The sequence below is a fragment of the Nonomuraea sp. NPDC050202 genome, assembly GCF_040656115.1.
In the GTDB taxonomy this organism is placed as follows: domain Bacteria; phylum Actinomycetota; class Actinomycetes; order Streptosporangiales; family Streptosporangiaceae; genus Nonomuraea.
Window position 1 is genome coordinate 1 of sequence record NZ_JBFALF010000017.1, and the last position, 57671, is coordinate 57671.

40 protein-coding genes and 1 pseudogene (1 of these 41 running past the window's edge) are annotated in these 57671 nt (G+C 72.9%); 18 read left to right on the top strand and 23 right to left on the bottom strand.

Annotation, left to right across the window (positions count from 1 at the left end; genetic code table 11):
- Positions 1-139: 139 nt before the first annotated feature.
- Positions 140-2656, bottom strand: a complete 2517-nt coding sequence (locus tag AB0I79_RS35300; RefSeq protein WP_357882702.1) for a PA14 domain-containing protein — start codon at positions 2654-2656, stop codon at positions 140-142.
- Between the two features lie 275 nt (positions 2657-2931).
- Between AB0I79_RS35300 and AB0I79_RS35305 the strand changes: the two genes are divergently transcribed.
- On the top strand, positions 2932-4950 hold the full coding sequence (locus tag AB0I79_RS35305) for a hypothetical protein (protein WP_357882705.1): 2019 nt from the start codon (positions 2932-2934) through the stop codon (positions 4948-4950).
- Between the two features lie 51 nt (positions 4951-5001).
- On the opposite strand, the gene AB0I79_RS35310 is transcribed toward AB0I79_RS35305, so the two are convergent.
- On the bottom strand, positions 5002-6966 hold the full coding sequence (locus AB0I79_RS35310; RefSeq protein WP_357882708.1) for a hypothetical protein: 1965 nt from the start codon (positions 6964-6966) through the stop codon (positions 5002-5004).
- A gap of 163 nt (positions 6967-7129) precedes the next feature.
- On the opposite strand from AB0I79_RS35310, the gene AB0I79_RS35315 reads away from it, so the two are divergent.
- From AB0I79_RS35315 to AB0I79_RS35325, 3 genes are all read left to right on the top strand, one after another.
- Positions 7130-7930 (top strand): DeoR/GlpR family DNA-binding transcription regulator, encoded by an 801-nt coding sequence (locus tag AB0I79_RS35315; protein ID WP_357882711.1) that lies wholly within the window; start codon positions 7130-7132, stop codon positions 7928-7930.
- 65 nt (positions 7931-7995) lie between these two features.
- Positions 7996-9486: a sugar ABC transporter ATP-binding protein gene (locus AB0I79_RS35320; protein ID WP_357882714.1), complete on the top strand. Its 1491-nt coding sequence runs from the start codon at positions 7996-7998 to the stop codon at positions 9484-9486.
- A 168-nt stretch (positions 9487-9654) separates the two neighbouring features.
- A complete protein-coding gene (locus tag AB0I79_RS35325) occupies positions 9655-10719 on the top strand; it encodes a glycosyltransferase (protein WP_357882716.1) in 1065 nt (354 codons plus the stop codon).
- Here AB0I79_RS35325 and AB0I79_RS35330 read toward each other — a convergent pair.
- Positions 10683-10805 (bottom strand): annotated as a pseudogene (locus AB0I79_RS35330) (hypothetical protein); the annotation flags it as partial. The gene AB0I79_RS35325 and the pseudogene AB0I79_RS35330 overlap by 37 nt on opposite strands.
- Positions 10806-10957: 152 nt before the next feature.
- Between AB0I79_RS35330 and AB0I79_RS35335 the strand changes: the two are divergent.
- Positions 10958-11698, top strand: a complete 741-nt coding sequence (locus AB0I79_RS35335; protein ID WP_357882719.1) for a class I SAM-dependent methyltransferase — start codon at positions 10958-10960, stop codon at positions 11696-11698.
- Between the two features lie 31 nt (positions 11699-11729).
- Here AB0I79_RS35335 and AB0I79_RS35340 read toward each other — a convergent pair whose 3' ends face one another.
- The 6 genes from AB0I79_RS35340 to AB0I79_RS35365 form a co-directional block, all read right to left on the bottom strand.
- A complete protein-coding gene (locus AB0I79_RS35340; protein ID WP_357882722.1) occupies positions 11730-12980 on the bottom strand; it encodes an iron-containing redox enzyme family protein in 1251 nt (416 codons plus the stop codon).
- Positions 12981-13123: 143 nt separating this feature from the next.
- Complete coding sequence (locus tag AB0I79_RS35345; protein ID WP_357882725.1) at positions 13124-14140, bottom strand: hypothetical protein; 1017 nt, start codon at positions 14138-14140, stop codon at positions 13124-13126.
- A gap of 92 nt (positions 14141-14232) precedes the next feature.
- Positions 14233-15966, bottom strand: coding sequence for a protein kinase (locus tag AB0I79_RS35350; protein WP_357882728.1), 1734 nt, complete (start codon positions 15964-15966; stop codon positions 14233-14235).
- A gap of 161 nt (positions 15967-16127) precedes the next feature.
- Positions 16128-17186, bottom strand: a complete 1059-nt coding sequence (locus AB0I79_RS35355; RefSeq protein WP_357882731.1) for an FAD-dependent oxidoreductase — start codon at positions 17184-17186, stop codon at positions 16128-16130.
- 81 nt (positions 17187-17267) lie between these two features.
- On the bottom strand, positions 17268-18290 hold the full coding sequence (locus AB0I79_RS35360) for a substrate-binding domain-containing protein (protein ID WP_357882734.1): 1023 nt from the start codon (positions 18288-18290) through the stop codon (positions 17268-17270).
- Entirely contained in the window at positions 18274-20814 is a 2541-nt protein-coding gene (locus tag AB0I79_RS35365) for a glycoside hydrolase family 3 N-terminal domain-containing protein (RefSeq protein ID WP_357882737.1), read from the bottom strand. Before AB0I79_RS35365 ends, AB0I79_RS35360 begins: the two co-directional genes overlap by 17 nt.
- 411 nt (positions 20815-21225) lie before the next feature.
- Between AB0I79_RS35365 and AB0I79_RS35370 the strand changes: the two genes are divergently transcribed.
- From AB0I79_RS35370 to AB0I79_RS35380, 3 genes are all read left to right on the top strand, one after another.
- The gene (locus AB0I79_RS35370) at positions 21226-22548 is read left to right on the top strand and encodes an extracellular solute-binding protein (protein WP_357882740.1); all 1323 of its coding nucleotides are present in this window, start codon (positions 21226-21228) and stop codon (positions 22546-22548) included.
- A gap of 62 nt (positions 22549-22610) precedes the next feature.
- The gene (locus AB0I79_RS35375) at positions 22611-23456 is read left to right on the top strand and encodes a sugar ABC transporter permease (RefSeq protein ID WP_357883343.1); all 846 of its coding nucleotides are present in this window, start codon (positions 22611-22613) and stop codon (positions 23454-23456) included.
- A gap of 3 nt (positions 23457-23459) precedes the next feature.
- Positions 23460-24362: a carbohydrate ABC transporter permease gene (locus tag AB0I79_RS35380; protein ID WP_357882743.1), complete on the top strand. Its 903-nt coding sequence runs from the start codon at positions 23460-23462 to the stop codon at positions 24360-24362.
- On the opposite strand, the gene AB0I79_RS35385 is transcribed toward AB0I79_RS35380, so the two are convergent.
- From AB0I79_RS35385 to AB0I79_RS35395, 3 genes are all read right to left on the bottom strand, one after another.
- Positions 24331-25113: an aminoglycoside phosphotransferase family protein gene (locus AB0I79_RS35385; protein ID WP_357882746.1), complete on the bottom strand. Its 783-nt coding sequence runs from the start codon at positions 25111-25113 to the stop codon at positions 24331-24333. The genes AB0I79_RS35380 and AB0I79_RS35385 overlap by 32 nt on opposite strands.
- Positions 25114-25182: 69 nt before the next feature.
- Positions 25183-25935, bottom strand: a complete 753-nt coding sequence (locus AB0I79_RS35390) for a hypothetical protein (protein ID WP_357882749.1) — start codon at positions 25933-25935, stop codon at positions 25183-25185.
- Positions 25936-25937: 2 nt separating this feature from the next.
- The gene (locus AB0I79_RS35395) at positions 25938-26705 is read right to left on the bottom strand and encodes a hypothetical protein (protein WP_357882752.1); all 768 of its coding nucleotides are present in this window, start codon (positions 26703-26705) and stop codon (positions 25938-25940) included.
- A 257-nt stretch (positions 26706-26962) separates the two neighbouring features.
- On the opposite strand from AB0I79_RS35395, the gene AB0I79_RS35400 reads away from it, so the two are divergent.
- The 5 genes from AB0I79_RS35400 to menC all read left to right on the top strand — a co-directional run bounded on the left by AB0I79_RS35400 (position 26963) and on the right by menC (position 30348).
- Complete coding sequence (locus tag AB0I79_RS35400; RefSeq protein ID WP_357882755.1) at positions 26963-27607, top strand: hypothetical protein; 645 nt, start codon at positions 26963-26965, stop codon at positions 27605-27607.
- On the top strand, positions 27604-27726 hold the full coding sequence (locus AB0I79_RS35405) for a hypothetical protein (protein ID WP_357882757.1): 123 nt from the start codon (positions 27604-27606) through the stop codon (positions 27724-27726). The genes AB0I79_RS35400 and AB0I79_RS35405 overlap by 4 nt, the downstream gene beginning before the upstream one ends.
- Positions 27727-27815: 89 nt before the next feature.
- Positions 27816-28367 carry an acyclic terpene utilization AtuA family protein gene (locus AB0I79_RS35410; RefSeq protein ID WP_357882760.1) on the top strand — a complete coding sequence of 184 codons (552 nt, stop codon included), beginning with the start codon at positions 27816-27818 and terminating at the stop codon, positions 28365-28367.
- Positions 28368-28483: 116 nt separating this feature from the next.
- Positions 28484-29251, top strand: a complete 768-nt coding sequence (locus AB0I79_RS35415; protein WP_357882763.1) for a GNAT family N-acetyltransferase — start codon at positions 28484-28486, stop codon at positions 29249-29251.
- Positions 29248-30348 (top strand): o-succinylbenzoate synthase, encoded by a 1101-nt coding sequence (gene menC / locus AB0I79_RS35420; protein WP_357882766.1) that lies wholly within the window; start codon positions 29248-29250, stop codon positions 30346-30348. The genes AB0I79_RS35415 and menC overlap by 4 nt, the downstream gene beginning before the upstream one ends.
- Here menC and AB0I79_RS35425 read toward each other — a convergent pair.
- Positions 30338-32215, bottom strand: a complete 1878-nt coding sequence (locus AB0I79_RS35425; protein ID WP_357882769.1) for a S9 family peptidase — start codon at positions 32213-32215, stop codon at positions 30338-30340. The genes menC and AB0I79_RS35425 overlap by 11 nt on opposite strands.
- A gap of 203 nt (positions 32216-32418) precedes the next feature.
- Here AB0I79_RS35425 and AB0I79_RS35430 point away from each other — a divergent pair, with 203 nt between their 5' ends.
- Together AB0I79_RS35430 and tuf are read left to right on the top strand one after the other, a co-directional pair.
- On the top strand, positions 32419-33714 hold the full coding sequence (locus AB0I79_RS35430; RefSeq protein ID WP_357882772.1) for a UDP-glucose/GDP-mannose dehydrogenase family protein: 1296 nt from the start codon (positions 32419-32421) through the stop codon (positions 33712-33714).
- Between the two features lie 223 nt (positions 33715-33937).
- Positions 33938-35113: an elongation factor Tu gene (gene tuf / locus AB0I79_RS35435; RefSeq protein ID WP_357882776.1), complete on the top strand. Its 1176-nt coding sequence runs from the start codon at positions 33938-33940 to the stop codon at positions 35111-35113.
- Between the two features lie 177 nt (positions 35114-35290).
- Here the strand turns inward: tuf and AB0I79_RS35440 are convergent, their stop codons facing one another.
- The 9 genes from AB0I79_RS35440 to AB0I79_RS35480 form a co-directional block, all read right to left on the bottom strand.
- Complete coding sequence (locus AB0I79_RS35440; protein WP_357882779.1) at positions 35291-38101, bottom strand: glycoside hydrolase family 2 TIM barrel-domain containing protein; 2811 nt, start codon at positions 38099-38101, stop codon at positions 35291-35293.
- Positions 38102-38282: 181 nt separating this feature from the next.
- A complete protein-coding gene (locus AB0I79_RS35445; RefSeq protein ID WP_357882782.1) occupies positions 38283-39719 on the bottom strand; it encodes an amidohydrolase in 1437 nt (478 codons plus the stop codon).
- A 49-nt stretch (positions 39720-39768) separates the two neighbouring features.
- The gene (locus AB0I79_RS35450; protein WP_357882785.1) at positions 39769-40914 is read right to left on the bottom strand and encodes an amidohydrolase family protein; all 1146 of its coding nucleotides are present in this window, start codon (positions 40912-40914) and stop codon (positions 39769-39771) included.
- A 98-nt stretch (positions 40915-41012) separates the two neighbouring features.
- Positions 41013-44423 carry a phosphodiester glycosidase family protein gene (locus tag AB0I79_RS35455; protein WP_357882788.1) on the bottom strand — a complete coding sequence of 1137 codons (3411 nt, stop codon included), beginning with the start codon at positions 44421-44423 and terminating at the stop codon, positions 41013-41015.
- A 185-nt stretch (positions 44424-44608) separates the two neighbouring features.
- The gene (locus AB0I79_RS35460; protein WP_357882791.1) at positions 44609-47074 is read right to left on the bottom strand and encodes a hypothetical protein; all 2466 of its coding nucleotides are present in this window, start codon (positions 47072-47074) and stop codon (positions 44609-44611) included.
- Positions 47075-47140: 66 nt separating this feature from the next.
- Entirely contained in the window at positions 47141-49525 is a 2385-nt protein-coding gene (locus AB0I79_RS35465; RefSeq protein WP_357882794.1) for a hypothetical protein, read from the bottom strand.
- Between the two features lie 63 nt (positions 49526-49588).
- Positions 49589-50440 carry a carbohydrate ABC transporter permease gene (locus AB0I79_RS35470; protein ID WP_357882797.1) on the bottom strand — a complete coding sequence of 284 codons (852 nt, stop codon included), beginning with the start codon at positions 50438-50440 and terminating at the stop codon, positions 49589-49591.
- Positions 50437-51420 (bottom strand): sugar ABC transporter permease, encoded by a 984-nt coding sequence (locus tag AB0I79_RS35475; RefSeq protein ID WP_357882800.1) that lies wholly within the window; start codon positions 51418-51420, stop codon positions 50437-50439. The genes AB0I79_RS35470 and AB0I79_RS35475 overlap by 4 nt, the downstream gene beginning before the upstream one ends.
- Positions 51421-51423: 3 nt before the next feature.
- Positions 51424-52713: an extracellular solute-binding protein gene (locus tag AB0I79_RS35480; RefSeq protein ID WP_357882803.1), complete on the bottom strand. Its 1290-nt coding sequence runs from the start codon at positions 52711-52713 to the stop codon at positions 51424-51426.
- A 283-nt stretch (positions 52714-52996) separates the two neighbouring features.
- Here AB0I79_RS35480 and pulA point away from each other — a divergent pair, with 283 nt between their 5' ends.
- On the top strand, positions 52997-55918 hold the full coding sequence (pulA, locus tag AB0I79_RS35485; protein WP_357882806.1) for a pullulanase-type alpha-1,6-glucosidase: 2922 nt from the start codon (positions 52997-52999) through the stop codon (positions 55916-55918).
- Between the two features lie 151 nt (positions 55919-56069).
- Complete coding sequence (locus tag AB0I79_RS35490; protein WP_357882809.1) at positions 56070-56717, top strand: hypothetical protein; 648 nt, start codon at positions 56070-56072, stop codon at positions 56715-56717.
- A 65-nt stretch (positions 56718-56782) separates the two neighbouring features.
- Here the strand turns inward: AB0I79_RS35490 and AB0I79_RS35495 are convergent, their stop codons facing one another.
- Complete coding sequence (locus AB0I79_RS35495) at positions 56783-57397, bottom strand: Uma2 family endonuclease (RefSeq protein ID WP_357882812.1); 615 nt, start codon at positions 57395-57397, stop codon at positions 56783-56785.
- 244 nt (positions 57398-57641) lie between these two features.
- Here AB0I79_RS35495 and AB0I79_RS35500 point away from each other — a divergent pair, with 244 nt between their 5' ends.
- On the top strand, positions 57642-57671 hold the start of the coding sequence (locus AB0I79_RS35500) for a VIT1/CCC1 transporter family protein (protein WP_357882815.1). The gene runs 693 nt beyond the window's last position; only the first 30 of its 723 coding nucleotides appear in the window; the start codon lies at positions 57642-57644; its stop codon lies off the right edge, out of view.

The following is a 57671-nucleotide window of genomic DNA, read 5'->3' on the forward strand; positions in this document are numbered from 1 at the left end:
CGCGGCGCGGGGGCGGTTGGGTTGTTGTTTTGTGGGGGTGGGGTGGGTGGGGGCGGGGGTGGGGTGGGGGGGGTAGTCGGGGGTTCATTCCCTTCGGGGGCCGGCGCGGGGGCCCCGCGCCCCCGCCCGCGGCGGTGGATCAGCTGCAGGTGGGGTTGATCGCGCCCGTCAGCGCCTTGTGGGCGTCGTGGACGCGCTTGACGTCCGGCTTGGTGATCGCCCGGTCGTACGTCATGAGGCCGTTGATCTCGGTCTCGACGTCGGTGGTCTGGGTGTAGATGGCGGCGCTGAGCTGCTCGCAGGCGTGCAGCTTCGCCAGTTCCCCGGCCATGCTCACGTAGCGGGTGGTGAGGGCCTCCGGGTCGGGCTCGACCGCGTAGCCCCAGCCGCCGCCGGACCAGGTGTGGCCGACGACGGGCAGGGCCAGGCCGCCGTACTCGCCGATCACGTTCGCCCTGCTGCCGGACGGCTTGCCGGGGTTGCCGGGGCCCGGGTAGATGTGGAAGTCCTTGACGTCACCGTTGCCGCCGTCCACGGCGCCGCAGCAGTTGATCCCGCTCATGTTGTTGACCAGGCGCGAGGGGTCCCAGCTCTTGACCAGGTTGGCGACGCGCGCCTGGTCGTACTGGCCCCAGCCCTCGTTGAAGGGCACCCACATGATGATCGACGGGCTGCTGCGGTGCTGGTCGACCAGCTCCTTCAGCTCGGCCTCGAACTGCGGCCTGTCGGTGGTGCGGAAGGCCGACGGCATGTCCTGCCAGACCAGCAGGCCGAGCTTGTCGGCGTGGTGGTACCAGCGGTCGGACTCGACCTTGACGTGCTTGCGCACCGCGTTGAAGCCGAGGGCCTTGGTCTGCTCCAGGTCGTAGCGCAGCGCCTCGTCGGTGGGCGGGGTGTAGATGCCGTCGGGCCAGAAGCCCTGGTCGAGCGGGCCGATCTGGAAGACCGGCTGCCCGTTGAGCATCATGCGCCAGCCGGCGACGGAGATGGAGCGCATCCCGAAGTACGACTCCACCTTGTCGTTGTTGAGCCTGACCTCCAGGTCGTACAGGTGGGGGTCATCGGGCGACCAGAGCTTGGGGTTCGGCACGGGCAGGCGCAGCTCCTTGCCGGTCGCGCCGCGGACGGTGCCGACGACCTTGTGGCCGTCCCTGGCGATCACGGTGGCGGTGCCGGGCGCGCCGTGGACGGTCACGTACAGGGCCTGGCCGCGCAGGTCGGGCTCGGTGTCCACGCGCTCGATGTGGTCCTTGGCGACCGGCTCGATCCAGACGGTCTGCCAGATGCCGGACACGGAGGTGTACCAGATGCCGCCCGGGTTGAGGCGCTGCTTGCCGATGGCTTGGGCGCCGTTGTCGGTCGGGTCGGTGACGCCGACTACCAGTTCCTGCTCGCCGGAGCCCTTGAGCGCGCCGGTGACGTCCACGCTGATCCGGTCGTAGCCGCCCTTGTGGGTGGCGACCCGCCTGCCGTTGACGTAGATCGTGGCGTCCCAGTCCACGGCGTCGAGGTGCAGCATCAGCCGCTCGCCGCGCCAGCCGCGCGGCACCTCGAACGTCCTGCGGTACCACATGCGCTCCTCGTGCCGGCCGATGCCGGAAAGCTGCGACTCCACCGGGTACGGCACGACGATCTTCTCGGCCAGGTCCTTGCCGATGGGCGCGGCCTCGCCCTCCTTGGCCGGCGCGAACTGCCAGATGCCGTTGAGGCTGCGCCAGCGCTCGCGGGCGAGCTGCGGCCTGGGGTACTCGGGCAGCGGGTTGTCCTTGTCCACCTGGTCGGCCCACTTGGTCCTGAGGACGTAGGTGGAGGCGTTGACCACGTGCGCGAACGGGTAGGCGGCCAGCGGGGTGCCGTCGGCGTGGGCGATGCCGCCGCTGCCGTCGTAGGAGGTGCGCACGGTGCTGCCGGCCTTGGACGGGACCTGGGCGCCCAGCTTGAGCTCCACGGTCTCGGGGCTCTTCAGCGTCGCCGAGGTGACGGGCCAGGCGGCGGCGCCGACCGTGACGGCCAGCTTCTGCGCCGCGTTCGCGGGCAGCGCGGCGAGCGGCTTGGCGAAGGTCAGCGTGGCGACGTCGCCGGCGGCGTTCAGCCTGGCGTCGTACGGCCCGTCGGGCTGGAAGTCGGCCGGCACCGTGAGCGCGTCCATGGGCACGACGGCCTTCGGCTGGCTGGGGCTCTGCCAGCGCAGGCGCAGGTGGGCTCCGCCGAAGTGCTCGAAGTACTCGACCTTGATGTCGTACTTCTTGTTCGCCTCAAGGGCGATCGGGGTGCCGGCCTGCTCCTTGTCCCAGTCGTCCACCCAGTGGTCGATGATCGGCTGCCCGTTGACCCACAGGCGGAAGCCGTTGTCGCCGATCATCGAGAAGGTGTAGGTCTCGGAGTACTTGGGGGTGATCTGTCCCGTCCACCGGACGGTGACGTCGTCCTCCCTGCCGGTCAGCAACTTGAACGTGGGGTTCAGGTCGGCCAGTTCCAGGTTGGGATCGATGATGCTCGCCTTGAGCTCGGCGAAGTCGAACGTGCCCGCCGCCGAGGCGAGGTAGTAGTCGCCGCGCAGCCCGTTCCGCTCGGGAAGGGCCGCCGAGGCGGGTGCCGGCATCTGCCATAACACGGACATCAGTACGGCCAGCAGCAACGCGAGGCGCTTACGCACGGGGGGTCCTTTCGCAACGCAGCCGATCAGGTTCGGACAGCTTTTGACCCTGACAGGCTCCAAAGTAAGCACCGACGGCCCGAGATGGTCAAGATTCCCGATCAGATTCGTTCTTATTCGGTCAGAGCTGAACCGGCCGGGCTCACGCGAGGCGCCGCCATGATGTGCGCGTTCCACTGCGGGCACGAACCTGCCATGAATCGTCATTACGGCATTAGTTCCATTGCCGTAATCGTCTATTGCCAGGACCGCTCGCGCTTCCTTAGGTTTCGGTCATGACCCTAATCGAACGCTTAGCGGCGTGCGGCATGGCCGCCGCCCTCGCCGTGCTCGGCGGCGCCACCCCGGCGGTCGCGGGAGCACCGCGCGTGGCGGATCTCGGCGTCCCGCTGCAGGACGTCCTGCTGGTCGGCGGCGTGGTGGCCCCCGGACCCGGCGGTCGGACGGTGCTGTGGGGCGCGTCCTCGGGCGCCCCCGCCCACCTCAACGCCCTCGATCCCGTGACCGGAGCCGAGGTCGCCAGGTACGACCTGCCGGGCGCCGGCGGCTCCTGGGCCGTGGACGCCGCTCCGGACGGCAGCGTCTACGTCGGCACGTACGGCGACACCACCCCCGGCGGCCGCCTCTACCGCTGGACCGATCAGGGCGGCGTCCAGGACCTCGGCAAGCCCGTGGCCTCGGAGACCTTCGTCTGGTCCGTGGCCGCGGGCGAGGGCGCCACGGTGTACGGCGGCACGTCACCTGGCGGCCGGCTGTTCTCCTACGATCCCGCGACAGGCGTGCGCGACTACGGCAGGCTCTCGCCCGCCCACTCCTACGTCCGCAGCGTCTCCTACGCCGGCGGCAAGATCTACGCCGGCACCGAGGCCCCCGCCGCCGTCTTCGAGATCGACGCGGCCACCGGCGCGACCAGGCAGCTCCCCGTACCCGAGGGCCTGGACCCTGCCGACAAGTGGGCCTACGACGTGAACGCCGCGGGCGGCTACCTCTACGTCCGCTACGGCGGCGCGAGCCCCGGCCCGCTGCGCGTCTGGGACATCGCCGCCGGCCGGTGGACCGGCGCGCTGGAGTCCGTCCACGGCCTGGACGTCTCGCCCCCGGACGCCGACGGCGCCGTCTACCTGGTCAGGAGCGGCGAGCTGGTCCGCTACGACCCCCGGACCGGGGCCGTCACGGGCACCGGCATGCCGTTCACGGGCCGGGTGGCCAACACGCGCGGCATCGGCTGGGCCGAGCTGGGCCTGCCCGACTACCCGGGCAGGAGCGTCGTCGGCCTGCTCTGGCGCGGCCTGATGTTCCGCTACAACCCGCAGACCGGCGCGAAGTCGTTCGTGCAGACGGCGGTCAGGGGCGAGCCCATCGACGTGACGGCGCTCGCGCAGGGCCCCGACGGCCGCATGTACGCCGGCGGCTTCCTCAACGGCGGCTTCGCCGCCCTGGACCCGCGGACGGGGCAGCGGGAGGAGTTCCACACCTTCTCCCAGAGCGAGGACATGGTCGCCCACGACGGCAGGCTCTACGTCGGCGCCTACCCGGATGCCAGGGTCTACGCCTACGACCCCGCGCTGCCGTGGAACAGCACCGAGTACTCGCCCAGCCCCGAGCCGGGCCAGGCGCCCAACCCGGCCCGGCTGTTCGACCTCGCCGCCGACAAGCAGATCAGGCCGCGGGCGCTGGTCTCGGCGGGCCGCTACCTGGCCGCGGGCACCATGCCTGACCTCGGCCATCTCGGCGGCGTCCTGGCCGTCTGGGACCCGCGTACGGGAACGCTCAAGCACGCGGAGCGCAACGTCGTCCAGGACCAGAGCATCGTCTCCCTCGCCTACCGCGACGGCGTGCTGTACGGCGGCACGTCCATCTACAGCGGCCAGTCGGCCACGCCACCGACGCAGCCGGAGGCGAAGCTGTTCGCGTGGTCGGTGAAGGAGGACCGGCTGCTGTGGGAGATCGTCCCCGCTCCGGGCAAGCCCGCCGTCCCGGCGCTGGCGTTCGACGGCCGGGGGCGGCTGTGGGGGATCGCCGGCGGCGAGGTCTTCGCGGTGAGCACGGCCGCCCGCGAGGTCGTCGAGCGCGTCACGCTGTCGGGCAGCAAGAGCGCCGGCGGGCAGCTCGCCTACAACGAGCGCGACCGCAAGCTGTACGGCGCGCACGCCGGCCAGGACCTCTTCTCCCTCGACCCGCGGACCGGGCGGCACACCGTGCTGCGGCAAGGGCCCGTGCAGCACCTCGCGGTGCACGGGTCCGGTGACGTCTACTTCGCTGAGGGGCCCCGGCTGTTCCGCCTGACCCGCTAGCCCCGCGGACGGCAGCGCCCCCTACCCTCGCTGGAGGAGGGGGCGCCCCGGTCACCCGCAGATCCGGTAGGTGGAGAAGTTCTCGTAGCGCGACAGGTAGAGGTGCCCGTCGGGGCCGAGCGCCATCGTCGAGACCGGGCGGACGATCCGCGCGAACGCCATCGTCGCCGGATCGATCCGGTACGCCTTGCCCTGCACCTTGCCCCACAGGGAGCCCTGGTGGAAGACGAGGTGCGTGTCCAGCCAGACCTGGGTGGCGCCGGCCCAGGGATAGGACTCGTGCCGGACGGACCTGACGGTCCGCCCGGTGGCCGGGTCCAGCTCGAACAGCGTGTCCGGGCTCAGCCCCCACAGCCGCCCGGCACCGTCGAAGGTGATCGAACCGAGCGCCAGGTCGCCGGCGACGGGGGTGGTCCGCCACAGCACCGAGTCCGTGGCGATGTCGTACGCGAACGCCGCGGCCTCGCCCGCCGGCGTGCTGGTGCCGCCGAAGGCCGAGGTGGCCCCGTAGACGATCCCGTCGCGGTAGGCCAGCCCGATGACGCTGTGGCCGGGCACGATGTCCCGCTTGATCACGCTGCGCCCGGTGGCGGGGTCGAGCAGCCCGAGCGCGCCGCCGTGGGTGCCGGCCCTGGGCACGGTGCCGAACGCCAGCCAGTCGCCCGCGGAGATCATCGCGAACGGGCGGTCCTGCTCCTGGGCGCCGAGGTCGAGCAGGAGCTCGGGCGCGGAGCCGGTCCACTCGTAGATGCGGGCCCCGGGGTAGACGCCGAGGTAGAGCCTGCCCTTGTGGGTGACCATGCCCTCGCTCTGGCCGACCTCCGGCCAGAACTCCGCCTCGCCGGTGGCCGGGTCGTAGGCGGCCAGGCCGCCGGTGAAGAAGCCGCCCGCGTACAGGCGGCCGTCGGGGCCCGCGCCCATGGAACGGATGGTGACGTGCAGGGGGGTCAGCGTGCTCTCGATCAGCCGGCCCTGCCCGGTCCTGCGGTCGAAGTGCCAGATGTGGCCGGTGGAGCTGGTGCCGACGAGCACGGGCCCGAGCCAGCCGAGCGGGCGGGCGGCTCCCTTGCCGTAGCCGGTGAAGCCCAGCCGGGTGATCTTTCCGGAGCGCAGGTCGTACCTGACGAGCTCGTCGTCCTGGAACAGGTAGAGGTCGTGGCCGTGCCGGCCGCCGCCCACGGTGAGGTTGTCCACGTCGGGCACGACGTCCTTCCACCTGCGTGCGCGCAGGTCGTACACGCCCATGGGGTTGGTGCCCGTGGAGGTGGCGTAGCGGACCAGGAGGTAGCGGCCGGAGACGTGCACGTCGTAGGCGTAGCCGGTGCCCTCGATGGGCGGGTCGATCACCTGCCGCACCGTGCCGCCGCCGGGGGCGAGCACGGCGACCTTCATGCTGCGGGCGCCGACGCCGGCGTACACGGTGCCGTCCCCGCCCACGGCCAGGTCCCTGACGAGCTGGTCGCCCGGCACCGGGGTGCCCAGGTCGGCGTACGTCCCGGTGGCGGTGTCGTAGCGGAAGAGCTTGCCCGTGGGCGAGGTGCCTCCGTACACGGCCGAGCCATCGGGCGACGTGGCCACCGTCCAGACGAAGGACTCGCCGGGGATGGCGATGCCCAGCTCGCTCACCTGGTCGGTGAACGGGTCGTAGCGGAACAGGCGGCCCATCGCGCCGGCGGTGCCGTTGTAGCTGCCCACGTACACCGAGTGGTCCGGGGCGACGGTGACGGCCCAGGAGCCCAGCGCGAGCGGCAGCGGCCGCTCGCCGATCAGGCGGCCGTCCCGGGCGTCCCTGATCCCGAGCAGCGCCTCGCGGGAGGCGGCTGAGGTGACGGAGTAGATCCGCGGGCCCTGCGGGTGATCGGCGTCCAGTGCGGTGCCCGCCGTGGTGATGCCCTTCAGCGGGAGCGTGCCGAGATTGCCGAAGCCACAGCCCGTGGGCGGGACCGCCGCGGATTCGGCCTGGGCCGGTGCGGTGAGACATAAGGCGACGAGGAGTATCGCGGCGATGACGCGCATGTAGACCTCCAAGAGGGAGATAACGGTCTTGACCGTAATTTGCCGAGCGCATCATGTCCAGAGACCGACCGGATGGGCCGTGGCCGGGCCGGCGTCGATCGGCTTCGTTCTCGATCGATCACACGTGAACCCCGCCGGTTGCCCGATCGACTATGATCGGGTCGTGAGCGACACGCACAGTGACGGACGCAGGCCCGTGTTCGCCGCCGAGCGCCGGCAGCGCATCCTCGAGCTGGTGCGTGCCAACGGCGCCGTGTCGCTGCGCGAGCTGGCCCAGGCGGTGCACTCCTCCGAGGTCACCGTCCGCCGCGACCTGCGGGCGCTGGAGTCGGAAGGCCTGCTCAACCGCCACCACGGCGGCGCCACCCTGCCCGGCGAGCTGTCCCGCGAGGCCGGCTACGCGCACAAGGTCTCGCTGGAGGCGGCCGAGAAGGCCGCCATCGCCGACCTGGCCGGCGCGCTCGTCGAGGACGGCGACGCGATCGTGATCGGCCCCGGCACCACCACCCAGGAGTTCGCCCGCCGCCTGACCAGGCACTCCGAGCTGGCGGTGGTCACCAACTCGCTGCTGGTCGCGCAGGTGCTGGCCGGCTCGCCGCGCATCGAGGTGATGCTGACCGGCGGCTCGCTGCGCGGCCCGATCCTGGCCCTGGTGGGCAGCGCGGCCGAGCAGTCACTGGCCGGGCTGCGCGTGCGCCGGGCCTTCATCTCGGGCAACGGCCTGACCGCCGAGCGCGGCCTGTCCACGCCGAACATGCAGGTGGCGGGCGTCGACCGGGCGCTGGCGGCGGCGGCCGAGGAGGTCGTCGTGCTGGCCGACCACACCAAGGTCGGCGTCGACACGATGGTGCAGACCGTGCCGCCCGACCGCATCGACCACCTGGTCACCGACGACTCCGCGCCGCGCGACGTGCTCGACGAACTGAGCGCGCGGGGGGTCCGGCTCCACGTCGCCCAGTTCTGATCGAATGTGACAACCCCGTTACGAAAATGTTTCCTTCCTCGACCACGATCGAGGCGGAGGCAACCGTGCTGCAGGTCGCTGGCGTTCTCAAGGCGTTCCAGGGTGTCACCGCCCTCGACCACGTCACCATGTCCGTGCGCACCGGCGAGGTGCACGCCCTGGTCGGGGGCAACGGCGCGGGCAAGTCCACCCTCGTGAAGGTGCTGTCGGGCGTGCACCAGCCCGACGCGGGCGAGCTGCGCCTGCTCGGCGAGCCGGTCAGGTTCGCCGGGCCCGCCGACGCCAGGCGGGCCGGGATCGCCACCATCCACCAGGAGACGAACCTCGTGCCGACCATGAGCGTGGCCCGCAACCTGCTGCTCGGCAGGGAGCCGCGGGGCCGGCTCGGGCTGATCGACGCGGCGGCCGTGCACGCCCGCGCCGAGGAGGTGCTGGCCGCGTACGGGCTGGAGGTGGACGTGCGCCGCCCGCTCGGGTCGCTGGGCGAGGGCGCCTGCCAGATCGTGGCGCTGGCGCGGGCCGCCTCCGCCGACGCCCGCCTGGTCATCATGGACGAGCCCACCACGGCGCTGGACCACGCCGAGCTGCGGACCCTGTTCGCCGCCGTCGCCCGGCTGCGCGAGCAGGGCCGCTCGGTCATCTACGTCACGCACCGCATGGAGGAGCTGTACGGGATCTGCGACCGCGTCACGGTGCTGCGCGAGGGCCGCGTCGTGCACACGGGCCCGCTGGCCGGGCTCGACCGGCTGCGGCTGGTCTCGCTCATGCTCGGCCGCCCCTTCCACCCGGTGGAGGCCGCGCCGCAGGCGGGCGAGCCGGACGTGCCCGCCGACGCGCCGGTCCTGGAGGCCAAGGGCCTGACCCGCCACCACGTGCTGGACGGGGTGTCGCTGGAGATGCGGGCCGGCGAGGTCGTCGGCCTGGGCGGCCTGCTCGGCGCCGGGCGCAGCGAGACCGCGCGCGCCATCGCGGGCGCGCTGCCGGTGGACGCCGGCCAGGTCACGGTGGCCGGGACGCAGGCGCGCAAGTGGTCGATCAGGAGCGCCGTGCGCGCCGGGATCGGCCTGGTGCCGGAGAACAGGAAGACCGAGGGCATCGTGCCGACCCTGTCGGTGCGCGACAACATCGCCCTGGCCGCGCTGCCCCGCCTGTCGCGGGCGGGGATCGTGTCGGACACGCAGGTGGACAGCATCGTGGCGACGTTCATGCGGCGCCTGGGCATCAAGGCGGTCTCGCCCCGCCAGCCGGCCGGCGAGCTGTCGGGCGGCAACCAGCAGAAGGTGCTGCTGGCCAGGTGGCTGGCCATGCACCCGAAGGTGCTGCTGCTGGACGAGCCCACCAGGGGCGTGGACGTGGCGACCAAGCTGGAGATGCAGGCGTTGCTCGACGAGCTGGCCGTGGACGGCCTGGCCATCCTGCTGATCTCGTCGGACGTGGCCGAGCTGGTCGAGAACTGCGACAGCGTGGTCGTGCTCAGGGACGGCGCCATCACCGAGCAGCTCACCGGCCCCGAGGTCACCGAGGACCGCCTGCTGGCCGCCCTCGCCAAGGACTGACGGCCCGCCGGCCGGTGGAGCCGCCGAGCCCGTGAACGGCCGGCCCGCCCCCAGCACGCCGCCCGCCAGGGCTTCGACGATGTTCCAGCACCGCCATCATGATTACTCTCCGCAGTCATCAGGTAGTTCTCTGTTACCGATCACGGAATCGAGAACGGAGGCCGGCCGATGGACTACGTGCTGCCCCTGCGCTGGGAGGACGACTCCGGCATCGAGGAGCTGACCGCCTACCTGCGCGCGGTCCGCCGTCACGTGCGGGTCATCGTCGTGGACGGCTCGCCCCAGGAGCTGTTCGAACGGCACGCCGCCGCCTGGCGCGGGCTGGCGGCGCACGTCCGGCCGGCCGGCGACCTCCGCTTCGCCAACGGCAAGGTCAACGGGGTGATCACCGGCATGCGCCTGGCCAGGGCCGAGCACGTCGTCATCGCCGACGACGACGTCCGCTACGACGAGCGCGCTCTGGCCAGGATGGACGCCCTCCTCGCCGGCGCCGACCTGGTCCGCCCGCAGAACCACTTCACCCGGTCCCCGTGGCACGCCCGCTGGGACACCGCCAGGACCCTGCTCAACCGCGCCTTCGGCGCCGACTATCCCGGCACGCTGGGCGTGCGCCGCTCGTTCTTCGCCCGGATGGGCGGCTACGACGGTGACGTGCTGTTCGAGAACCTGGAGCTCATCCGCACCGTCCGCGCGCACGGCGGCAGGGAGCTGCGGCCCCTCGACCTCTACGTGCCGCGCCTGCCGCCCGGCGCCGCGCGCTTCTGGAGCCAGCGCGTCCGCCAGGCCTACGACGACCTGGCGCAACCCGCGCGCATGGCGCTGTTCCTGTCCGTGCTGCCCGCGGTGGCCGCCTGCGTGCTACGCCGCAGGTACGGTCCGGTGGCCGCCGGCACGGGCGTGGCCGTGGCGCTGGCGGAGATCGGGCGGCGCAGGGCGGGCGGCGCGCGGGTCTTCCCCCGCACGGCCGTGCTGTTCGCGCCCGTCTGGGTGCTGGAGCGGGCCACCTGCAGCTGGCTGGCCCTGGGGGCGGCGCTGTGCGGCGGCGTGCCGTACGCCGGGCGCAGGCTCCGGCGGGCGGCTCACTCCGTCCGGTGGCTGCGCAGGTCGGGCTCGCTGGCCGCGCGGAACCCGGCCGCCTTGTGCGAGCCGTCGCAGAAGGGCTTGGCCGACGAGAGCCCGCAGCGGCACAGCGCGACGGTGGCCCGGTCCGCGGGGATCGGCTCGCCGTCCTGAGTCACCAGCTCGAACGGTCCCCGCACCAGCAGCGGGCCGTCCTCGCACGGCGTCACCGTCACCCTGTCATCTCCCCGATGCGACATGCTCCTCCCCTTCCCCGCGGGAACACCCGTTCACCTGCGGGGTTGGCTCGCGAGCCGTCCGGGTACCAGAATCCGTGGCCCCCGCCGCCAACGCGAGGAGCCGCCGTGCGCCGATCATCCGTTCCGTCCCGCTCCCGCGAAGGGGGGCGGTGATGGCGTCCGCGTTCGACCCGTCGGCCTACGGGCGGAGCATTTCCGACATCTACGACGCGACCGTGGAGGACCTGCCCACCGACGCTGCCGTGGAGCAGCTCCACCGGCTGGCAGGCGACGGGCCCGTGCTGGAGTTCGGCATCGGCACGGGGCGGCTGGCGCTGCCGCTGGCCGCGCGCGGGGTCAGAGTGGCCGGCATCGACGGCTCCCCCGACATGGTGGCCGTCCTGCGCGCCAAGCCCGGCGGCGAGCACCTCCAGGTGGCCGTGGGCGACTTCGCCACCACCAGGGTCGGCGGGCTGTTCAGCCTGGTGGCGCTCACCACGAACACGATCTTCGCGCTGCCCTCGCAGGACGCGCAGGTCGCCTGCTTCCGCAACGCGGCCGCGCACCTGCGGCCGGGCGGGAGGTTCGTGGTGGAGGCGTGGGTGCCCGACCTGGCGGCCTTCCACCGCGGCGCCTCCCTGCGGCTGCTGGCGCTCGGCCAGGACGTGGTGGTCGCGGAGGCGGCCACGATCTCGCCCGCCGAACAGCTCATGGCGACCACCAAGGTACGGCTGACCGGCGAGGGGGTGCGGCTGCTGCCCGCCAACCACCGCTACGCCTGGCCCGCGGAGCTCGACCTGATGGGGCGGTTGGCGGGGATGGAGCGCGAGCACCGGTGGTCCGACTGGAACAGGACCCCCTTCGGGGACGACAGCCGGGCCCACGTCACCGTCTACCGCGTCCCACCGGACTGACCGTCTCCCCACCAGCCCGGCCGTCCTCCTGCTACCAGCCGCTCCGGGCGGCTGCGGGCCGGTCGGACGCGGACGCGGGCGGGGCGGGGTGCGCCTCGGCGTGCCTTCCGTTCCTTCCGTCAGGTGGCTCGGCCAGCGAGGTGGCTTCGCGTTCCCAGCAGGCCAGCACGTGCCCCGCCCACCGGCGTTCCAGCTCCAGCGCGCACGCGGCGCCCCACAGGACGTCGCCCGCGAGGGACGGGTGGGCGGTGGCGAAGCCGGCGCACAGGTCGTGCGCCGCGATCTGCTCGTGCACGGCATCGGCCTGCACGTGCTCGTCGTAGAAGCGGACGGCGTCGGCGTCGCCGCCGAGCCGGCGCAGCGCGTCACCGTAACGGCGGTTCGGCAGGGAGGAGGTCATCTCCAGCGCGGCCAGGTGCCCGGCCAGGGCGCCGCGCAGCCGCCGGTGCAGGCCGAACAGGGACATGACGTTGGAGATCGCGAGCGTGACGCCCGGCACCCGGTCCAGGTAGGCCCCGTAGGAGTCGTCCAGGCCGAGGCCGCGCATGGTGGCGCGGAACAGCTCGGAGTGCATGCGCTCGCGGCGTCCCCCGCCGTACTCGTCGGCCTGGATCTCCACCAGCGCGGCCTTCGGCCCGCCCGACAGCCGGGGGATCGCCCAGGTGTGCGGGTCGGCCTCCTTCAGGTGGTAGATCGACCGGTGGATGACGAACTCCCGGAACTGGCGGCGGTCGGCCCGGCGTGCCAGGAACCCGGACAGCGACGGGCCGTCGTCCGCGGCGACCAGCTCGTTGAGCGCCCGCCGCACCCCCTGCGGCCCGTCGAGAGCCGGGCGCGGCACGACCCGCGCGAGCGCCTCCTCGAAGCGCCGCTCCAGCACCGCCCGCGCGGCCAGCAGCGCCGGCTCCCACTCCCAGCGGTCGTCCACGTCGTCGAAGCCCTGGTAGTGCAGCTCGTAACAGGCGAACAAGGCGAGCTGGAAGTCGGAGTCGGCCAGGACCGCCCCAGCGCCGTCCGCGGTCAAGGCGTCCGGCGGCCTGACGTCCGGCCGCGTCACGTCCGGCGACCTGACATCCAGGCGCGTCACATCCGGCCGCGTCACATCCGGCCGCGTCACCTCCGGCCGCGTCACCTCCGGCGGCACGGGGTCCTGTCGCGTCAGGTCCAGCAGCGATGCGTCAAGCAGGCTCGCGTCCGGCGGGGACGACCGGTGCTCCGGTGGGCGGGTCAGGTGGGCGAAGAGCATCGCGGTGATGGGCCCGCGCGCCGCCGGGAGCCTCATCGCGGGCTCCCGCCCGCCGCCGCCTCCCCGGCGCGGTCGCGTCCGTCCCCGGCAACAGCCGTTCTCACGAGTGGCCCCCCTTCTCGCACCCAGCGAGTGCCCGCGATCAGGCGGTGCAAACCCGCAGGCCAGGCAGGGCGTGGCTAGTAGACCGAGATGTGCGGGTGATCGTAGTGGTTGGCCGTCGCGCCGCCGCGGTCGGACATGGTCCGCCACGAGCCGGTCCTGACGTGCCAGATGCGCTGCCGGTAGATCACGTACATGATCCCCAGCCGCTTGGCGTTCTTGATCGCCCAGGCGGAGATCTCGTCGCCGCGCTTCTGCTCGGCCACCGACGGGAACGCGCCGCCCCGGCTCAGCATGAAGTCGCAGGCCCGCCCGAGCGGGTGCTCGCCGCCGTCCTGGATCGCGCGGTAGCACCCGATCCCGTACGGCACCTCGAACCTCTCCTGGATGAGCTTCTTGACCAGCGCCATCCGGGGCGTGATGTTGTCGGGCCCCTGAGGCAGCTGCGGGACCCAGGTGCCGTCGGGCCGCCGGATCCCGGGAGCCGTGTAGAGCTGGTCGATCCTGTCCTTGATCTTCTCGATCTGCTTCTCGGCCTTCTTCTTGCCCTCCTCCAGGTCGCCGACGGTACGCTCCAGCTCCTCGGCGCGGTCGGCGGCCTCCTCCTCGGCCCGCGCGCGGGCGTCCCTGACCTCGGCGTAGCCGCGGAGCATGGCCTCTTCCTCGTCGATCACATGCTGGGTCAGCGCCATCCGGCTGAGCAGCGTGGCGGGGTCCTGGCCGCCGGCGAGCAGGGCCATCGGGCCGGGGTCTCCGCCGACGTAGCGGGCGACGGCCATGGCGCGCAGCTCGGTGGAGTGCCGGTCGTAGACCTCCTGGGCGGCGGCCAGCTTCTCCTTGGCCGCCTTCTCGGCCCGCTCCGCCTTCTGGTGGGCGATGCGGCTGTTGTAGTACTCGGTGATGAGCTTGTCCGAGTCCTTCTGCAGCGTCGCCAGCTCCTTCTTGAGCTGCTTGACGGTGGGCTTGGGCTCGGCCTGCGCCGGAGCGGCGGCCTGCAGCAGCATCACGGCGGCCGCGACGGCACAGCCGCGGCGCAGCCCGAGGGCGGAGGCCCAGGCAGGGTGCAACCGGACGGCGGAGGACGCAACCGCCACGCTTCTCCTTAGCCCGAGCCGCAGGGCAGATTCCGGTCATGAATTAATCAAGCCGACGGAACGCCCTCTATTCGACGCACGATAGTAGAGGATCACCCATCCCTGCGCGCAACTTCTCCTATTTCCGCTTCACGGCTTCTGCGTACTCTGCGGGCCACGATCTGCCTGCCGACCAGCACCGAGCCCGGCACCACGATCAGGCCCAGCAGGCTGGAGCCGACGCCCAGGCCGACGTCGGCGTCCACCAGCCCGTCGCCGTCGCCGCCGAGCAGCGGCAGGCCCAGCGACACGCTGATCGAGAGCGAGACGAGCGGTCCCTTCGGCCGGGTGGGGGCGGGCTCCGGGTCGGGGGCGCGGGTCGTGGGGGCCTGGGTGGTGGCGGGCGGGTTCTCGCCGTTGCCCGGAGGGTTGCGGGGCGGGTCGTCGTCCGGGGGTGAGGTGGCGGGCGGGCGGGTGCTCGGCGCCGGCGCACCGGTCCTGGTCGGCTGGCCCGTCGGGTCCCGGGTCGGCTCGCGGGTGGGCTCGCGCGTGGGCCCCCGGGTGGGCTCGCGGGTGGCCGGCCCGCCGGTGGGCTGCCCGGTCCCCTGGGGCGGTCCTCCGCCGGTGGGCGCGGAGGTCGGCAGCCCGCCGTACGTGATGGGCGGCGTCACCACGATCGGCCCGCCCGACGTGGGGACCGGCTCCGCCGGGGTCTCCTCCGGCGACGGCGAGCCCGGGGCCTCGGTGGACGGCAGGCCGGACGGCAGCTCGGACGGCAGGGTGGACGGCCCGGCAGACGGCGGGGCGGAGGCGGCGGGCGGCAGCGCCGTGCCGCTCTCCGGCCCGGGCCCGCCGCCCAGGATCGCGAACGCCGACACCACCGCCGCCGCGGTCGCCATGACCAGCCCGCCGGTCACCGCCAGCTTGCCCACGGGCGAGAGCGCGTTGTGGAACATGCTCGTGGCGCCGCTCCCGTCGGCGGCCGCCTGCGGCCTGGGCAGCAAAGCGGCCAGCGGCAGGGTCAGGAGGCCGAGTGCGGTCCGCCCGCGCAGCTCCCAGCCCTCCCCGTACGCGCCGCGCGCGGCCTCCTCCAGCTCCTCCAGGAACGCCTCCGCCGACTCGGGGCGGTCCGCGGGGTCCTTGGCCAGGCCGTGCTCGACCAGCGGGCGCAGCGGCTCCTCGACGTCGGCCATCGGGGGCGGCACGTGCTGGTGCTGGTAGGCCAGGGCGGCCACGTTCTCGGCGTGGAAGGCGCGGTGGCCGGTCAGGCACTCGTAGAGGACCAGGGCGGCGGCGTAGACGTCGGTCTGCGGCCCGGCGGGGGCGTCGTCCCACTGCTCGGGCGCCATGTAGGAGGGGGTGCCCGACAGCTCGGCGGTCTCGCCGACGTGCGCGGCCACGCCGAAGTCGACGAGCTTGCTGTCGCCGTCCTCGGTGATCATGACGTTCTCGGGCTTGAAGTCGCGGTGCACGACGCCGTGCCGGTGCGCCTCGGCCAGGCCGAGCAGCGCCCCCTTCAGCACGGTGAGCGCGGCCTCCGCGCCGGTCGCGCCCTCGTGCTCCAGCAGCCGCCGCAGCGTGACGCCCTCCACCAGCTCCATGACGATGACGGCGTCGTCGCCGGACTCCACGTAGTCCAGCACGCGGGCGGTGTGCGGGCTGTCGATCTCACGGATGACCAGGGCCTCGGAGCGGAACCTGGCGACGAAGGCGGCGTCTTCGCGTAACGGGTCGGATAAGTGCTTGATCGCGACGGCCATGCCGTCGGATTCGCGCACGGCGAGCATCACCCGGCCGGTCCCGCCGTGGCCGAGTTCCCGGATCTCCGTGTAACCGGGAACCTCCATGGGGGACCTCCTGAGCCGATAAAGATCCTTATGTCAGGACGCTACCCCGGCGTCACGGCCCGTGTCGAGGCCCTTCGCGGGAGTAACCGGCGCACTACCGCAATCGGTATTTTCACTACCGCCGATAGTAGGTTTGCGCCTCCCAGGAACCACGGGTCCGGTCAGGCGGCGAGGCGGGCGGACAGCAGGGCGCGCACGTTGCGGGCGGCCGTGCGTCCGGCCCGGTTGGCGCCGATCGTGCTGGCCGTGGGGCCGTAGCCGACGAGCTGGAGGCGGGGCTCCTTGACGACCTGCGTGCCGTCCACGCGGATGCCGCCCCCGGGCTCGCGCAGGCGCAGCGGGGCGAGGTGGTCGAGGGCCGCGCGGAAGCCGGTCGCCCAGACGATGGTGTCGGCGGGCAGGTGCGTGCCGTCGTCCCACGACACGCCGTCCTCCGCGATGCGGTCGAACATCGGCAGCCGGTTCAGCACGCCCTTGGCCATCGACTCGCGGACGACCGCGCTGTAGGTGAGGCCGGTCACGCTGACGACGCTCTGCGGCGGCAGGCCCGCGCGCACGCGGGACTCCACCCTGGCCACGGCCTCACGCCGCGCCTCCAGGCCGAAGTCGTCGTCCCTGAAGACGGGTGGCCTGCGGGTGACCCAGGCCGTGGCGGCGGCCACCCCGGCCAGCTCGGACAGCACGTGCATCGCCGATGCTCCGCCGCCCACCACGACCACGCGATAGCCGGCGAACTCCGCCGGCCCCCGGTATCCCGCGTAGTGCAGCTGCCGGCCCGCGAAGCGGGCGGCACCGGGGTAGTACGGCCAGTACGGCCGGGTCCAGGTGCCGGTCGCGTTGACCACGGCGTCGGCCGCCCACTCCCCCGCGTCCGTCTCGATCGCCAGGCGGCCCCGCGACCCTTCCCGGACGGCCGTCACCCGGACGGGGCGCACCACGCGCAGGCCGGTCGTGCTCTCGTAGGCGGCGTAGTAGGCGGGCACCACCTCGGCGGCGGGCCGCCCCCCGTCCCCGTCACCCTCCTGCTGCGGCACGCCCGGCAGGTCGAAGACGCCGTGCACCTTGGCCATCGTCAGCGTGGGCGACCGGTGCCGCCAGGCCCCTCCGGCGCCCCGGCCGGCGTCCAGCACGACCGGCTCGATGCCGTACCGGCGCAGGAAGTACGCGCTCGACAGCCCCGCCTGCCCAGCGCCGATGACCACGACCTCGCTGTGCTCCACGACAGGCTGCAACCGTGATCGGCCGCCGCGTCTTCCCGCCTGGTGGCGGCGCGCGCTCCCGGTGACGCCCGGCCGCCAGGCTCAGGCGCGGCGCGGGACCGGGGCGGTGGAGCCGCGGACGACCAGCTCCGTGGCCAGCTCCACGTGGTGGGAGTCGACCCTCTCCCCGGCCGCCAGCCGCAGCGCCGTGCGCAGGGCGACCCCGCCCATCTCCCGCAGCGGCTGCCGGACGGTCGTCAGCGGCGGCGAGGTGAGCTGGGCGATCTGCGTGTCGTCGAACCCCACGACGCTCAGGTCCTCGGGAATGCGCAGCCCCCGCGCCCGGGCCGCCTCCATGATCCCCACGGCCACCTCGTCGCAGCCGGCGAAGATGGCCGTCGGGGCGTGCGGCAGGTCGAGCACCGCCGCCCCGCCGGTCATCCCGTCGTGGTAGCGGAAGTGCCCCGAGCGCACGAACCCGGGCAGCACCGGCGCCCCCTCCGCCTCCATGGCCGCGCGGTAACCGTGCAGCCGCGCCTGGTTGCAGCCCGCGGTGGCCGGCCCGCCGATGTAGGCGATGCGCCGGTGCCCGAGCGAGAGCAGGTGCTGGGTGGCGGCCAGGCCGCCGGCGAAGTTGGTGGAGCCGATGCTGGTGACCCGGGCGCGCGGCAGGTTGAGCGGGTCGATGAGGACGAGCGGCAGCCGCGCCCTGGCCAGCGCCGCCGGTTGCCCGGAGGTGAGCTCCCCGGTGACGGCGATCAGCGCGCGCCGGCCGGCCGCGACGAGCCCGCGGGCCCAGGCGGTGGTGCGGGCGGCCCCGCTCCTGATGCTGACGACGATCCCGACCCCGGCCTCCGCGCCGGCGGCCACCGCGCCCTGGATGATCTCGGTGGAGTACGCGTTCAGGTCGGCGTCGAACTGCAGCTCGACCGTGGCCAGGCCGGGCGGCTCGCGGCGCGGGGCCGGCGCGACGTAGTCGTGCTGCTGCAGCAGCGACTGCACGAGCGAGCGGGTGGCGGGCGAGACGTCGCTGCGGCCGTTGAGCACCTTCGAGACGGTCGCGACCGACACCCCGGCCGAGGCCGCGACCGTGGCCAGCGTGGCGCGTCTAGGACTGGATGGCATCCGCACCCCCTCGCCCCCGCACCTCGGCAGGGGTGACGAGCCGCCGGTCGTGGCCGACGTGCCTGGACGGGCCGGTCAATCGTACGACGCCGCGGCACGGCAGGTCCGCCGCGGACGTGCCGGCCAGCACCTCGACGTCACCGGGCTCGACGACGCGGCGCAGGTCGCGGCCGGTGAAGGCGGTGCGGTCGGCGTGCACGTGGAAGCGCACCTCGGCGCTCTCGCCCGGCTCCAGCCGCACCCTCGCATACCCGGTGAGCTGCCGCACGGGCCTGGTGACCTGGGCGAGGACGTCGTGCAGGTAGAGCTGGACGACCTCCTCCCCGGCCCGGCCGCCGGTGTTGCGGACGGTGACCGTCGCCGTGAACTCGCCGTCCGTGGGCACCTCCTCGTGGCTCAGGCGCAGGTCCGTGACGTCGAAGGTGGTGTAGGAGGCGCCGTACCCGAAGGGGAACAGCGGCGTCGGGTCGAGGTTGCTGATGCCGTGGCTGTCGGTGCCCAGCGGGGGTTGCAGGTAGGTGCCGGGCTGGCCGCCGGGGCCGCGCGGGATCTGCACGGGCAGCCGGCCCACGGGCTGGATGCGGCCGGACAGCACACCGGCGATGGCGGCGCCGCCCTCCTCGCCCGGCATGAACGCCTGGACCAGCGCGGCGGCGTGGGCGTGCACCTCGCCGAGCGCGTACGGGCGGCCCGAGACGACGACCACGACCAGCGGCGTGCCGGTGGCGGCCAGCTCGGCGAGCAGGTCGGCCTGCACGCCGGGCAGCCGCAGGTCGTCGGCGTCGCAGCCCTCCCCCGACGTGCCCTGGCCGAACAGGCCCGCCAGGTCGCCCACCACGGCCACGCACACGTCCGCGTCGCGGGCGGCGGCCACCGCGCCGGCGAAGCCCGAGCGGTCCTCGCCCCGGACCTCGCAGCCCTTGGCGTAGCTGATCTCCGCTCCGGGCAGCTCGGCGGTGAGCGCGTCGAGCACGCTGGGCGCCTCGATGCCGAGGCCGAGGCCGGGGTGGCGGGGCAGCACGTGGTTGGGGAAGGCGTAACAGCCCATGAACGTGCGCGCGTCGTGCGCGGCGGGCCCGACCACGGCCACGCGGCGCGGCGGCGTGCGCTCCCCACCCGCGCTCGCACTCGCTCCGGCGCGCGCGCTCGCGCTCGTATCCGTCTCCGCGCCAGCGCCAGCGCCAGCGACTCCTCCCGCACCGGCGTCCGCAGCGGCACCGGCGTCCTCGCCGAGCAGGGGCAGCACGCTCCCGGCGTCCAGCAGGATGATCGACCGCTCGGCCAGCTCCCTGGCCAGGGCCCGGTTGGCGGGCGAGTCGAGGTCCACGGTCCCGGCTCCGGCGACCGAACCCTCCGGCGTCCAGCCGGGGTCGAGCAGCCCGAGCTGCGCCTTCTGGGTGAGCAGGCGGCGTGCCGCCCGGTCCACCAGGGACTCGGGAAGCTCGCCGCGCCGCACCCGCTCGGCCAGCTGCTGCCCGAACCCGAGCGTGTCGGGCAGCTCGACGTCGATGCCGGCGCCGAGCGCCAGCACGCCGGCCTCCTCCGCGCCGGCGGCGATCAGGTGCATGGTGGCCAGGAACGGGACGGCCCAGTAGTCGGAGACGACGGTCCCGGTGAACCCCCACTCCTCGCGCAGCACCTCGGTCAGCAGCCACGGGTCGGCCCCCGCCGGGACGCCGTCCACGTCGGCGTAGGAGTTCATCACCGAGCGGGCCCCGCCCAGCGCGATGGCGGTCTCGAACGGCGGCAGGATCATGTCCATCAGCTCGCGCCTGCCCATCGGCACGGGGCCGTGGTTGCGCGCGGCGCGCGAGGCGGAGTAGCCGGCGAAGTGCTTGAGCGTGGCGATGACCCCGGCGCTCTCCAGGCCGCGCACGTAGGCGGCGCCGAGCGTGGCGACGACGTACGGGTCCTCGCCCATGGTCTCCTCGACCCGCCCCCACCGGTAGTCGCGCACCACGTCCAGCACGGGAGACAGCCCCTGGTGGACGCCCACGGCCCGCATGTCGCGGCCGATCGCGGCGGCCATCCGCTCGACCAGCCCCGGGTCGAACGTGGCGGCCCAGGCGATGGCCGCCGGGTAGACGGTGGCGCCGTAGGCGGTGAAGCCGGTCAGGCACTCCTCGTGCACGATCGCGGGGATGCCGAGCCTGGACGCCGCGACGACGGCGCGCTGCTGGCGGACCACCTCGGCCGCGCCCTCGGCCGGGGTGACGGGGGCGCTGCCGTGCACGCGGGTCAGGTGCCCGAGCCCGTGGCGGACGGCCTCCTCCAGCGGCACGGTCCCCGAGGCGGCGAACACGTCCTGCATCGGCGCCACGTTCAGCGGCTCGGCGCCGGGCTCCGGCTCGGACGCGTCGTGGCTCATGTCGTTGCCGAGCCACCGGCTGCCGAGCTGGCCGACCTTCTCCTCCAGGGTCATCTCCGCAAGGAGGGCTTCGACTCGGTCGGCCACGGCGAGCGCCGGGTCCTGCCACGGGCGGACTGCCCGCTCCGCCGTCGGGGTCCGATCAAGAGCCGTCATCTACTGCGCTCCTTAAAGAGGTGCTGTCCTGCCGTAAGTTTTCGAAATGTTTCGACACCGATGGGCGACCTCCGCGCGAACCTTCCACCGTGCCGCGGACCTGGTGAAGGCAGGCGCGAAGTTACCTTACACGTGGGCTCCAGGAAATCCAGTGGTTTCCTGATCGACAAGGTCTTGACACCTTTATTGCCGAAACCTAGATTGGCGAACCCCGCGGTCATGTCGAAAATGTTTCGATGAGCTGACTTTAGGAGGAGTGGAAAGTGGCATCGCGACGATGCCGATCCACGGCCGCCGGCCATCGCATGCAGTGATCAACGAGCCGCGAACCCCAGCCCGCGGCATACAAGTACGGAGATCAGCGTGGAGTCCAGGACAACCTCTCGCCGCAATTTCCTCAGCCTCGTCTCCATGGGTGTCCCCCTGGGAGCAGCACTCGCCGCCTGCGGCGGCACAGGACCCACCCAGACCGGCGCCGGTGGCGGGGGCGGCAACGCCACCACCGGCGGTGGCGGCGGCGGCAACAGTGCCACCTACTGGTACCTGTCGACGCAGCCCCAGGAGGGCGTGCGCACCAGGACCATGGAGCGGCACAACAAGGCCAACCCCAATGCCACGATCCAGGGCACGACCTTCCAGAACGACGCGTTCAAGACGAAGATCAAGACTGCCATCGGCGCCGGCCAGGCGCCCACCCTGATCTGGGGCTGGGGCGGCGGCACGCTGCGCAGCTACGTGCAGGCGGGCCAGGTCGAGGACCTGACCTCGTGGTTCGACCAGAACCCCGCCGTGAAGGACAAGGTGTTCCCCTCGGCCTTCGGCGCGGCCACGATCGACGGCAAGATCTACGCGATGCCGTGCGAGACCCTGCAGCCCATCGTCCTGTACTACGACAAGCGGGCCTTCGACAAGATCGGCGCCCAGCCGCCCCAGACGTGGGGCGACATCCTGGACCTGGTGCCCAAGTTCAACGCCAAGGGCATCGCGCCGTTCTCCCTCGGCGGCCAGTCCCGCTGGACGAACATGATGTGGCTGGAGTTCCTCTTCGACCGCCTCGGCGGCCCCGAGGTCTTCCAGGCCGTCTTCGACGGCGAGAAGGACGCCTGGAACAACCCGCTCGCGATCCAGGCCCTGGGCGAGGTGCAGAAGCTGGTCAAGGCCGACGGGTTCGTCAAGGGCTTCTCCTCGATCACCGCCGACTCCAACGCCGACCAGGCGCTGCTGTACACCGGCAAGGCCGCGATGATGCTGCACGGCGGCTGGACGTACGGCAGCATGTCCACCGACGGCGGCGACTTCGTCTCCGGCGGCAACCTCGGTTACATGAACTTCCCGCCGATCGACGGCGGCAAGGGCGACCCCGGCAACACGGTCGGCAACCCCGGCCAGTACATGTCCATCTCCTCCAAGGCCACGCCCGAGCAGAAGGAGATCGCCAAGAAGTTCTTCTCCGGCGCGCTGATCGACGACACGGCGATCAAGGAGTGGGTGGGGACCGGCGCCGTCCCGATCCTCAAGGGCGCGGACGCGCAGTTCGCCACCTCCAAGGACAAGGACTTCCTGACCTTCGTCTACAACATCGCCGTCAACGCCAAGTCCTTCGCCCAGTCGTGGGACCAGGCGCTCAGCCCGACGGCCGCCGAGGTGCTGCTGGACAACATCTCCAAGCTGTTCCAGCTGTCGATCTCGCCGCAGGAGTTCGCCACGAACATGAACGCGGTCATCGGCAAGTGAGCGCGGTCACGACAGCCGCCAGGCCCGCCTCCCGGGCGGGCCGTGGCGGCTCCCTCACGTGGATGACCGTCCCGGCGCTGGTGTTCTTCCTCGGTTTCGCCGTGGTCCCGCTGGTCGGAGTGCTCGCGCTAAGCTTCGTGCACTGGGACGGGCTCGGGGCGATGAGCGCCGCCGGCCTCAGCAACTGGGCCTCGATCCTGAGCGACCCCAGCCTGCCGCACGCGCTGTGGATCACGTTCCTCATCATGGCCGTGTCATGGCTGGTCCAGACGCCGGCGAGCATCCTGATGGGCGCGTTCCTGGCCGGGCACCAGCGGTACCGGGCGGTCCTGTCGGTGGTGTTCTTCGTCCCGCTGCTGCTCAGCTCGGCCGCCCTGGCGATCACGTACAAGGCGCTGCTCGACCCGAACTTCGGGCTGGGCGCGGGCCTGGGGATCGACATCCTGATCCAGGACTGGCTGGGTGACCCGGTGCTCGCCTTCAGCGTGGTGATCTTCGTGGTGTCGTGGCAGTACATCCCCTTCCATTCGCTGATCTACCAGGGCGCCATCCGCCAGATCCCGCGCTCGATGTACGAGGCCGCGGAGCTGGACGGCGCGGGCCGGGTGCGCAGGTTCTTCAGCATCACGCTGCCGCAGCTCAAGTACACGGTCATCACGTCCTCGACGCTGATGGTGGTCGGGTCGCTGACGCTCTTCGACCTGATCTTCGTGCTGACGGCGGGCGGCCCCGGCGACGCCACCCGGGTGCTCGCGGTCGACATGTACAAGCGCGGCTTCATGGCCAACCTCATGGGCCCGGCCAGCGTGATCGCGATCATCCTCGTCCTCGTCGGCCTCGCCCTGTCACTGCTGCTGCGCAGGCTCGGCGGCCGCGACTCCAGCCACAGCCAGCTAGAAGGGGCCTGACGCATGACGACCGTCCCCACCAGGGCCCCGGAGCACCTCGGCACCGCCAAGGCCGACCCGCGCCACCGCCGCGTCATCTCGCGCGGCAAGGAGCGCCCCAATTACCTGGCCGGGCTGACCAGCCTCCTGTGGCTGGTGGTCGTGATCGTGCCGATCTACTGGATCGTCATCACGAGCTTCAAGTCCCAGTCGAGGTACTACCTGGAGAACCCGTTCGCCCCGCCGTCGGAGCCGACACTGGCGAACTACCGGCTGGTCATCGAGTCGGACTTCGTGCAGTACTTCATCAACAGCGTCATCGTCACGATCGGCGCCGTGGTGCCGGCCGTGGGGGTCAGCTTCATGGCGGCGTACGCCATCGTGCGCGGCGGCAGGAGCAGGCTGCTGCGCTGGACGAACTCGCTGTTCCTCATGGGGCTGGCCATCCCGCTGCAGGCCACGATCATCCCGGTCTACCTGATCATCATCCAGCTCGGCCTGTACGACTCGCTGATGGCGATGATCCTGCCGTCGATCGCGTTCGCCATCCCCCTGTCGGTGCTGGTCCTGTCGAACTTCATCAGGGACGTGCCGAAGGAACTGTTCGAGTCGATGCGGATCGACGGCGCGACCGAGCGCGGGATGCTCTGGCGGCTGGCGTTCCCGCTGGTCCGCCCGGCCGTGGTGACCGTGACGATCTACAACGCGCTGCACATCTGGAACGGTTTCCTGCTGCCGCTGGTGCTCACCCAGACCCCGGACAAGCGCACACTGCCGCTGGCACTGTGGTCCTTCCAGGAGGAGTACAGCATCAACGTGCCCGCCGTGCTGGCCTCGGTCGTGCTGACCACGCTGCCCATCCTCATCCTGTACGTGGTCGGCCGCCGCCAGCTCCTCAGCGGTCTGACCGCTGGCTTCGGCAAGTAGTGAGAGCGCTCTCGTGGCGGCGCAGATGCTCGATGTTCAGCTCGTAGAAGCGGTCGTCCCCGCGGGCGACGTGGCCGGCGAAGGCCGCGTCGCCCGCGGCGGCGCGTTCGCGCATGAAGCCCACCAGATGCTCCAGGCGCTTGATCGCGGTCTCCACCAGGGCCTGCCTGCCGGCCTCGTCGAGCTCGTAGGCGTCGGCGAACAGCCGTAGCCGGCGCGCCTGCTCCGCCACCGGGATCCCGTCGCCGTCGCCCGGATGGTGCAGCGGCACGAACCGGTAGGCCGCGTACGCCACGTCCCAGACGCGCGGCCCCGGGTGCGCCGTGTCGAAGTCGATGAACGCGACCGGCCTGCCCTGCCTGAACACGCAGTTGTACGGGGCCACGTCCCCGTGACAGATCACCTCGGCCGGTTCGACCGGCGGGAAGTACCAGGTGCCCTCATGGGAGAGCCCCGCCGTGGCGTCGTGGTAGTCGCGCAGCAGCCGCGCCACGGCGATCAGCGCCTCGTCCGTGCGCACCCAGCCGGGCAGCGGGTAGTCGGCGGTCCGGCCCGGCACGAAGTCGAGGATCTCCCGCCCCCGCTCGTCGATGCCGTGGCTCCTCGGCGCGCCGGTGAACCCGCGGGCCGCCAGGTGCCGCAGCAGCGCGTGCACGGCCGGGGTCCAGGGGCCCGACGGCCGGCGTACGGTGTCGCCGGCCCGGACCACGTGGTTGACGCCGCCACCCGTGAGCACCTCTTCCTCGGGCACCGCACCTCCTCGATCGCCGGGTCAGTGTGCCATGAGGCCTTCGGGCTCCGCTCCCCATTTATCCCGGATTCACCGGCGCGCCCGGAACGCCACGGCGGTCGTGGAGGTGATCGCCGTCACCAGCACGACGGTGAGCAGGACGGTGTTCATCGGGTTGCGCCGGCGGCCGGGCGGCTCGGCCTGCCGGACGTGCCGCCGGGCCGAGGGTGTGGGGCTCGGGGTGCGGGTCGGGGTCGGGGTCGGCGTGGGCGGCGGCAGCACGCGGACCGGCACCACGGGCGGGGCTACGGCTTCGGGCGCCGCCGCCCGTGGCCGGTCGCGCGGGCAATCCCCCAGCACGACCCCGCCCGCGCACACGCCGTCGGGGAAGATCGTCACCTGCGGCACCGTCACCTCGGGCGCCGCCCGCCGCTTCCCGCGCGGCATGGAGATCGACACCTTGGGGTCGGGCGATCGCCGCGTGAGCACCCGCGGCACCTTCACGGTGGGCCCGACGGTGACCCTCTTGGGCGGCGCGGGCCTGCGTACGGACACGCGGGGCACCGGCCGCGGCGAGGGCACCCTGGCGATCTTCGGCACCGGCCGCGGCGACGGCACCCGCCCCGCCATCGGCACAGATCGTGCAGCCGCCCCCCGCTCGTTCACCGGCGCCAGGCCGGCCCGCGGCTCAAGGGCGCCCCGCGCTTCAAGGGCGGTGCGTGGTTCGAGGACGGCCCGCGGCTCGAGGGCGACCTGCGATTCAAGGGCGGCCGCCGCCGGTCCTGCCGCGGCGGCCAGGGCGAGGGTGGCGGCGAGCAGGAGGGGCGCGCGCCTGACGCCCACGGTCACATCCCCCCGCTGATCCGCGCGAACTCCTCCAGTGCCCCCCGGAACGCCTCCGGCCCGACGGCCAGCGGCCCGTCGAAGGCGCGGGAGATGTCCCACGTCAGGTAGGTGCCGAACCCGATCAGCGCCGCCGTCGCCACCAGCGGCAGCATGGCCAGCCCGCGCGGCCTGGCCCCGGCCAGGAACGGGAAGACGACGACCAGCACCCCGGTGAGTACCGTCAGGATCAGCAGCCCGTCGGGCGGCCTGGCGCCGGCGTCGGCGGTCCGCTGCGCGCGTGCCGTGGAGATGGCGCTGACGTGCTCCAGCACGGTCGCCTTGGCGTCCTCCTCCTCGTCGTCGCGCGGCTGCAGCGCGTTGACCCGCCCGCGCAGGTCGTCCATGCGCTCGTCGCCGACGGGATGCATGTGCCCGCCGGCCATGAGCGGCCACTCGTCCTTGACCACGAAGGCGACGTAGTCACGCAGCGACCTGCGCACCTCCTCCGGCGCGGACCCGGGCAGGCCGGAAGCGGCCCAGTAGGCGTCCACCGAGGCCTGGCTCTCGGCGTGGGTGTTGAGCCTGGCGGCGTCGGCCGTGGTCCAGGGGACGATGATCGCGATGGCGAACACGAGCAGGAACATGGCCGACAACATCGCGCCGGCGTGCGCGGCCGACGGACCGTTGGGGTCGCGGTCCTCGCCGGCCGTCTTCACCCGCCTGAACAGCAGCGCGGTGAGCGCCACTGCGCCCACCGCCGCCAGGATGGAGAGGATGTACGCCACCATGAAGATCTCCCGGATATCTTCGGATACGCAGTGTCACATTACTATCACACAGCGCAATGATGGCGTGAGGCCCTGAAAGGTAAAGTCCCGGGCAAGCACCACGGCCGTGAACGGGCCCGCGGCGGACTGCCGGGGAGCCGCCGCCGCGGGCGCGTGGCTAGCAGCTGCTCCCGTACGGGACGCTGACGAGGCTGTTCTGCGCGCCGCACGGGCTGCCGCCGCGGCTGGCCGGGCTGGGGCTGGACGATCGCGCCCGGTTGCCCGACCCGCTGGCGGTCGGGGCGGCGCTGCTGGACGCGGTGAGCGAGCGGCCGCGCAGCGGGCCGCTCCGCCTGATCGTGGACGACGTGCACTGGGCGGACGAGCCGACGTTGCGGGCGCTGACGTTCTGCCTGCGCAGGTTGCGGGTGGACCGGGTGCCGGCGGTGCTGATGCTGCGTGACGCGGCCGCGCTGGCGGGCCCCGAGGGGCTGCTGCGGCTGGTCGCCGCGGGCACGACGCGCAGGTTGCGGCTGTCCGGGCTGCGCGCGCCCGAGGTGGGGGCGATGGCCGGCGGGCTGGGCGCGGGGCCGGTGTCGCAGCGCGGGCTGGCGCGGCTGGTCGCGCACACCGAGGGCGTGCCGCTGCACCTGCGCGCGCTGCTGGAGGAGGTGCCGGCGGCGGCGCAGGACGACCTGGGGCAGCCGCTGCCGGCGCCGCGCTCGTACGGGCTGCTGGTGCTGGGCAAGGTGGCCAGGTGCGCGCCGCCCGGAGCTGGTCAGCGCGGTGAGCGTGCTCGGCCTGTCGTGCCCGCTGCACCTGGCGGCGGGGGTGGCGGGGGTGGAGCGGCCGTTGCAGGCGCTGGAGGAGGCGGCGCGCGAGGGGGTCCTGCTGGAACGCTCCTCGCCGCGCGACCGGGATGACGAACCGGCAGGCGTCGGCCGCCAGGCAGGTGGTGCTGGAGGCGCGGCGCGACCCGGGCGGGGGCCCGGTGGTGGTGTCGCGGGTGCTGCGGCAGCTCGATGCCAGGAGCCTGCGGTGATCGGCCCGTCCATGCTTCACGGCACAACCCCGGAAGCCTCAAGCGTGTAACGGTGTGTGACGGTTCGCGGCAAAGGGTAGTCAATAGACATGCTGCGTATCGGCACGTGGAGGTCGCCCGAGTCGGTCGATGTCATCGCCTGCGGCTGGCACGACGGCGGCCCCGGCCCTCTCGGGACGGGCGTCAAGCTCATCTACGGCACGCCCGGCGCCGCGCCGCACCTCCCCGGCCTCCAGGTCGGCGAGGTGATCGCGCGGAGCGCGGAGGAGATCGCCGAGCTGCTGGTGCAGGGCATGGACGTGGTCCGCACCGCGCCGGGCGGCTGCCCGGCCGCGCCGGTGGTGGCGGCGGGCATCTGGCACTACGGCTGGACGCGCCGCGACCGGGGAGCCCTGGCGGGGGCGACCGTGGCCGGGCTGGCGCTGGCGGCGCAGCCGGGCCCGTGCATGGTGGAGATCTGGCGCGACGGGCGCAGCTCGCTCGACGGCGACGTGACGGCGGCGGCGGTCCGCGCCGACCTGGCCGATCGCTTCGCGGACGGCCGCTACCGCACGCCCGAGGTCACGGTCCCGCTGGAGTCGGTGCGGCTGAGCCAGGAGGCACCCAGCCGGATCCGCATCGCCCTGGCCGCCGCCCACTGATCCGGCGCGGTTGGGCGGCGCGACGAAAAGGGCGCGCCCTGTTGGTGGTCCACGACGAACCACACGTCCCCGCGATGGCATACCGTCGCAGGGGATCGTGACGGAAGGGTGGATCGTTGATCGAGGTCAGGGAACTCCACGAGATGGTGGAGCTCGAGCGCGTCGACGCGCTGTTCGACGACATCTGGCATTTCGGCCCCGGCGCGCCGCCCATCACGATCGAGCTGATGCGGGCGCTGTCGCACGCGGGCGGCTACGTCGCGGGCGCGTTCGACGGCGACGTGCTCGTCGGCGGCTCGGTGGGCTTCCTCGCGGCGGACCGCACACTGCACTCGCACGTCACGGGCGCGACCCGGCGCGGCGTCGGCCTCGACCTCAAGCTGCACCAGCGCCGCTGGGCCCTGGAGCGCGGGCTGGAGCGCATCACCTGGACCTACGACCCCCTGGTGCGCCGCAACGCGCACTTCAACCTGGCCAAGCTGGGCGCCAGGCCGGTGGAGTACCTGCCGTGCTTCTACGGGATCCTGGACGACGCGATCAACCAGGGCGACGAGTCGGACCGGCTGCTCGCCTCGTGGCCGCTGACCGCGCCGCACGTGGAGAGGCCGGCACGGCGGGAGCCGTACGATCAGCCCGGCCCGGGGGACGCGGTGGTGGCGCTGGCCGACGAGGGCGGGCGGCCGGTGGCCGCGCCGGTGGGCGGCGCCGATCGCAGGGTGCTGGTCGCGGTCCCCGAGGACATCGAGGGGCTGCGCCAGTCCGACCCGGGCGCGGGCAAGGCGTGGCGGCACGCCGTGCGCGAGGTGCTCGGGGGTCTGATGGCGGAGGGCCACGCGGTCACGGGGTTCTCCGGGAAGCGGTACTACGTAGTGGAGAAAGTGTGAAGATCACTGGAGTTGAGCTACGGCGGATCGCGATGCCGCTGGTGGCGCCGTTCCGCACCTCGTTCGGCACCGAGACCGCCCGGGACGTCCTGCTGGTGCGGGTCGTGACGCCCGACGCGGAGGGCTGGGGCGAGTGCGTGGCCATGTCCGAGCCGCTCTACTCGGCCGAGTACGTGGACGGCGCCGCCGAGGTGATCCGCCGCTTCCTGCTGCCCGCGCTGCCGAAGAACCTCGGCGCGAACGACGTCGCCCGCGCCCTGGAGCCGATCAAGGGCCACCGCATGGCCAAGGCGGCGCTGGAGACGGCGGTGCTCGACGCGCAGCTCAGAGCGGCGGGCGAGTCGTTCGGCCGCTTCCTCGGCGCGGCCAGGACGCGGGTGCCGTGCGGGGTGTCGGTCGGCATCATGGACTCGGTCCCGCAGCTCCTCGACGCCGTCGCGGGCTACCTGGACGAGGGGTACGTGCGGATCAAGCTGAAGATCGAGCCCGGCTGGGACGTCGAGCCGGTCCGTGCCGTGCGCGAGCGGTTCGGCGACGACGTGCTGCTCCAGGTGGACGCGAACGCCGCCTACTCGCTGGCGGACGCCCCCCGCCTGGCCAGGCTGGACGCGTTCGACCTGCTGCTGATCGAGCAGCCCCTGGCCAACGACGACCTGGTCCAGCACGCCAGGCTGGCGCAGCGGCTCAGGACGCCGATCTGCCTGGACGAGTCGATCGAGTCGGCCGAGCACGCCGCCGCCGCGATCGCGCTCGGCTCCTGCTCGATCATCAACATCAAGCCTGGCCGGATCGGCGGTTACCTGGAGGCGCGGCGCATCCACGACCTGTGCCGGGCCAACGGCGTGGCCGTGTGGTGCGGCGGCATGCTGGAGACGGGCCTCGGCCGGGCGGCGAACGTGGCGCTGGCCGCCCTGCCCGGCTTCACCCTGCCCGGCGACACCTCCGGCTCGCGCCGCTACTTCGCCACCGACGTGACCGAGCCGTTCGAGCTGGTGGACGGCCATCTGGAGGTGCCCACGGGGCCGGGGCTCGGGGTGGAGCCCATCCCGTCGGTGCTGGACGAGGTGACGACGTCCACGGAGTGGATCACCCTCTGAGCCCGGGTGAAGCGCCGCTGACCCACCGCTCCAGCCACGCGATCATCCTCTCGTTGTAGTCGTAGCGGTGCGAGGGCCGGCCGCCGCCCTGGAACAGGTGGCTGGCTCCGGGGTAGCGCACGAGCGTCACGGGCACCCGCCGCTCGCGCAGCGCGGCGAACCACTGCTCGGACTGGCCGATGGGGCAGCGGTCGTCGCTCTCGCCGTGCAGGAGGAGGGTGGGCGCGGTGACCCGGCCCACGTGGGTGAGCGGCGACTGGGCGGCCAGGTCGCCGGGGCACTCGTGCTCCTTGAGCGCGAGCCCCATGTCGGACGTGCCGCTCATGCTGGTCAGGTCGGTGACGGCGCCACCGGCCACGGCCGCCTTGAACCGGTCCGTCGTGCCGGTCAGCCAGCACGTCATGTAGCCGCCGTAGCTGTAGCCGGTGACCGCCAGCCGCTCGGGGTCGGCGATCCCCTCGGCGACCAGGGCGTCCACGGCGGCGAGGAAGTCCTGGGTGTCGGCCAGGCCCCAGGCGCCGACGGCGGCGGTGTAGAACGCCTCGCCGTAGCCGTCGCTGGCGCGCGGGTTGATCGCCAGCACGGTCCAGCCGCGGGCGGCCAGGATCTGGCGGTAGACGCGGAAGCCGTCGAGCACGGGGGCCCAGGCGTTGTGCGGGCCGCCGTGGATGTCGAGCAGGAGCGGCCCGGGGGTGGCGGCGTTTCCGTCGCGCCAGACGAAGCCCTCGACGACGGTGCCGTCGGGGGCGGTGAACGTGCGGCGTTCCGGCACGTACAGGTCGGCGTCGCCGGGCGCGTGGGCGGTGAGCCGCCGCGCCGCCGGCTCGCCGGGTTCCAGCAGGTAGATCTCGCCGGCGCTGTGCGGGGTGGCGGCCACGTACGCGATGCGGCCGGCCGCGGTGCTCGCCCCGGCGACGCTGACCTCCTCGGGCACGATCTTGGTGGCGAGCTCGCCGCCGGGGATGCGGTAGAGGTGCGTGCAGCCGCCGTCGCGCGCGCAGAACACGAGGTCGTCGCCGAGCAGCGCCGGGGAGGCGCCGGGGTAGCCGGGGTGGCCGGTCATCACGTTGCGGTCGAGGCCGGTCTCGATCTCGGCCGCCCCGCCGGGGCCCAGCTCGTAGAGGCGGACGTGCCCGACGGGGCCGCCCTTCAGCGCGGCGGTGATCAGCCGCTCGCCGAGCCACCACACGCCGCCGCAGAGGAGTTCGGGGGCGGTCAGCCGCTCGGGCTGGCCGCCGGAGACCCGCACGGTCCAGGCGGCGCCGCCCGGCCGCAGGTCGCGGTCGGCGTCCAGGTCGGCCGCGAACGCCAGCCGTGTCCCGTCCGGCGACCAGGAGGGCTCGCCCGCGTGGAAGTCGCCGTCGGTGACCTGGGTGCTCTCCCCCGAGGCGACGTCGACCACGAACAGGTGCGTGGTGATCCCGCGCAGCAGCCCGGCCCCGTCGGCCTTGTAGTCCAGCCGGTCGGTGACGACGGGCGCGTCCGGATCGGGTTCCGGGCCGGCCGGTCCCGCGTAGGCGATCCGGGTCCCGTCCGGCGACCAGCGCGCGGGCCCGGCGCCGAGCGGGGCCCGCGTCAGCGCGTACGGCTCGCCGCCGTCCATGGGCAGCAGGTGGAGCTGCGGCTTGCCGTCCACCGGCCGCAGGAACGCCAGCGTGCGCCCGTCGGGCGACCACCGGGGCGCGCTACCGCGGGCCAGGCGGCGCGGCTCGGCCTCCGGGGCGGCGAGCCAGATCTCCGTGCGGTTCTCGTCGGCCTCCGGGTCGGCGGTGGTGAGCGTGTACGCGACCGCACCGCCGTCGGGGCGCAGCGCCGGGTCGGAGGGCACGGCGAAACGATGGATGGCGTCGAGACCGATACGTGACATATCCGCACGGTAGGGCATCATCGCCCGCTCTGCTTCGGTCTGCCCGACGAACGGCGGGGCCCCGCGTTGTGCCACCCGCCAACCGGGTCGAGGACAATGTGGGGGAGGACGTTAAGGTGTGATGATCCTCCGCCGGTTTCGGCACCTCACTTCCCGAGCAGCGGGCCCGCCGTCGCGGCGTTCGCGAGATTGGATGGTCAACGATGGTTGGCAAGCCGGAACGGCAGGTGGCCGTGTTCGGTGCCGGGTACATCGGTCTGGTGACCGGTGCCTGCCTCGCCGAGCTGGGGCACCGGGTGGTGGTCCGGGACATCGACCCCGACAAGGTCGCCCTGCTTCGCTCCGGCGACGTGCCGATCTACGAGCCGGGCCTCGGTGACATGATCGTCAGGAACAAGGAGCGGCTGACCTTCACGCTGGATCTCGCCGAGACGCTCGACGGCGCCGAGATCGCGTACGTGTGCGTGGACACGCCGCCCTCGGCCTCCGGCGACGCGGACCTGTCCCGGATCTGGTCGGTGGTGAAGTCGCTGGAGGGTGCCACGCACCTGAAGGCCGTGGTGGTCAAGTCGACCGTGCCGGTCGGCACCGGCGCCCGGGTGCGGGCCGCGCTCGACGCGGCGGGCCTGGCCCACGTCGGCTACGCCGCCAACCCGGAGTTCACCGCCGAGGGCCGCGCCGTCGCCGACTTCATGCGCCCCGACCGCATCGTCATCGGCGCGGGCGACGAGGCCACCGCGCAGCTCATCGCCGATCTGCACCACGGCGTGGAAGGCCCGGTCGTGGTGATGGACGTGCGCTCGGCCGAGATGGTCAAGCTCGCCTCCAACGCGCTGCTCGCCACGAAGATCAGCTTCATCAACGAGATCGCCACGCTGTGCGAGAAGACCGGCGCGGACGTCGAGGAGGTGGCTCGCGCCGTCGGCCTCGACCACCGCCTCGGCCCCCACTTCCTGCGGCCCGGCATCGGCTGGGGCGGCTCCTGCTTCCCGAAGGACTCCGAGGCGCTGCGCCAGCTCGCCAGCAACACCGGCTACCACCTCCAGCTCCTGTCGGCCGTGATCGAGGTCAACAACCTGCAGAAGCGCCGGGCGATCCAGAAGCTGAAGGACGAGCTGGGCACGCTGGCGGGCATGCGGGTGGCGCTGCTCGGGCTGACGTTCAAGTCGGGCACCGACGACATGCGCGAGGCGACCAGCACGGTGCTGGCCTCCCGGCTGCTGGCCGAGGGCGCCGAGGTGCGCTGCTGGGACCCGATGGCCCGGCCGGGCGAGGTGGAGCCGTGGATCTCGACGACCCGGCACGCGACCCCGGAGGAGGCCATGGCGGGCGCCGACGCGGCGGTCGTGGTGACCGAGTGGCCGCAGCTCAAGGAGGTCGACTGGGCGCAGACGGCTGCGGCCATGCGGCGGCCGGTGCTCTTCGACGGCCGCAACCTGCTGGACCCGGCGGGGATGCGCGCGCTCGGCTACACGTACATGGGCGTCGGAAGGCCGTAGCTCCCGCGGAATAATCCGTTGCGGTGCGGTGCTGATGCCCGCACTATGTTCCTCATGTTCCCGTACGCGCGCCTCGCGACCCCCGCAGCATCGCTGCCGGGCTCGTTCGCGTGCGACGGCCTGGAGCGCTGACCTCTTCCCGTTAGTTCCGGAGTGACCCGGCGGGGGGAGGTTGTCGACCCTGACGGGTCACCGAGGATCCAGGTTCTGGGAAAGGGAACCCATGGCCAAGCAGGCCTACGTACGGAACAAGCCGCATCTCAACATCGGCACGATGGGGCACGTCGACCACGGCAAGACCACGCTGACCGCCGCCATCACCAAGGTGCTGGCGCAGCGCGGGCAAGCCACGTACACGCCGTTCGAGCGGATCGACCGGACGCCGGAGGAGGCGTCCAGGGGGATCACGATCAACATCTCGCACGTCGAGTACGAGACCGCGACCCGCCACTACGCGCACGTGGACATGCCGGGGCACGCCGACTACGTGAAGAACATGATCACGGGGGCGGCGCAGCTCGACGGCGCGATCCTCGTCGTGTCCGCGCACGACGGGATCATGCCGCAGACCAGGGAGCACGTGCTGCTCGCCAAGCGGGTCGGCGTCGAGCACCTGGTCGTGGCCGTCAACAAGGCCGACGGCGCCGACCCGGAGCTGACCGACCTGGTCGAGCTGGAGCTGCAGGACCTGCTCGCCGAGCACGGCTACCAGGGCGTCCCGATGGTCCGGGTGTCCGGGCTGCGGGCGCTGGAGGGCGACCCGGTCTGGACGGCGTCGGTCGAGGCGCTGCTCGACGCGGTGGACTCGCACATCCCCGTGCCGGTGCGGTACGTGGACGCGCCGTTCCTGATGCCGGTCGAGAACGTGCTGACGGTCACCGGCCGCGGCACGGTCGTCACCGGGGCCATCGAGCGGGGCACGGTGCGGATCGGCGACACGGTCGAGGTGGTCGGCTTCGGTGACGGGTTCTCCGCCGTCGTGACGGGCGTGGAGACGTTCGGCAAGACGATGGAGCGGGGCGAGGCCGGCGACAACGCCGCCGTGCTGCTGCGGGGGGTGCGCCGCGAGCAGGTGCGGCGGGGCATGGTGCTGGCGGCGCCCGGCACCCAGCACGCCCGTGACCGGTTCACCGCCCGCGTCTACCTCCTGACGCCGGAGGAGGGCGGGCGGCGGCGGCCCGTCACGTCGGGGTACCGGCCGCAGTTCTACCTGCGGACGACGGACGTGCCGGGCGAGCTCGTCCTGCCGGACGGCTCCGGCGCCCTGCCGGGGGAGACCGTGGAGGTGACGGTCGAGCTGGGCAAGGCGGTGGCGGTCGAGCCGGGGCTCGGCTTCGCCATCCGCGAGGGCGGCCTCACGGTCGGCGCGGGCACGGTCCTCGCCGTCCCGGACGCCTGACCCCCACGGTGCGGGACCGGCTCCCCGGTCCCGCACCGCCGCATCCGCGCCTCGCGCGAAGGCCCGCACCGCCGCGCACCGCGCCCCGGGCCGCGGCCCGCACCGCCCAGCCGCCCTCGCGCACTGCGCTCCGGCGAAGGCCGGGCCCCAGCACGCCGGGGTCCGGCCTTCCAGGGGTCAGAGCTGGTCGAAGCGGACGCGGAGGGTGGCGCGGCGGGCCCTCAGGTCGTAGGCAGGCAGCGGGCCTGGACCGCAGGTGGCCGTGCCGATGCCCTGGTGGGCGAGGTCCAGGTGGACGTACGCCCGCTCCCCCGCCACCAGATCGGGCCGGTGGCGGGCGGCGGCCAGCTCCAGGGCGCTCCACCGCCGCACGGTCAGCCCGAACACCGGCTCGCCCGACACCCGGAAGCCGCCCAGCTCGGCCCACCGCACGTCGGCGCGGTGCCCGTTCTCCTGCGGGTACACGTACGGCGTCTGCATCGACTCCACCGTGGCCGACCACCGCCCCACCCGGGCGGCCATGCCCGTGTCCGGGTACACCTCCCCCGGCCCGAGCCCGAACCACGTCACCCGGTCCACCGCCGAGCCCGGCAGCGACATCGTGACCCCGAGCCGCGGGATCGGGTCGCGCCAGTCGCCCTTCGGCTCGATGTCCAGCAGCAGCCGCAGCCCGCCGTCGAAGCTCCACCGGTACGTCGCCACCATCCCGAGGTCGGTGTCCGCCGGCGCGACCCGCGTCCGCACGGTCAGCCCGTCGCCGAGCGAGATGTCGTCGACTCGGTGGGTGAGCCGGTGCAGGCCGAGCTCGCGCCACCGGGCTTCGAGGCCGGCGGCCCTGTCGTTGTCGGTCGGGGCCCGCCACAGGTCGAGCCTCGGGCCCTCCACCTGCGTGCCGAACAGCCGGACCAGCCGCCCGGTCGTCGCGTCGAACGCGCACCCGCCGACGGTCAGCTCGCCGCCGTCGCGAGTGCCGTCCCAGATGCCGCCGCGCGCGCCGTCACGCGTGAACGCCACGGTCGCCACGTGCTCCCAGGGCTCGTGCCGCGCCAGCAGCGCCTGCCCCCAGGCCACCTCGTGCCCGGCCGGCCCCCACGGCAGGTCCTCGGCCAGCACCGCGCGCACCGTGAGCCAGCGCTCGCCGTCCGGCCCGTCGGCCACCTCGGGCAGCTTGCACTCGCCGCCCGCCGCGGGCACGTCGAGCGGGTGCTCGGCGACCGTCTCCCCCTCGACCTGCACGGTGGCCGTGAACCGCAGGTGCGACAGGTCCGTGAAGCCGTAGTGGTTGACGACCCGCACCACCCCGTCACCGAACTCGAACCGGACCGGCTCGAACACCTTCTTCAGGTCGATCAGCCCGGGCGACGGCGTCCGGTCGGGGAACACGAGCCCGTCGATGACGAAGTTCCCGTCGTGCACGGGCTCGCCGTAGTCGCCGCCGTACGCGTACTCGTACGCGGGATGCGCCAGCCCGTGATCGATCCACTCCCAGATGAACCCGCCGGCCAGCCGCGGATACCGCTCGAACAGCTCCTGGTACTCGGCCAGCCCGCCGGGCCCGTTGCCCATGGCGTGGGCGTACTCGCACTGCATGAACGGCATCGCCCGCCGCCGCGCGTCCAGCTCGGGGTCGTCGAGCGGGTCCTCCTCGTGCCTGCCGATGGCCTCGACCTCGGCGTGGGAGGCGTACATGCGGGAGTAGACGTCCGTGTGCTCGCACGACCGGTCGCCCTCGTAGTGCAGCGGCCTGGACGGGTCGCGCTCGCGGGTCCAGGCGGCCATGACGGCCAGGTTGCGGCCCACGCCGGCCTCGTTGCCGAGGGACCACATGATGATGCTGGGGTGGTTCTTGTCCCGTTCGACCATGCGGCGCATGCGGTCGAGCAGCGCGTCGGCGTAGCGGGGGTCGTCGGTGGGGTTGGCGCGCCAGCCGACCTGGCCGAAGCCGTGGGTCTCCAGGTCGCACTCGTCGATCACCCACAGGCCCAGCTCGTCGCACAGGTCGAGGAAGTCCGGGTGGGGCGGGTAGTGGCTGGTCCTGACGGCGTTGACGTTGTGCCGCTTCATGAGCAGCACGTCCTCGCGCATCGTCTCGTACGGCACCGCCCGCCCGTGCTCCGGATGGAACTCGTGCCTGTTGACGCCCTTGAGCAGCAGCGGGCGGCCGTTGGCCATCAGCACGCCGTCCACGATGGAGATCGTGCGGAAGCCGACGCGCACCCGTACCGTCTCGCCGGGGCAGGTCACCACGGCCTCGTACAGGCGCGGGGTCTCCGCCGTCCACGGCTCGACCTCGACGGTGACCTCGGCGCCGGGCTCCAGGCCGTCGATGCCGAGCTCGGGGACGCTGAGCGTGCCGGCGCCCTCGAAGCTGAGCGTGCCGCGGCCGTCCTCGTAGGAGGCGTGCACGAAGACGTCGGCGGTCGATCGGGTGAGCGTGACGCCGCGAAAGATGCCGGGCAGCCACCACATGTCCTGGTCCTCCAGGTACGTGGCGGCCGACCACTGGTGCACGCGCACGGCCAGCACGTTGCGGCCGGGGCGCAGGTACGGGGCGGCGTCGTACTCGGCGGGCAGCCGGCTGCCGGTCGAGAAGCCCAGCTCGTGCCCGTTGAGCCAGACCCGGGCGAACGACTCCACCCCCTCGAACCGCAGCCGCCCGCCCGTCCAGCCCTCGGGCAGGTCGAAGGCGCGGCGGTAGTCGCCGGTCGGGTTCTCGTCGGGGACGTGGGGCGGGTCGATGGGGATGGGGAAGGAGACGTTGGTGTAGGCGGGGGCGCCGTGCCCCTGCAGGACCCAGTGCGACGGGACCGGCAGGTCGTCCCAGCCGGTGTCGTCGTAGTCGGGCCGGGCGAAGTCGTCGGGGACGCCGGCGGTGGGTGAGAGGCGGAAGCGCCACGTGCCGTTGAGGTCGAGGCACGGGGCGTCGGAGCGCAGTGCCGCCCTGGGTTCCAGCCGGCCGGAAGCGGGGGAGAAAGTTTCGAGGTCCATCTCCGCCGAGCCTAGAGGTTCCGGGCGAATCAGTCAGCGATGGGGTCGGTGTCCGTCCCGGGGCACTCGCGCGAGCGGGCCGGAACGGAGCAGAGCCGGAACGAAGCAGAGCCGAAAGGAGCAGGACCGGAACGAAGCAGGACCGGTGCGGAGGCGCCGCCCCCGGCTCGCGAGGGGCGCGTCAGCCCCCGGGCGCCCGATGGCGGCAGGGCCGGATGGCCGCGGTGCTCGACGAGGCGGCCAGGTAGCCGGCCAGCAGCGCCTCCGCGACCGCGCCCACGGCGGCGTCGCCGGGCAGGAAGGCGGGGCTGTGCAGGCCGCTTTCGGTGTCCACGCCCACGAACATCATCAGCGACGCCGCCACGTCGCCGTAGCGGGCGAAGTCGTCGGCCCCGCACGAGCGCAGCTCGTCGTTCACCGACCACCCGAGCTCCCGCAGCCGCTCCCCCGTTCTGGCGGCCAGCGACCGGTCGTTGATCAGGACGGGCTCGCCGGGCATGATCTCGACCACGGCGTTGCATCCGTACGCCCTGGCCGTGTCCTCGGCGACCTGCTTGAACCTGCGGTGCAGCCGCCCGCGCCACTCCTGCGACATGGTCCTGAGCGTGCCCCGCGCCACCGCCTCGCCGGGGACGGCGTTGGGCGCGCTGCCCGCGTTCACCGTGCCGAACGTCACCACCGTCGGCGCCATCGGGTCGGCGACCCGGCTGACGAGCTGCTGCGCCGCCACGATCACCTGCGCCATGGCGAGCACGGGGTCGCGGGTGAGATGCGGGTACGCGGCATGCCCCTCACCTCCCTTGACGGTCACCCTGAACTCGTCGGAGGCGGCGTTCACCGGGCCGGGGGCGCAGGCGATCGTGCCTTCGGGCAGCACGGGCTGCACATGGGCGCCGATCATGGCCCGCACGTCGTGCCTGCGGAGCACGCCGGAGGTGACGACGTCGAGCGCGCCGGAGGGGAAGGTCTCCTCGCGCGGCTGCAGCACGGCGAGCAGCGGCACGAGCCCGCCCCCTGCCACGGCCCGCGCCGCCCCCTCGGCCGCCGCTCCCTCTGCCACCGCCCCCTCGGCCGCCGCCCCTGCCGCCGCCCCCTCTGCCGCCGCCAGCACGGCCTCGACGGCTTGCGCCGCGTCCGCGGCGGCCGTTCGGGGATCGGCGCCGGCGACGTCCCCCGAGGTGACGGCCGCGACGGCGCGGGCGAGCGCGACCACGGCGGCCAGGTGCACGTCGTGGCCGCAGGCGTGCATGGCGCCGTTGTCGGCGGCCCATGGCACGTCGGTGCGCTCGGCGATCGGCAGCGCGTCCAGCTCGCCCCGCACTCCCACCGCCGGCCCCGGACCGCCGACCCGCAGCACCGCGCCCGTGCCCGCCACGTGCTCGGCCACGCCGCCGGGCAAGGCCGCGAGCACCCGCCGCAGCGTCGGCCCTTCCTCCCCCGACACGCACGGCGCGGCGTGCAGCTCCCGCCGCAACGCCACGGCTGCGGGCAGCTCGCGGCGCAGCGCCGTCCGCAACGCCACCTCCACGCCCACCTTGCGACCGTCGACGAACGTCCCCGCCATGAACCCCCCAAATCGCAGCAGCTTCCCCCGGTCGAACCCGTCGAACCGGCCCAAATCCTTACCGCTTCCCCCGCCAGCGGCACTCAAGCCCCGAAATCGCCTTTCAGCCCAGTCCGTAAACCCGCCGCGCGTTCTCCACCCCCACCATGGTGGCCACCCGCACCGCCTGGGCCGCCGACCACTCGCCGTCGGTCACGAAGCCGCCCAGCACCCGCGCCATCGCCCGCCGCCACAGCACCGACCCCAGATGGTGCAGCTCGGCCGGCCCCCACGCGTCGGAGGAGTAGAGCAGCTTCGCGAACGGCGCCACCTCCAGGCTCTCGGCCACCAGCGCCGCGCTGCGCGCCCCCGTGTAGTTGACGCCGAGCCCCACGTCGAAGAAGACGTTCGGGTACGCCTGCGCCAGGAACCCCGCGTGCCGCTGGTACGGGTAGCAGTGCAGCAGCAGCAGCGGCACCCCGGTCGGCTCGGCCAGCTCGATCAGCCCGCGCAGCAGCAGCGGGTCGGCCCGCCGCAGGTCCAGGTCCGGATCCCCGAAACCGACGTGGAACTGCAGCGGCAGCCCGAGCTCCAGCCCCGCCCAGATGAGATGCCGTACCAGCACGGGGTCCGACAGCCGCCCGCCCCCGGCGGCCAGCCACCGCCCGGCGGCCTCGGCGACCTCGGCCCGCGACGGGGGCGCGGGGTCGAAGTCGAGCCCGCACCGGTAGGCGGCCACGCTCTTGAGCCCGCGCGCCGTCCCCGCCCGCTCCCGCAGCGCCTCGGCGAACCGCCCGGCGAACGCGTCGGCCGCGCACCCGGTGGCGGCCACCTGCTCGGCCACGCTCTCCAGGCGTACCACCTCGTCGGCGGGCGCCCCGCCGGCCTCCGCCATGCCCGAGGGCCCGAGCAGCTCCTCGCCCCGGTAGCCGGTCTCGACCAGCAGGTGCCCGAGCCCGGCGGCGCCGAGCAGCAGCCGGTTGACCTCGTCGGCGCCGAGCCTGGCCCGCCTGGCGAGGTACTCCTCGGGCGCGCAGAAGGGTTCGAGCCCGAGCACGGGCGCGCAGTGGCGCAGGATGGCGAAGCCGAGCTGGGAGTCGAACGGGGTCGTCCAGTCGGGCACGGGCTGGTCGGACTCGCTGATCATCTCCTCGAACGCCGTGCGCGACAGGTCGTGCGCCACCGCCCCGTGCGTGTGGTGGTCCACCAGCGGCAGCTCCTCGATGGCGCGGGCCAGCCCGGCGGGCACGAGGTCGAACTCCATGGTCATCGGCGAACCTCCCCCGCTGTCGTACCCGCGGCTCAGGGAGCGGACACGCGAAGGGCCCCGCGGGACGATCGCCGTCCCGCGGGGCCCCGGAGCCGACGTCAGGCGGCTGCCTTGGCGGTCAGCGCCACCTGGGCCTGCTTGGTGACGCCGCTGACCGTGACGGCCACCGTCACCTGTCCCGGCCGCAGCGCCGTCAGCGTGCCGGACCCGGGGTCGAGCACGGCGACGTGCCACGGCTTGGCGGTCTTGCGGGTGCCGACGTGCAGGTTCGGCGAGCCGGACCAGGTGACCGACACCGGGTAGGCGGCGGGCACCGTACGGGAGGCCTGCTCGACCGCCGCCGTCACCGGGGCGGGCGCGCCGACCGCGACCGTGGCCGGGGCGGTGAGCGTGAGGCCGTCCACGTGCGGCCGCACCTGCGTGCCGATCCAGTCGGGCGCGTCGGCGAACCAGTTCCGCTTGACGTGCTCGGCCTCGGCCCGCGTCACGGGGTCCACGCCCCACAGCGACCATCCGGTGAACCCGCCGTCCTCGGGGGCGGTGGCGGGGTTCTTGCCGGAGTTGCCGTTGATGAAGTACGGCACCGCGTCCACGCGCTCGGCGTGGAAGGTCCCCACGTGCGCCCCGATGAACGCGGCGCCCTTGCCGGTGGCGCGCTGGAAGTCGGCCAGCCAGCCCTCGACGAGCGCGGCCTCCTTGCGGTCGCCGAGCTGGCTGCCCTTGCCGGGCGTGGGGTCGCGCGGCGGCACGTGGAACAGGACGGCGACGGACCCGATCGAGCCGTCCTCGGCCGCCGCGTCCAGCAGGGACCGCAACCGGGCCACCTGGTCGTAGCCGCCGCCCCTGAGGGTGAGGCGGGAGGTGTCCAGGGTGATGAAGCGGGTGCCCTTGTGGTCGAAGGTCTGGTACGTGTCCCCGAAGACGGCCTTGAAGTTGTCGATCTTGCCGCCCATGACCTCATGGTTGCCCGGAATGTAGTGATATTTCACCGTTCCGCCGAGTTCCTCGTCGAGGATCTTCTTCGCCAGCGCGAAATCCTCCGGCGACGCCTCGTCCACCAGGTCACCGTTGATCACCAGGAAGTCCGGCCGGGCCGCCTTGATCTCCTGAAGGGTGCGGCGCGCGTTCCTGACCAGGTCGCTGTCCGGGTTCCTGGCCACGAACTGCGCGTCCGACATGACCGCGAACCGCCACGGCATCGTGGAGACCTCGCTCCTGACCACGGGGTCGGCCTTCCTGGGCGCCGCCGGGGCCGAGACCGACGGCGCCACCTTGGCGACCAGCCCGTCGATGAGGATCTCGTTGGTGTACTTCACGTCGGCCTTCGTCTCGGCCACGTAGAAGCGCCGCAGCTTGAGCGGGTAGTTGACGCCCGGCGGCACGGTGAACTCGACGTACTTCCAGCCGGTCCACGTCAGGTAGGGGCCGCGCAGGATCTGCGACTGCCCGAGCGCGTCGTAGAACTCCAGACTCGGCCACTCCCCCTTGCCGGTGGAGTTGATCCACAGCCCGAACGCCTGCGGCTGCCCCTCTACCACGATCTGCTGGGGCGGGCTGGCGTACGCGGCCCGGGTGGCGGTGGAGGTGGTGAAGTCGTACGACAGCTTGAGCCCGCCCCCGCTCTGCCCGGGCGCGGCCGACAGCGAGCCGGTGGCGCGGGCGGCGGCGAACGTCCACCCGGCCGCGTCCTCGAAGTCGGCGACCGGCTTGGACTCGAACCCGACCGTCACCGGCACCGCGGTGCTGGTCCTGCCGACCTTGGCGGTGATCAGACCGGAGCCGGTGGCCTGCTTGGCCTTGACGGTGAAGGAGCCGTGCTCGGTCGCGGTGACCTCGAACAGGTTCCTGTCGTAGTCGAGCGTGAGGTCGCCGGGCTCGATGGGCGCGGAGTTGCCGTTGCGGTCGTAGCCGACCACGCCGAACGTGGCGGTGCCGCCCTCGCCGGCCATGCCGAGGCGGTCGGCGGTGGCGCCGAGCCGCTCCAGCGGCTGCAGCACGGTCAGCTCGATGGTGCCCTTGGCCTTGCCGCGCGAGGCGGTGACCGTGGTCGTGCCGGGCACCAGGGCGTGGAACCTGCCGTCGCGGATGACGCCGTGCACGGCCGGGTTCGCCCGCCAGGCCGGGGTGCCGGCGGCGGGGCCGTACGTCTCGTCGTAGCCGGCGGCGGTCAGCCGCCTGGTCAGGCCAGGGAAGACCCGCTCGGGACGGCCTCCGGCGACGGGCCCGACGCCGGGCGCCTTGGCGGGGTCACTGGCGGTCTCCAGCCAGAAGCCCTTCAGCTTGCCGCTGCCCTCGGGCGCGTAGAGCGCCAGGCCGTTGGGGACGTGACGCTCGCCGCCGTCGGAGGGGCTGTTCTCCACCTGCACGTCGGCGGAGCCGGGCTCGCGGGCCAGCATGGTGGAGGAGCCGCCGCCGTCGAGGTTGAGCGCGTTGGCGGCGCCGAGGTCCTTCATCATGGCGGCCAGCTCGTTCAGCGTGACGCCGCGGCTGTCGACCTGGCGGCCGTCCACGGTCAGCAGGTACATCTTCCTGCCGTCCGCCGAGAACCCGACAGCGGTGCGCGGGTGCGCGGCCGGGTCGGTCGAGTTCTGCACGACGCCGTCCTTGACCAGCACCCAGTTGCCGCCCACGGCGGCCTTCACCGAGCTGCCGTCGGAGGGCTTCGGCTGGTACGCCACGTCCACCTTGTCGCCGGCCTTGAGCGCGGACAGGGCGGCGGCCCCGGCGTCCCGGCCGAGCAGGATCGTGGTGCCGGCGGGGATCGGGCCGGTGCCGGCGGAGCCGCGTACCTCGGAGACGACCCCGTCCACCAGCACGACCTCGGCGACGGAGGTGGCGCCCTCGACCGCGCGGGCCCGGTTGTAGGAGCCCCACAGCGGCGTGAACAGGCCCACGCCGTCCCGCTGGATGATCTGGTTGAACTGGGTGAGCTTGACCGGCGCGCCGCCGGACGGGGTGGCGGTGCCCTCGAAGTACATCTTGAGCACGCGGCCGACCCCGTCGCCGGTGACCGCGACGGCGTTCTCGTGGCCGGCGACCGGCGACTGGATCAGCGTGCCGTTCTGCACGCCGATGCCCTGCGCGGCGCCGGAGTTGTTGATGTCGAAGAAGTCGCCGTTGACGGCCGCGACGGCCCGCGAGCGCTTGGCGGGCCCGGACAGCGGCTCCGTCTTGGACACCTCGCCGGAGAAGACGTAGTCCGCCCTGTTCGCCGAGCCGTCACCGCCCAGATCGGCGGTGACGGCGTCCGCGCGCAGCCAGCCGAGCGCGTCATAGGTGTCGAACGAGGTCAGCGAGATGCCCGGCGCCACCGGCCGGGTCTTCTTGGCGGTCTCCAGCCGTTGAGGTGCCACGGCGGTGGGGGCGAGCAGCGTGGAGGAGGCCTGATAGGACGACGCCGTCTCCAGCGCGTCCTCTGCGGGAGGGGTGGGATCGGCCTGCGCGGGCGCGCTGAGGGCCATGGGGCCTAACACGAGCGCGGCGGCGGCCAGCAATCGGAGGGTCTGCACGACCGAACTCAATCGCTCGTGGATATAACTTTCAAGACATAAGGATGAACTAAAAGAAAATTTCAGATCTTGTACGCCTCCCACCTCGCCTTTCAGGATGGTTCGCAGCGCGACAGGCGCTCTACCGCGAGCTCGCGCCGGCCGCGATGGCGGGGCTGGAGCTGCTCGTCCGCGAGCTGCCCGGCCTACACCTCGCCCGCGAGGACGTCGTCATGGCGGCCACGCTCATCCACCGCGCGCCCGAGCGGCTCGTCCTCACCTGGTAGGCGCACCCCGGCGTGCAGCACCAGCGGCACGGCCAGCGCCACCGCCATGGACAGCACGGCCGTGCCGGAGTCGTTGACCAGCATGCCGACGACGCCGCTGGCCAGCGCGCCGACGAGCCCGGCCCGCAGCATGGGCGCCCGCGCGAACGCCCTGGGCACCAGGCCCGCGCTCACCTGCCCGGGCCGCAGCACCGCGAACACCAGGAACACCAGCCCGGCCAGCACGATCGGCATGAGGTTGGGCGAGAGCAGCGTGTGCAGCATGGCGCCGAGCTTGCGGCCGATCATGGGCCAGAACGTCCCGTCGAGCACCTGCCCCACGAACCTGCCCAGGTGCGTCTGCGACTGCGGCGGCCGCAGCCAGTCCAGCACCGCGATCACCGACACGGCGACCCCGCCGAGCGCGCTGAAACCCACCAGTTTCAGCACCGACACCTTCCTGCCCGCCACCAGCAGCGCGGTCACGGCGATCCCGGGCGCGAACGCGATCACGCCGCCGAAGTCGCTGCCCACGCCCGGCCAGCCGGCCAGCAGCGTCGCGATCACGCCCAGGCCGGTCACCCCGGCCACGGCCAGGCGCCTGCGCCCGGCGCGTACCAGGTGCTCGGCGGCCACGGCGGCGCCCATCAGCACGGACGTGGCCAGCAGCGCGAACGGGATGTTCGCCAGCCCGTAGTAGCGCCCGCCGACCACGGCGGTGTATCCCATGAGCGCGTTGAACTGCAGGTGCGTCCCGGTCAGCAGGTCGCCGACGAGCACCGCGAAGTTGATCACGCAGACGGCCGCCGGCGGGCCGAGCGGGTCGCGCCGCCACGGGCCCAGCAGGGCGATCGCGCTGAGCGCCGCCGTCACCGCCAGCACGCAGCCGATCAGGGTCGGCGGGATGTTCGGGCTGTGGTCCCAGGGCAGCAGGTTCACCACGTACGTCGAGACGGGCAGGCAGGCCATCGCGATGGCGGCCACGCCGACGAATCCGAGCCTGCGCCGGCGGGAGAGCAGGAGGTAGGACGCGACGTAGAAGGCGACCGTGAGGGTGGCGAAACCGGTGAAGAAGTAGCCGGTCATCCCGCGCACGGTGGTGCCGGCCAGGTCGGCCCGCACGAGGTCGGCCGAGCTGATCGGCTCGCCGAGCCGCCACGGCAGCCCGATCACCTCCGGCGGGGTGGCGATGCCGGCGGCGGTCAGGACGGTCGGGGTGACGTCGGGCAGCAGCACGATGTCGTCCCGCCGCGCCGAGTTCCCCCCGATCCGCGGCCCCACCACCTCGCCACCGGCGTAATCCGCACCACCACCGGCCCGCACGCTCGCATCCACGCCACCGCTGACCCGCACGCTCGCATCCACGGCACCACCGGCCCGCACCTCCGCATCGCTTCCATCGCCGGCCCGGGTGCGCACATCGGCACCGGAGCGCACGGCCTCGTCACCGCCGGAGCGCACGTGCGCATCGCTGCCGGAACCGCCGTCGGGCCGCGCGGCCGGGGTGGCGCCGGAGCCGCTGCCACCGGGCGTCGTGGTCCCGGCGCGCTTCCAGATGGCCACGCGCAGGTGCGGCGTGGAGCCGTGGTCACTGATGCCGGCCAGCACGATCTCGGTGCCGGCGGGCAGCCGGTCCAGCGCCGCGCCGACCTCGGCGTCGGCCTGGCGGGCCAGATCGCGCCGCCGCTCGGGCGAGAGCGCCTCGGGCTCCTGCGGCAGCCTGCCGTCCCCCAGGTACGGCTCGATGAGCGCGGCCACGTCCACGGCGAGCACCCGGCAGCGCGACCAGTCGCTCAGCCCGGCGGGCGTGGCGGCGTACAGATCGACCTCGCCCTCCTTGTCGGCCAGCGCGAGCGCCGCGCCCCTGCCGACGGCGGCCGTGCAGTGGCCGGCGGCGTGCACGGCCGCGCCCAGCGTGCCCGCGTTGGCGCCGTCCCGCGTGGCGTGCAGCTCGCGCATCCCGGGGACGACCGCGCCCTGCCCGCGGACGATCGGCTCGGGGGAGAGCCCGCAGCGCCGCCCCACGGCCGCGCGCACGCCCGACGACACGCTCAGCCACCCGTCGTACGGGCAGGTCACGGTGCCGACGGCCTTGACCGACAGGGATCCGAGCCCGCTCTGCCCGGCCAGCTCCCACAGCCGCGGCGTGTCACGCGGATCGAGATCGTCCCACAACAGCCCCGGCACCCCGATGAACGCCACCCGCCCACCGGCGCCCTCGCCCGCCCCAGCCCCAAGACCGGCCCCGGCCACCCGGCTCACCCCGGCGCCCTGACCGGCCCCGGCGTCCTGGCCCGCTCCGGCTCTCTGACCGTTCCCGGCCTCCTGGCCCGTCCCGGCGACGGCGACGGCCGGGCCCGACCACCACATCGTCCCGACCACCAGCAGCAGCAGTACCCACCTCACCGTCGAGCCCCCATCCGGATGCGGCGATCGATTCGGAACGCGGGCCACCCTACCCGTGCCGAGGGCTCAGGCGGCGGGTTTGACGGTGATCAGCCGATCCAGTGCCGCGTCGTAGGAGGGATCGAGCCAGTAGCCGGAGTGCCACCGCGTCTCGGGCAGCGGCTCCCCCGGCCCTGGCCGGAGCGGATCCCAGCAGAACCGGTCCACCGCGTCCCGCTGCCCGCCGGCGAGGGGATCGACGCGGCGGAAGGCGGGACCGCCGATGGGGTCGCTCAGCCGGTAGAGGTTGCACCAGCTCACGCGCTCCCGTACGGCGCTCAGGCCGGCGCCGCCGAAGTAGGCGGGGAAGAACGGCGCGTACAGGCGGCGCAGCGGCGACCCGTGCGTCAGCAGCCGGACGCGCGCCCGCTGCCCCGGATCGAGCTGCAGCACCAGGGCGGCCACGATGACGCTGCCCTGGCTGTGCCCGGACAGCACGACCTGGTCGCGGTCGGTGGGGGCGAGCCGGCCGACGCGCGTCATGAGCTCGGGGATGACCCGCTCGGTGTAGCAGGGCGGCGACAGGGGGTGGATGGCGCGCGGCCAGAACGTGCAGATGTCCCACAGGATCCCGACCGTCCTGCGCAGCCGGGTGTCACGGTACGTGCGCCGCCCGATCACCACCAGCGCCACCACGACGGCCACCATGGCCCAGCTCCCGATCGAGGCGAGCAGCCCGGCGATCCCGCCGTCCGGCGTGAACAGCCGCAGCCGGTGGATCACGGTCACGGCGGCGGAGCCCGCGACCCCGATCCCGGTGAGCACGCCCAGCACGAGCCCTGCGCGGTCGGTGAGCGCCGCCAGCGCCCACGTGCGCGCGACCACCCGGGCGTCGTCGCGTTCCAGGTAGTACGGCTTGAGCTCCGGCGCCAGCCGCCCCGCCTCCGCCCGGCGGCTCAGCCACAACCCGGCGGCCACGACGACGAGCCCGGCCAGCAGCAGCGGCACGAGCACCGCCGTCCACCAGACGGCTTCGTCCAGGAACAGCTTCCCGCCGACGGGCTGCGGCGAGGCGGGATGCGCGGGGACGCCGAAGTACGCGGCCGTCCAGAACAGCAGCCCGAGCGCCATCACGTTCGCGCTGCCCACGGCCACCATCAGCACCACCCACGCGGCCATCCCGCCCAGCGCCCGCCCCTCCCCCGGCCCGTCTACCGCGATGCCCTCCCCACCCGGCGCAACACCCTGCCCACCCGGCGCGACACCCTGCCCACCCGGCGCAGCACCCTGCCCACCCGGCGCGACACCCTGCCCACCCGGCGCGACACCCTGCCCATCGGACTCGCCCTGCCCGCCGGGCTCGCCCTGCCGATCCATGCGGGCCAGCACGGCCGTGGCGACCAGGAGGAACAGCGCCAGCCCGACCGTCACCGCGTACTGGAACGTTCCAATCCCGACGCCGGGCAGCCACCACGCACTCGTCCCCGCCACGCGGGCCGGCATCCCCGCCAGTGCCGCCCCGGCCGTGGCCAGGAACGCCACCGGCGCGGCCACCCGCAGCGCGTGGCACGCGAACGTCAGCCACGCGGGCGCCTGCTGCCCGGTGTGCGGATCCAGCCGCCGGGCGATGGACGGCAGCGCGGCCAGCACGGCGGCGGCGAGCATCACGCCCGCGTTGGCCACGGTCAGCGCGAGGCCGGTGGCCGTGCCCGCGAACGGCGCCGACACGGCCACCGCGATGGAGCCGATCGAGAAGGCCACGTGCACGACCCGCAGCCGCCACACCGGCGCGGCCCCGTGCCACAGCCTCGGCCTGGCCAGCAGCACCCCGTCCTGGAAGGCGGTCTCGGGCGGCACCGTGCGCTCGTCCCGCAGCCAGGTGCGCCGCGCGATCCACCACAGCAGCACCACGACCAGCAGCGGCACCAGCGCGGTGACGGCCAGCCGCCTGGACGGCTCGTCGCCCCACAACACGCCGAGCCAGCGCACCCACCCCGGCGCCGTGTCGTAGGTGCAGGCCCGCCCGGCGGCCGTGCACTGCCAGCCGACGAGGTCGACGCTGGCCCGGGTGACGGCGCCGACGAGCGTTCCGGTGAGCAGCAGCGCGAACAGCCGCTGCGCCGCCTCCGTCACGTGCCGCAGCCGCACGCCCCGCGCGGGCCTGGGCAGCATGAAGTAGGACAGGTTCGCCAGCGAGAACGGCAGCAGGAGCAGCCACAGCGCGATCGTGCGGCCCCCGGAGGTGAGATTCCCCCACGCGTACGCCTCGCGGCGGCGCACGCCGGGCACGTCCGGATGGTCGCCGGACGGCCGCCCGCCCTCCCACCACCGCCGGTAGAACCCGGTGGTGCCGTCGCCCGCGACGAGCCGGGGGTGAGGGTGGCCGAGCGTGCCGGCCGGGGGCGTGCCGGAGACGCCGTGCACGCGGAGCTCGGTCACGCCCCCGCAGGTCTCGTCGAGGAATCCGTCCATGCGACCAGGATCCAGCCAAGACCACGATTACGCAAAGTGATTGTTCGATTACCTGAAGGCTTGTCACGCCTTCGTGGCACCGGCCGTGAGACCGGTGATCAGATGCCGCTGGACCAGCAGGAACACCACGCCCGCCGGGATGGCGATGAGCACCGCAGAGGCCGTCATCAACCCCCAGTCGGACCAGTGCTGGCCGATGAACTGCTGCAGCCCCACGCCCAGCGTGCGCTTGTCCTCCTGCGACATGAACACCGTGGCGTACCCGACCTCGCCCCAGGCGGTCATGAAGCAGTAGAACGCGGTCACCGCGATGCCGGGCCGCGACAGCGGCAGCACCACCCGCCAGAACGTGCCGAACGGCGTCAGCCCGTCGACCATCCCGGCCTGGTCGATCTCGATCGGCACGGTGTCGAAGTAGCTCTTCATCATCCAGGCGCAGAACGGCACCGCGATCGTCATGTACGCGATCACCAGGCCCGGGATCTGGTTCAGCAGCCCGAGCCCGGCCATCAGGTTGTACAGCGGGACGATGAGGATGGCCACCGGGAACATCTGGGTGATCAGCAGCAGCCACATCACCGACCGGTGCCCGGGGAAGCGGAACCGGCTGACCGCGTACCCGGTGGTGGCCGCCAGGAACACGCCCAGCACCATGGTCAGCCCGGCCGTCAGCACGCTGTTGAGCAGCCACTGCGGGAACGCGGTCTCCGTCAGCACGCGCGCGTAGTTGTCCAGCGAGGAGTCGTTGAAGAACTGCAGCTCCGTCGACAGCCAGCCGTCGCGCGGCTTGAGCGAGGTCAGCACCAGCCAGACGACGGGGAACAGGGAGACGGCGACGGCCAGCAGCAGCCCGGCGTGCAGGCCGATGGAGGCCAGCGGGCCGCGCTCGCCGCGCCGCCGCGTTCTCGTGCTCACCACGGATCTCCTTGACTGCGCAGGGTACGGCGGTAGCCGACGGCCAGCACGACCAGCATGGCCAGGATGATCACGCCCCAGGCCGCCGACCCCGAGTAGTTGCGGATCCCGGTGAACGCCTCGCGGAAGGCGTAGGTGACCAGGATCTCCGTCTCGCTGCCCGGCCCGCCCCGCGTGACCAGGAAGATGATGGGGAACATGTTGAACGTCCAGATCGTGCCCAGCAGCACGACCGTGCTCGACACCTGGCGCAGCCCGGGCAGCGTGATCGCCGTGAACCGCTGCCAGGCGCTCGCCCCGTCCACCTCGGCCGCCTCGTACAGCTCGGCCGGGATCGACTGCAGCCCGCCGAGCAGGGCGACCATCATGAACGGCACGCCGATCCAGACGTTCACAACGATCACCGCGATCTTCGCCGTGGTCGGGTCGTCCAGCCAGCCGACGCCGCCCAGCCCGGCCATCTTGAGGAAGCCGTTGATCACGCCGTAGTCGCTGTTGTAGAGGTAACGCCAGATGAAGGCGGCCACGAACGCGGGCACGGCCCACGGCAGGATCAGCAGCACCCGGTAGACCGAGCGGAAGCGCAGGCGGCGGTTGAGCATCACGGCCAGGCCCAGGCCGATGCCGTAGTGCAGGGCGACGCAGGCGGCCGTCCAGACCACGGTCCACACCAGCTTGTCCCAGAACACGCCGCTGGTCAGGATGCGCGCGTAGTTCTCCAGGCCGACGAACTCGTAGCTCGCCGGGATGACGTTCACGCCGATGGTGCGGCCGATGTTGGCCTCGGTGGCGTCCGTCAGCGACAGGTGGACGCCGCGCGCCAGCGGCCAGCCGATCAGCACCAGCATCACCACGAGCACGGGCGTGACCATCGCCCACGCGTACCAGTGGGTGCCGAACGAGCGCCGCAGCGGCCCCGGTCGTTCACGGCCGCGGGCGGACTCGCCCGCGGCCGTCACCTTTCCGGTGGAGACCGTCACCGGTCAGCTCCAGTCCTTCATGATCCCGCGATACTGCTCGTCGACGGTCTTGAGCATGTCCGCGGGCCCCGACTTGCCGCCCACGAGCGACTGGTAGCCCTCCAGCAGCGGCTGGAAGAGCTGCCCGCCCTCCGGGATCCACGGACGTGGCACGGCGGTGTCCATGATCGGCTTGAACACCGCGACGTCCGGGTTGCCCTGCACGTCGGGGTCGCTGTAGGCGGAGGTGCGGGTGGGCAGCAGGCTGATCTCCTTGGCGATCTTCGCCTGCGCCTCCGCCGTGGTCATGAACCGGACGAACTCGTAGGCGGCCGGGATGTTCTTGGAGCCGGCGTAGATGGCCAGGTTCCAGCCGCCCGTCGGAGCCGCCGCCTTGACCGAGCCGGCCGGGACCGGCGCGATGCCCAGGTTCTTCTTGTCCTGGAACTCCTTGCCCTGGTAGATCTCCGACAGCGCCCACGGCCCGTTGTAGATCATGGCCGCCTTGCCCTCCTTGAGGGCGGTCATGGCGTTGGCGTAGCTCTCGGTGGTGGCGGGCTTGGGCGCGGCGCCCGAGCTGATCAGGTCGGCCACGGTCTCCATGGCCTTCACGTTCGCCGGGGAGTTGACCACGATCTTCTTGTTGGCCACGTCGAGCAGGTCGCCGCCCTCGCCGTACATGAAGGGCAGCAGGAAGTAGGAGTCGACGTTCAGCGCCAGGCCGGCGGCGCCGGTCTTGGCCTTGACGTCGAGCGCGGTCCGCTTCAGCTCGGCGATGGTCTTCGGCGGCTCCTCGTGCCCGGCCTCCTTCAGCAGCCGCTTGTTGTAGATCAGCGCGAGCGTGTCGGTGACCTGCGGCACGGCGTACGTCTTGCCGTTGTACTCGGTACTGCTCAGCGGCCCGGGCAGGAAGTCGTCAGGCCGGTCCACGGCGCGGGTGCCGTCCAGCGGCTGCAGGTAGCCCAGCGACGCGAACTGCGACGTCCACGCCACCTCCGACCTGATCACATCCGGCGCGCCGGCCCCCGCCTGGGCGGCCGTCTGGAACTGGTTCTGCGCCTGGTCCGAGGGCACGTTCACATAGTTGACCTTGACCTGCGGGTACTTCGCCTGGAACTCCTTGATCAACGCCTGGAACGTCGGCCCCTCGCTGTCGGGGCGCGTCGTGTCCCACCACGTCACCTCACCGCTCACCTTCGACGGGTCGGAGACCTGGGCGGGCGGAGCGGCGGTCTCACCACCGCCGCCTCCACAGGCGGAAACCGTCAGGACGAGTGCCGCAACGGCCGCCGCGGACGGTAAGAGTCGTCGCATGTCCTTCTCCTCACAGCTCGGTCGGAGGTCGGAGTAAGCCGGAGGTTACGCCGACGTGACGCCGATCTCCAGATGGCGGCGCAAGGATTCTGCAAGTTGTTACACGACGCCTTCCACGCCGGGAACCTCGCGCTGGTCGGCGTTTGCGCTGGTGGCAGAGTCCCGTTCGAAAGGCCGTCCTCCATGGTGAACGCCGGGCCGCCGTAGGTCAGCTCGCCCGCCCGTCAGCATGGGCTTACCTCATTTCAGTAATTTCCTGAAAGAGTTGCAAAGATCGGGTCGGATGGGGATCTTCCGGGCGACACGGCGCGGGCCGCCGACGAGAGCAGGACTGCATCACCGCCGCCCGGGCGGGAACCATGACGGCTGGGGGCTGCACGTGTGGGCAGGCGCCGCCGAGCCCACCGGCGGGGTCCCCACCGCTGCCGCCGGCGCGTGCCGGCGGCTTCGGGGCCGTGTTCGAGTGCCGCTCGCCGAGGGGGCGAAGAGCCTGAGTCACATCATCCACCAGGGCGACGACAAGGATCTGCCCGCCGGCCAGTCGCTCGACGTGTCCGCGCCGGGCCACGAGGGCTGGCGGCCGGCCAGCACCGAGGGGCTCCCGCTGCCGCGGCCCGCCACCACGGCCACGGACGCCGACCTGAGCAAGGCCAGGGCGCACTGGATCGACCGCGACACGGTGGCCTGGCAGGCCGAGCCGTCGCTGCGGCACTGCCTGGCCTTCAGCGCCGCGGGCGGCATCGCGTACGGGAACGGCGACCTGACCGGCGGCCCGCGGCTCATCCGGCTCGCGCCCGGCACGCTGAGCGAGGAGCAGCGGCGCGAGTGGCCGCACCTGGCCGCGTACCCGGCGCTGAAGGTGGACCCGCGCGACGCCGGCCTCGTCCGCGACGCGCTGCGCGGCCAGGTCGTGGCCGTGGCGCGGGACGCCGCCGGCACGCTGGTGGCCGCGACCGGCGTGCAGCTCCCGGGGGTGCTGGACGACCTGTACGCCAAGGCCGCCACCGCCACGCTCGGCCCGTCCGGCCAGGTCGTCCCGAGGCTCGCGCTGTGGGCGCCGACCGCGCGGAAGGTCGAGCTGGCCCTGTACGGCTCCGGCGGGCGTACGGAACGGCCGGTGGTGCACCGGATGCGGCGCGACGACGAGAGCGGCGTGTGGTCGGTGCGCGGGCTGCCGTCGTGGCTGGGGCGGGAGTACACGTACCTGGTCACGGTCTACTCCCCCAGGGCCGGCAAGGTCGTCACGAACGAGGTCACCGACCCGTACAGCCTGGACGTCACCGCCGACGGGGAGCGCAGCAGGCTCGTCAGCCTCGACGCCGCCGCGCACCGGCCGCCCGGCTGGGACCGGCTGGCCAAGCCCGCCGCGGTGCCGCTGGACAGGGCCTCGATCTACGAGCTGCACGTGCGCGACTTCTCCGCCTCCGACGCCACCGTCCCGGCCGCGCTGCGCGGCACGTACGCGGCCTTCCAGTGCGACGGCGCCGGCCTGCGCGAGCTGCGGGCGCTGGCCGCCGACGGCCTGACGCACGTGCACCTGCTGCCCGCGTTCGACTTCGCCACGGTGCCCGAGCGGGCGGCCGACCGGACGGAGCCGTCCTGCGACCTGGCCGCGCTGCCGCCCGACTCCGAGCTGCAGCAGGAGTGCGTGGCGCGCACGGCCGCGAAGGACTCCTTCAACTGGGGGTACGACCCGCTGCACTACACGGTGCCGGAGGGCTCGTACGCGACCCGGCCCGACGGGCGGATCAAGGAGTTCCGCGGCATGGTCGCCGGGCTCAACCGGGCGGGGCTGCGCGTGGTCATGGACGTGGTCTACAACCACACGCACTCCACCGACGTGCTCGACCCGATCGTGCCCGGCTACTACCACCGGCTCCTCGACGACGGCTCCGTGGCCACCTCCACCTGCTGCGCCAACACCGCGCCCGAGCACCTGATGATGGGCAAGCTCGTGGTGGACTCGGTCGTCACGTGGGCGAAGCAGTACAAGATCGACGGCTTCCGCTTCGACCTCATGGGGCACCACCCGAAGGCGAACCTGCTCGCCGTCCGCCGGGCCCTGGACGAGCTGACCCTGGCCGGCGACGGCGTGGACGGCACGTCGATCATCCTGTACGGCGAGGGCTGGAACTTCGGCGAGGTGGCCGACGGTGCCCGGTTCGAGCAGGCCACGCAGGCGAACCTGGCCGGCACCGGCATCGGCACGTTCACCGACCGGCTGCGTGACGCGGTGCGCGGCGGCACCCCGTTCGACGCCGACCCGCGCGTGCAGGGCTTCGGCTCCGGGCTGGCCGGGGCGCCCAACGGCTCCCCCGCCAACGGCACGGCCGAGCAGCAGCGGGCACGCCTGGAGAGCTACTGCGACCTGATCAGGATCGGCCTGACCGGGAACCTGCGCGACTACGTGCTGCCGTCCGGCAGGAAGGGCTCGGAGCTCGACTACAACGGCTCGCCCGCCGGGTACACCGCCGCGCCGGGCGAGGCGGTGACGTACGTGGACGCGCACGACAACGAGACGCTGTTCGACGCGCTGGCGTACAAGCTGCCGCAGGACACGCCGATGGCGGACCGGGTGCGCATGCACGCGTTGTCGCTGGCCACGGCGGTGCTGGCGCAGGGGACGGCGTTCGTGCACGCGGGCACCGAGCGGCTGCGCTCCAAGTCGTTCGACCGCAACTCCTACGACTCGGGCGACTGGTTCAACCGGCTGCTGTGGGACTGCGCGCAGGGCAACGGCTTCGGCGCGGGCCTGCCGCCCCGGGGCGACAACGAGGCCAGGTGGCCCTACGCCCGCCCGCTGCTCGCCGACCCGGCGCTGAGGCCCGGCTGCGCGGACATCGACGCCGCCCGCGCGCGGTACGGGGAGCTGCTGCGGATCAGGGCGTCGTCACCGGCGTTCGCGCTGGGGTCGCTGGAGGAGGTGCAGCGGCGGCTGTCGTTCCCCGCCTCGGCGGAGGGCGTGATCGCCATGCACGTGGACACCGAAGGGCTCGACCCGCGCTGGTCGTCGGTGACGGTCGTGTTCAACGCGACCCCGTCGGAGCACACGCAGGCGATGCCGTCGCTGGCGGGGCGGCAGGTGGCACTGCACCCCGTGCAGGCGGGCTCGGCCGACCCGGTCGTCCGCACGGCGTCCGCCGACCGCGCCACGGGCACGCTGACCGTGCCGGCCCGCACGGTCGCGGTCTTCGTGGGCGTGTGAGTGTGACGCGGGCGGGTAGGGGGAACGCTCATCGAGAACACCCCGCATCACTGGCATTGAGCCGCACTCCGGCGCAGACTGGTTGGACGGCGCTGGAGCGACGGCGATCGCGTGGAGCAGTGGAGCACCCGTGGACAATCACCTTGATCACATGCCGGTCCTTTCCCGCGGCAGGCATCGCAACCCGAAGCGCGGCGCGTGTTTCATGGAGCTGGCCTCCTACCTGGCCGGGGAGCGCTGGAGCGACCATCCGGCCTGCACTCACCCGCTGCTGGCCGCACTCGCCCGCCTGGTGAACGACAACACCAGTGACGAGAGCCGGGCCAAGCTCGTCCGGCTGGTGCCCTCCATCATCGGCCTGGCCAGCGACGACCTGCGCGTGGACGCGCACATCGCGCTGCGCTGCGCCACCACGGCCCTGCCGGTGGCGGCGGCCGAGCGGCAGCTCGCGCTCGCGGTCTCGGTGCTGGCGGCCGAGGAGATGCTGGCCCGCCTCGACGGCGCTCCGTCGGGGCGGATGAGCGAGCGCAGCCGGCAGGCGATGGAGGAGGTGCCGCACGCGGCCGAGCAGGCCAGGCGCTTCAGCCGGGCCGCCAGGATCACGGAGAAGGGCTTCCGCCGGTACGCGGCGCCGAACGCGGTTCAGCTCGCGGTGGTGGGGATCGTGCAGGCCTGCATCGCCGATCCGGACGCGTTGCTGCGCAGGCTGCTGGAGGAGACGATCGCGGAGTGCGACGCGTTGATCCGCGGCGAGCGGACCGCCGAAGCCCCTTCGGCCACGACCCCGGTCCACGCCTGACCAGGTCCGTGTCTCTGTAGCGCTGCTCAGCCGGCGCTACAGGGCAGACCCGCTACGGGGCGGATTCAGAGCAGCAGCTCAGCCGGATCGAAGGAGATGGGGAAGGGCTCGGGCAACGCCAGGTGCTCTCCGGCTCGTGCCTGGCCGGCCAGCTCGTACGCCTGCCCGTCGAGCCGGAACACCTCGACGCGCGGAATGTCGGCACCTTCCAGCTCGACCCTGATGAAGACCTCGATCCCGGCTTCGGCGTACTGGGCCGGCTTGACCTCGTAGTCACGCCTGCGACCGGACCCGAGGCTGACGACCTCGGCGACCGCCAGAACCTCCGAAGCCGGGAAGACGACCATGCGGGACATGACGAGGGCCCGCGGGAGCACCGCGACGTCGGGGATGAGGCCGTCCTCCCCCACCATCATGTTGACGGTCTCCACCGCCACGAGGTCCGGTTTCACCGCCTTGGCGAGGATGGCTCGCAAGCCACCGGCGCACAAGGCGCGCAGCCCCATCGGCGCTGGACTCACCTGGAAACTCCCGTCGATCAACTCGATGCGCTCCCGGGACTCGGGCAGCTTGAGCCAGTCATCGACGGTGTAACCGGACAGACGGCTGAGCGGGAACAAGGCGGCTCGCGTGGGTGGTGGATGCGCTGCCAGCCACCCCTCGATCGGCAGAGCACTCATGTCCTCGCCACCTTCCATGAAGCCGAGTCTCGCACGCCGCGCCCCGTCACGGCCATGTGCGTTCGCGCGATCACATCGAGTGACAGAGCGAGATTACCAGCGCTTGACCCGCCTCGGCACCTCTCCGAACATGGCCGTTCACCCTCTGCGACGCTGTGCAGGTCAGGCAAGCCTTTCCTTCGTTGCGAACCCATGTTCGCATATGTCAGATTTAAGGAAAGAGATCCGCATTTTGGAGGATTTGATGACCATCGAGCTTGTCCGGCCGGAAATC

Bases quoted from the DNA above. Each gene is read 5' to 3' on its own strand.
- AB0I79_RS35325 (WP_357882716.1), top strand. From the start codon at position 9,655: ATGGACTACGTGCTGCCCCTGCGCTGGGAGGACGACTCCGGCATCGAG.
- AB0I79_RS35425 (WP_357882769.1), bottom strand. From the start codon at position 32,215: ATGTCACGTATCGGTCTCGACGCCATCCATCGTTTCGCCGTGCCCTCC.
- AB0I79_RS35490 (WP_357882809.1), top strand. From the start codon at position 56,070: ATGCCGGTCCTTTCCCGCGGCAGGCATCGCAACCCGAAGCGCGGCGCG.
- AB0I79_RS35395 (WP_357882752.1), bottom strand. From the start codon at position 26,705: ATGGTGGCGTACATCCTCTCCATCCTGGCGGCGGTGGGCGCAGTGGCG.
- AB0I79_RS35305 (WP_357882705.1), top strand. From the start codon at position 2,932: ATGACCCTAATCGAACGCTTAGCGGCGTGCGGCATGGCCGCCGCCCTC.
- tuf (WP_357882776.1), top strand. From the start codon at position 33,938: ATGGCCAAGCAGGCCTACGTACGGAACAAGCCGCATCTCAACATCGGC.
- AB0I79_RS35465 (WP_357882794.1), bottom strand. From the start codon at position 49,525: ATGGACGGATTCCTCGACGAGACCTGCGGGGGCGTGACCGAGCTCCGC.
- AB0I79_RS35450 (WP_357882785.1), bottom strand. From the start codon at position 40,914: ATGACCATGGAGTTCGACCTCGTGCCCGCCGGGCTGGCCCGCGCCATC.
- AB0I79_RS35380 (WP_357882743.1), top strand. From the start codon at position 23,460: ATGACGACCGTCCCCACCAGGGCCCCGGAGCACCTCGGCACCGCCAAG.
- AB0I79_RS35495 (WP_357882812.1), bottom strand. From the start codon at position 57,397: ATGAGTGCTCTGCCGATCGAGGGGTGGCTGGCAGCGCATCCACCACCC.
- AB0I79_RS35370 (WP_357882740.1), top strand. From the start codon at position 21,226: ATGGGTGTCCCCCTGGGAGCAGCACTCGCCGCCTGCGGCGGCACAGGA.
- AB0I79_RS35335 (WP_357882719.1), top strand. From the start codon at position 10,958: ATGGCGTCCGCGTTCGACCCGTCGGCCTACGGGCGGAGCATTTCCGAC.
- AB0I79_RS35480 (WP_357882803.1), bottom strand. From the start codon at position 52,713: ATGCGACGACTCTTACCGTCCGCGGCGGCCGTTGCGGCACTCGTCCTG.
- AB0I79_RS35440 (WP_357882779.1), bottom strand. From the start codon at position 38,101: ATGGACCTCGAAACTTTCTCCCCCGCTTCCGGCCGGCTGGAACCCAGG.
- AB0I79_RS35340 (WP_357882722.1), bottom strand. From the start codon at position 12,980: ATGAGGCTCCCGGCGGCGCGCGGGCCCATCACCGCGATGCTCTTCGCC.
- AB0I79_RS35410 (WP_357882760.1), top strand. From the start codon at position 27,816: ATGCTGCGTATCGGCACGTGGAGGTCGCCCGAGTCGGTCGATGTCATC.
- AB0I79_RS35360 (WP_357882734.1), bottom strand. From the start codon at position 18,290: ATGCCATCCAGTCCTAGACGCGCCACGCTGGCCACGGTCGCGGCCTCG.
- AB0I79_RS35310 (WP_357882708.1), bottom strand. From the start codon at position 6,966: ATGCGCGTCATCGCCGCGATACTCCTCGTCGCCTTATGTCTCACCGCA.
- AB0I79_RS35405 (WP_357882757.1), top strand. From the start codon at position 27,604: ATGACGAACCGGCAGGCGTCGGCCGCCAGGCAGGTGGTGCTGGAGGCG.
- pulA (WP_357882806.1), top strand. From the start codon at position 52,997: ATGGGGATCTTCCGGGCGACACGGCGCGGGCCGCCGACGAGAGCAGGA.
- AB0I79_RS35375 (WP_357883343.1), top strand. From the start codon at position 22,611: ATGACCGTCCCGGCGCTGGTGTTCTTCCTCGGTTTCGCCGTGGTCCCG.
- AB0I79_RS35365 (WP_357882737.1), bottom strand. From the start codon at position 20,814: ATGACGGCTCTTGATCGGACCCCGACGGCGGAGCGGGCAGTCCGCCCG.
- AB0I79_RS35350 (WP_357882728.1), bottom strand. From the start codon at position 15,966: ATGGAGGTTCCCGGTTACACGGAGATCCGGGAACTCGGCCACGGCGGG.
- AB0I79_RS35430 (WP_357882772.1), top strand. From the start codon at position 32,419: ATGGTTGGCAAGCCGGAACGGCAGGTGGCCGTGTTCGGTGCCGGGTAC.